Here is a 54,610-nt window from a genome sequence, read left to right on the forward strand (position 1 = left end):
TCTGCTGCCAGGTTGGATTAGCTATGTACGGACTTACACCGTGATTCACTAATCAACGAATCGCACTACACGCGCTTTTGAAGGCGGAAAAGGTTTCGGCGGAATTTCTTCCACGGTAAGGCTTTCCAAGATTCACTAGTTTTTACACTGTGTCTAATCATTTTCTCTTCTGGAGTTTGTGTATTCTGAACACCTCAGACTAATTACGGTCTGTCCTACCCGAATTGTGGGGATTCCTCCGCTCGTCTGGGCTACTTGGGGAACGAAAGCCCCTAGACCCACAACTCGTTTTTATTCGTTCCCTCGGAGAGATTGATTGTTCCGTTAGATGTAGCCAATTCGACTACTGGATTCCCTGGACTCTTGCCGATGATCCTGCCATGATTCGGCGGGAATGTTCTCCAGTGAGGTCAGGGGTTTTGCGTTGCGCCCTGCCTGTAAGTTAAGTCGCTTTTTTAGGCTCTGTTTCATCGTAGGAACTCCCTGTTAGCGCCAGTGTCAACCCGCAACGGTCGTCTGATTGCACCCAGTTAAGAGCTTCACTCTACAAGAACCGAGCTTGTTCGGTGTGGGCAGATAAGGAGTCAATTCTGAGTCTGAATGGTAGGGCTTTCACCTGCATCTGACCGAGAGTTCAGCCTTTTAATGACAGTAATCTGCTGTCGGGCTGGCTTAGTTATTTACGGACTGATTACCGAGATTCACTAAGCAGCGAATCGCACGGCAGGAACTACAGCACCAATGATTCCCACAAGCATTACAGCAAGTAATAGCCAATAAATGATTTGCATAGATAGAATTGTAAATTTCTAAATTTCCTAGTCAACTTAACGCGAAACGGGCGGTTAGAAACCGCGTCTACACAAACAAAACCCACGCAGGTGGGTTTAAAACCCTTAATTTTAACTTAGGAATGCGGATGCGGACGAAAGCCTGTGTAGCCAAGCTAGTGGGGTCTTCTCACATTGCCAGAGGTTAACGCCTTGGGGGTTTCCCCCATGAGCAACTAGCGTGCGAATTCTATAAGAATGGCTCTAAGGGACTTCCAATGACAGATGTGCGCCCTTACTACATATTCTATCTGGATAAGATGGAGATAAATACTTAGACTTTCCACCTGAACCAAATATGATTTTCTAGTTCAATCTGGTAAAATCTCTCTCTACGTTCTTGGCTCATCTTGGTAATTGTCGGTTGTGGGGACTAATTAAGTTGTTGGGCAGATGCCATTTACACTGTTCACTGTTCAAAAAATGCGGTTTGTTGGACTACCCAAACGCATAACCACAGGCATAGTGATAGCACAAGCCGTTCGTAGTGAGTCTGTCCTAAGTTGACAAAAGTAACTGAACTTCTCAAACACTCCAAGATAAAGCTCAAAACCTATGACGAGAAAAATTTTAACTGGACTGAGTTCAGTAGCCTACGAACACCCTTTTGATCGCAAAGCTTTGGCTTCTTTGCAAAATATGCCCGGTGTCTCTCTGCTACTCAAAAAAATTAACGAATACGGCATCGATCGCTTACTCAGACTGCAAAGCCTTGGTAGTGAAATCAGAATTTCATCCCGTAATTTTCCCCAATTGCATGAAGCATTTGTAGAAACCTGCCAAATTCTTGATGTTGCTCCACTTCCTGAACTGTATCTGTTTCGAGGTACAGGTCATATTCAAACCTACATTGTTGGGGTAGAAAAACCCCTTGTTGGTATAAATTTAGATGCAATGGAGTGGCTTGGCGCAGATGAGTTGATTTACATTTTTGGACATGAAATTGCTCGCATCAAAAGTCAGCACATGGTTTATCACCAAATGGCAATTGTTATGCCAAGTTTAAAAAATTTGTTGAACAGTACCACACTAGGTGTCGGTGGCTTGGTAGCTAGTGGTATGGAACTAGGTTTGTATAATTGGCGAATGATGGCTAGGTTCACTGCCGATCGGGCTGCAATGCTTGCTTGTCAAGATATTGACGTAGCAACTACTACACTGATGAAAATCGCAGGTTTGCCAGATGAGTATTTGACTACTGCTGTAATCGAAGATTTTCTTGTCCAAGCCCGTGAGTTTGCATCGAATAATTTTGACAGTATTGATAAGGTTACCAAAATATTAAGTTATACAGAACCCGGACTTTCTTGGGTAGTTATGCGGGCTGGCGAGTTATTAAAATGGGTTGATTCAGGAGAATATGAGAATGTAATTCAACTAAAAAATTTAAAGACACCGGAAGAAGGCCAAGAAAAAGAAGGAAAAACACCCGAAGAAAAAGAAGGGTGGAATTTTTTGACTTCTTGGTGATTGAATTTTAGATTTTGGATTTTGTATTGCTGGTTTGAAATTAAATTCTAAACTAGCGAATCACCTAAGAGTTAAGAGTAACGGCTAATTTATCAGCAATTCCGGCAATCCAGTTTTCATCTTGTTTGGTGTAGCTGCGAGGAGCATTCGCGCCCAAAATTAGAGCGCCTTGGTTACCAATAGGTTGACAAATGACACCTTGAGTATTTTCTGGTAAATAATCAAATTCAAATCTACCTGGATATACTTTTAGTGCAACTAGATAAATCGGCTTTTGTTTTTCGAGTACCTGTTTTAAGATTACTCCTGGTACAACCTCAGATTTAGTAGCTAGAATCCCGCGACGCAACAAAACTTTACCTTGATAAAAAACGACGAGCGATCGCGTTACTGTATTAGTCAACAATAAATGAGATGCCCAGGCTAGTTCTGTTTTCACCGCTTCAGGTAAATCTGCTGCTATTACAAAACCAACTTCACCAATTAGTTCTACAGTATCAGGCGATCGCGGTTGAACTTGCTGCCAAATTAAACCCGTCAAAATTAACACCGCACTCAAAATTACGCCTACCACATCACCACGCGATTGAGACTGGGTTAATTCCGGTGTTAATAAACGGTTAATCAGCAAAAGTACAGCGCCTAGCCCACCCACGACAATAGGTAGACGCCGCAAAACTCGATTAGGATCAGGTTTTATCATTAGTCATTCGGGATTGGGAATTGAGCATTGGGAATTGGGGATTAGACAATAATTAATAGTTCCTCTCCCCCTGCTCCCCCTGCCTCCCCTGCCTCCCCTGCCTCCCCTGTCTCCCCTGCCTCCCCTGTCTCCCCTGCCTCCCCTGCCTCATCTCCTCACTCCTCCCCTGGTTCAATAATTCGCTGGAAAAGATAACCAGTACCTCGTGCTGTAAGAATCAATTCTGGGTTACTAGGATCATCTTCTAACTTTGCCCGCAAACGGGATATATGCACATCCACTACGCGGGTATCAACATGACGTTCTGGTGTATAACCCCAAACCTCCTGCAAAATTTCCGAACGAGAAAAAGGTTCTCCAGAGCGACTAACTACCAACTCTAACAAGCTGAACTCCATACCAGTCAATCGAATCCGCTCATCGCCTTTGTAGACTTGTCGCTTATTCGTATCGATTTTAATATTAGCGACATGGATTACCCCAGAACTAGGAATGCCAGAACCACCGGTTTTGTCTACGCGCCGCAACACCGAGCGAATTCGAGCTTCTAGCTCTTTGGGGGAAAATGGTTTAACTACGTAGTCATCAGCACCCAATTCTAGCCCAGTGATGCGATCGGCCACATCCCCCAAGGCTGTTAGCATAATAATGGGGACATCTGATTCTTTTCGTAATTCTTGACATACACCATAGCCGTCTAGCTTTGGCATCATTACATCCAAAACTACCAGGTCAGGATCAGTTTTGCGAAAAATATCTAATGCTTCTTCCCCGTCGCCAGCCGTCACTACATCGTAGCCAATCATGGAAAGGCGCGTTTCCAAAATCCGGCGAATGCTGGCTTCGTCGTCTACCACCAAGATTTTTTCTTTATGGCTTTCCAAGTTTATCAACGCTCCTTCACTAAAAATTTACATGATTAATTTTTAATACCATAATATTAAGATATCATTCTATGAATTGATTTGGAAAAAGCTCTAAATACTACTATTATTGGATTTTAGTTTTTTTCAAGAATTAAGTAAATATTAAGATTATTTAATAAGATTTAAGAATGGCAAAGGCAAAAACCTTTTTTGTGTGTAATGAATGTGGAGCAGAATCGCCCCAGTGGTTTGGTAAGTGTCCAGGTTGCGGGACTTACAATTCTCTAGAAGAACAGATCACTATTCAATCCTCAGTAGATGTACCCAGTCGGGGGGGAGTGAGTAGTTGGCAATCAACTCAAACTAATGGCAAATCTCACGCTAAACCAGCTAAAGCGCGAGCCTCTTTAACATTTGACCAAATTACTGATCGCCAAATTGCCCGATGGGAGTCTGGTTATGAAGAATTGGATCGGGTGCTTGGAGGTGGGATTGTCCCCGGCTCTATGGTGCTGATTGGTGGCGATCCTGGTATAGGTAAATCTACTCTATTGTTGCAAGTATCAAATCAATTAGCGCAGAAATACCGCATCCTTTACGTAACTGGTGAAGAATCGGGACAACAGGTAAAATTACGCGCTTCTCGTTTGGGAGTATCAAAACCCCTAAGTGTGGTGAATGAGGAGAATGTAACAGTAGTAGTAGAGACTACACTTCCCATAGATCCTGACAGTATAGGTGCAGATTTATATGTACTGCCAGAAACAGATCTAGAAGAAATTTTAAGGGAAATAGACTCTCTCAAGCCAAACGTGGCGGTGATTGATAGTATCCAAACGGTGTTTTTTCCAGCGCTGACTTCTGCACCAGGTTCGGTAGCTCAGGTACGGGAATGTACAGCAGCATTGATGAAGGTGGCGAAACACGAAGATGTCACTATGCTGATTGTGGGACACGTTACCAAAGAAGGAGCGATCGCAGGGCCAAAAGTTTTAGAACATTTAGTAGATACGGTGTTGTATTTTGAAGGCGATCGCTTTGCCTCACATCGGTTATTACGGACAGTGAAAAACCGTTTTGGCGCAACTCACGAAATCGGCATCTTTGAAATGGTAGCAGAAGGATTGCGCGAAGTCTCCAATCCCTCAGAGTTATTTTTAGGCAACCGTGACGATCCCGCTCCCGGTACTGCGATTGTCGTGGCTTGCGAAGGAACTCGCCCCATAGTTGTGGAATTGCAAGCTCTTGTCAGTCCCACCAGCTACCCCTCACCCCGTCGGGCTGGTACTGGCGTAGATTATAACCGCTTGGTGCAAATTCTCGCCGTCTTAGAAAAACGGGTGGGAATTCCCATGTCGAAATTAGATTCCTACGTTGCGTCTGCGGGTGGGTTGAATGTCGAAGAACCTGCGGTAGATTTAGGAATTGCGATCGCAATTGTAGCTAGTTTCCGCGATCGCATCGTCGATCCCGGTACAGTATTAATTGGTGAAGTAGGGTTAGGTGGACAAGTGCGATCGGTTTCTCAAATGGAACTGCGGTTAAAAGAAGCTGCTAAATTGGGATTTAAACGAGCGATCGTGCCAAAAGGAACAAAATTCCCTGACTTAAATATTGAAATATTACCAGTATCTAAAGTAATAGATGCGATTATCGCCGCCATCCCCCATCAGGAATTGACAGCCGACGATTTAGAACCCGACGAAGATGAATAACTATATAGCCCGCTTTTTAAACGGGGTTGAGAGGATCTAAAATAATCACTCTCCATTTCTCCTCTCTCTGTGTTGCGCCAGTTGCTTCAAGTCGGGGAACCCGCCCAACGCACTGGCTTCTCTGCGTCTCTGTGGTTCGTAATTTATTTCTTGTAAATCTACCACCCCAAAGGAAAACCCACGATGACAACCCTCACCCAAGACTACCAAATCACTTGGGAAAAACTACCCGATGATTACAAACTCCCAGATGATCCAGTGGACAACATCAACCAACCAGCTTTAGCTGCTGCACTCACAGAAAGCCTGCAATTAGCGGGAAAAATTTCAGTTAACGCCCTAACTCCAACTAATTACGGCATTTGCGCTACCATAAACAACAAAATGGTCATTAAAGCCCCTGATTGGGCTTTTATTGCCAAAATTAATGTTAGCAGAGAAGAAGTAACACGCAGTTACACCCCTCAACTACAAGGTGAGGTTCCCGTAATTGTGATGGAATTTATATCCGATACACAGGAGACAGAGTATTCTATTAAAGCGACATATCCCCCAGGAAAATGGTTTTTCTACGAGCGCATCTTAAAAGTACCAAACTACATCATCTTTGAACCAAATAGCGGTAGTTTCGAGATGTATCGCTTTCAAAGCACAGAACAGTACATTTTGCAAGATCCTGATGAAAATCAACGCTACTGGATAGCAGAAATGAATCTTTACCTTGGGGTGTGGCAAGGTACTCGTGAAAACCGCACAGGAAAGTGGTTACGGTGGTGGGATGAACAAGGAAACCTTCTGCTTTGGGGTTCCGAGTTAGCCGAACAAGAACGCCAAGGTGCCGAACAGGAACGCCAACGTGCCGAACAAGAACGCCAACGCGCCGAACGACTAGCAGCACAATTGCGGGCGGCGGGGATTGAGCCAGAAGTGTGATGACTTAATTTTAGGAAAAATTGAAAGCCACTGATCCCGACTTCTTTGAGAAGTCGGGGATCTTACTTATCGCAAATGATTAAGTATAGCTGAATACTAGTTGTTAGACAAGATGAGAGTTTAACAACTGCGATGTCTACGACGGGCTACGCCTACGCAATAAGTTTATTAAGATTGAATATACTGCTTATTGATTGCCTAAAATCTCCCTTGGCAAAAAGAGATATTTATGGTGTGCCAAAATAAAGATCAGTAAAACTACGGTTTTTACCAATGGCGTGGAATCCAGGACAGGAATTATTTGGCCGCTACATAATAGACAGAAAATTGGGTGAAGGTGGCATAGGTATTACTTATCTGGCAAAAAATCAACGCGGTGAATTGCGAGTTATCAAAACCCTCAGAGAACAAATCCTCAATCATCCCGCCTGGATAAACAAGCAAGAGAAATTACGCCAAGACTTCCGGGATGAAGCTTTGCGACTGGCTTTGTGTCGCCATCCTCATATTGTGCAGGTAGAAAACGTCTTTGATGAGGTTAATTTGCCTTGCATGGCGATGGAGTACATCGAAGGCGAAGATTTGGGTAAGCAGATAACCGAAAAAGGTGCTTTACCGGAAGCCGAAGCACTGCTATATATCAGGCAAATTAGCGACGCTTTAACTTTAGTTCACGAAAAAGGCTTACTGCATCGGGATTTAAAGCCGAGTAACATCATGATGCGTGCGGGTAAACAAGAAGCAGTGCTAATTGACTTTGGTATTGCCAGACAATTTATTCCCGGTGGAGTTTTACAGCATACAGAGAATCTTACCCCTGGTTATGCTCCACCTGAGCAGTATGTCCCTGATGCCGAACGAGGCGAATATATTGATGTTTACGCCTTAGCTGCCACGCTGTATTCTTTGCTGACTGGACAGTTGCCAATGCCAGCACCAGCTAGATTGCAAAATTTTACCATGCGATCGCCAAAAGATTTGAATGGCAGTGTTAGCGATCGGGTGAATGAGGCAATCATGAAAGGGATGGCGTTAAATTACAAGTTCCGTCCTCAGTCGGTGCAGGAGTGGTTGGATTTATTAAAAGTTAATACAAGGGCAACTTCAGCGACAAAACCCTTTATACAACCAAAATCAATTCCTCAACCATCCATTCAAAATTTACAATCCCCAAATTCATCTTTAGTAACTTCTCAAAAGTGGTATCGGTTAAATACCATTCCTGGTATTGGTGATATATTTGCTCTTGATCCTGATGGAAGAATTTTAGCGATACCTACATACAGTATTGGTAAAGAAAATTCGATTAATTTAGTAGAAGTAACTGATATTGAATTGGGTATATGCAGGCATCTACACACTCTCACTGGTCATTCCAAGGAGATTGGCTCACTTGCCTTTGGCTGTCATGGACACGTTACCACACTATTGGCTAGTGGTAGTGCAGATGGAACTATCAAACTGTGGGATGTCGCCACTGGCAAAGAAGTTTACACACTACATCATTCCGAGTGGGGAGTCTGGTCGGTCGCCTTTAGCCCAGATATGAAAATATTAGTTAGTGGTCATGGTAGAGAGGGGACAGTACAACTTTGGGATGTCCCAACTGGCAGAAAAATTCATAGTTTTCCTGATTCTGGTGGCTTTCATGTTCATTCTCTTGCTTTTAGTCCAATTTATTACGAATATTATAATAAAAAGACAGTACAAATGTTGGCTATTGGAAACCTTTACTATTTAGCACTTTCACTAATAGCAGATGGTAAAGAAGTTTATTTTAATCCAAAGAATGTGCAAATGTTGCCTAATAGCAACACCTACTGGAAACCGCAAAAGGAATCGCAGAGCCAAGCAATATATATACCTTGTGGCGGGGTTAATTCTATCGCCTTTAGTCCAGATGGACAATTATTAGCTATTGCTGGTGAAGGACTTATCAGACTCTGGCGGATTACAGATTCATCGAGAAATAGAACACTTTTTAGACAATCAATATTTAGCAGAATACAAAACTTAATTGGCACATTTTCAAATCACTTTGTTGGGAAAATATTAAGTCACAAGTCTCTACGCTCCTTTTTTAAAGGGGGAATTATGGTTAAAGAAATCTCTCAGTTCACTGGTCATTCTGGCAGTATTTTCTCAGTTGCTTTTAGTCAAGATGGACGAAAATTAGCTAGTTGTGGTAAAGACAAAACTGTCAAACTATGGGATGTTGCGACTGGTAGAGAAATTCGTACCTTCACTGATGATTCCGACAGAACTGATGGGTTTATTCGCGTCGGTTTTTGCTTTAATACTGGGAACCTTTTAGCTAGTGGTTGGTCAAAACTCAAACTGTGGCAAGTTGAAACTGGCAGAGAAATCCATACCTTTGCTGGAAATATGAGTACGTATGTGGGTGATAGCGGTGACCCTATTGCATTCAGTCCAGATGGGCAAATATTAGCTAGTGGTAGTTTCAGATGGATTCAACTGTGGGAGGTTAGAACTAATAGAGCAATTAAAATCCTCCGCGAACATAAATATTCAGTTAAGTCTATTGCATTTAGTCCAGATGGACTACTTTTAGCCAGTGGCGGTGCAGACAATATTATCAAACTGTGGCATATAGGAACTTTTAAAGAAATTAGAATCCTCTATGGTCATTCTCACAGAGTTAACTCCGTCTCTTTTAGCCCAGATGGAAAACTGTTAGTTAGCATGGGTTTTGATGGAACTATCAGGTTATGGCAAGTAGCAACTGGTAGAGAAATTTCTACTTTTCATTATCCTTCTGATTGGGTAAATTCCGTTAATTTTAGTTCTGATAGCCAATTATTAGCCATTGGTAGTAAAGGCACAACTATCAAAGTATGGCAAGTTGAAACGGGCTTAGAACTCGATACTTTTACTGCATCTTCGCAGTTTAATGCTTTTGCTTTTAGTCCTGATAGAGAATTATTAGCCATTGCCAATGAGGATAAAACTGTTACATTGTTGCACGTAGCAACAAAAACAGAAATCTGTACATTTACTGCTTCCTCACAAGTTCATTCCATTTCCTTCAGCGCTAATGGAAAGTTGTTAGCCAGTGGTGAATATGGCGGAAATATCCAAATTTGGCAACGCAGCTAGTCTTGCAATAACAGCGTCAAAATAGTATTAGGAATTGCAATCAATCGGATGTCAGAAAAATGCTAGAAATAACCAAAAATTACGTCATGGATGAAAATCAGCAACCTATTGCTGTACAAATTCCCATAGCAGAATTTGAGAAAATAGAAGAAATCTTAGAAAATTACGGCTTAATCAAGCTAATGGCAGAGTCAGAAGACAATGAACGTCTCGTTAAAGATGAAGCACAGAAATATTATCAATCCTTAAAGCAAAAGAATGTGGAAAGTTGAATATACTAAAAAATTCTTAAAAGAATTAGCAGATTTACCACAAGATATGCAAGCTCGGATTGAGCCAATCGTCTTTCAAGAACTAGAATCAGAAAACCCCTTTGATTTAGGCTATTTGCAAAAAATCAAGGGCTACGATGATAAATATAAAATTTGCGTAGGTGATTACAGAATAGGTATTAGTGTTGACAAAGATATGCAAACATTAATTTGTCCAAGAGCCGCACATCGTAAAGATATTTATAGAACTTTTCCCTGATACAAACTTTGGGATGTGGCTTCTGCGAACGAAATTGGTACTCTTACTGGTCATGGTTCACAGGTTAATTCCATAGTATTTAGCCGTTATGGGCAAATTTTAGTTAGTGGACCTAATCAGTTATTGTCAACTACTTTTAAAGATAAAATTCCAATGAAAATTACTTACGATCCAAGATACAACATAGCTTATATCTATCTCCAAGAAAAAACTGCACAAGTAGAAACAATTCAAGTCAGCGGCAAAATGAATGTAGATATTGCTCCTGATGGCACAATTTATGGAATTGAATTGCTCAATGCTAACCAGCAATTAGGTGCTGATGAACATGGTAAGTTAATTGTGGTTAACGAAGCATTAGGAGAATCTGCGGAAATTAAGCTGTTACTCTGATAGCTCCAAAAAACTATTTACGTTATTTATAAACACGGGTACACTCAACATGAAAGCATACGAATTTCCAGCAAATGTTACTACCGAAGGCAAAATAGAATTGCCGAATGCTATTTTACAACAGTTAACAAATAACCAACAGGTGAAAGTAATTATTCTCGTCAACGAACCCACAGAACAAGAAGAAGAGGAAGCAACTTGGCATCGTCTTGCAGCCGAGCAACTGCTAAAAGGCTACAGCCAAGATGATGCTATATACGACACAATTTAAATAATGCAAAACTATCAATCTGGTTCTGTTATTTTGCTTAAATTGCCTTTTTCTGATACGGTAACATTCAAACTTCGTCCAGTGTTAGTACTTTTAGATACAGGAGATGATGATATTATTGTAGCGCGAATTACTAGTCAAATAACTCAAACGGTTTTTGATTTTGAAATTATAGAATGGCAGCAAGTAGGTTTAATGCGTGCATCGGTAGTTAGGTTGCATAAGATAAACACAATAGAAAAACGTCTATTAGACCGTCAATTAGGAGTTTTACAACCAAATGATTGGGAAAAAGTGCGTCAACGCATCCAGCAAATATGGTCTTTTATTGAATAATCTAAAAATATGACTACCTATTTTAACTATATCCCTCAATCTGACCCCCCGCTTCCTCCTTGGCAAACGCTACCAACGATGTATGATTTACCAAGCGATAACCCAGAGGAACCAGGCTTGCCAGACGATTTTCATTTTTTACAGCCCTTACTTTTATACTTAACTTTTCAGCCCATTAACTGGAATCCCGAACTAGTTTACAGTGCTGCTGACCTGAATCTCTACTATGATTTAGAGCATCCTTTGTGGTATAAGCGCCCAGATTGGTTTGGTGTAGTAGGCGTAGGAAAGTTATACAAAGGGCAAGACTTACGGTTAAGTTATGTAACGTGGCAAGAGCCAGCAAATCCCTTCGTGGTTGTTGAGTTATTATCTCCAGGTACGGAAGACGAAGATTTAGGCACAAGAAGAGAAAGTGCAGCAGATAAACCTCCTAGCAAATGGGAAGTTTATGAACGAATTTTGCGGATTCCCTACTATGTTGTTTTTAGTCGCTATACTAATGAACTTCGGGCTTTTCAGTTAGTAGGCGGTCACTATGAACCGATGAATTTGACCCAAGGGCGCTTACTAATGCCAGAGATAGATTTAAGTTTAGGCTTATGGCAGGGTTCATTTCGAGATATTGAAAGGTTTTGGTTAAGGTGGTTCACTTTGGCGGGAGAATTAATTGCCGCACCCACAGAGGAAGCTGCTGCTGCAACCCAACGAGCTATGATTGCTAAACAAGAAGCTGCTCAAGCTAAACAAGAAGCTGCTCAAGCCAAACAAAAAGCAGAACAATTAGCAGAACGTTTGCGTCAGTTAGGCGTTAATCCTGATGAACTAGATGAATTATTGTAGCTTCAAGAGTCTTTTTTTATACTCAGGATAGCTTTTGAGGAATCACTTGTAATGAAAACTTTGATAGCCGATGCTGAAGCAGCTATCTCTTAACGATATTGGCTCTCAGAAAGATTAATTTTTGAGAGCGATGTCTACGACGAGCTGCGCTAACGCATATTCATCACTTGAAATAATACATATAATAATTTTTTCGGCAAATTTATAGCAACCTCAGTTTTTCTGAGAAACTATGATATCACGCTATATCCATACTAAGTGTTCCAAAGTTCAGTGCCAATAATGTTACTAGGGGTAAGATGTGGTGATAGTGCGAATCTAAAAGGCGATGTCTAGAGCAGTCGCAGAGATTACCGCAGACACTGGTTATGTTCCGGCTGCTAAAATACGTAAGTATGAGTAAGTAAGTGGACGCAAATAATCATCACTGGCTCGTAGTTGCGCTTTAGCGAAGACAGCGCAACTACGAGCCAAATACAGAGATTTTACTTTTCGTTACATAGTTTGATTTTATCTTGCCTACCTACTTAGTATGATCGAACTATTCAGGTAAAAATTGTCTATTTGGTCACAGAAGACCGTAGAAAGATTGTAGAAGAGTGTATTTCCTTGTCTTGACAGTGATGCTAATCTCAATTTTAGGGATGTTATAAGCCAATATCAGCTAGAGTTTCTGACTTTCAGCAAACTGAATAATTTATCAATAATAAAATCGCTAGGAGTGCGATGAGATGTCACAGTCCCATATAACAAGACCAGAAATAGCTGCTTCAACTCTAATCGATAACCGCTATATTATCCAAAAACTTCTCGGACAGGGAGGATTGGGGCGAACTTACTTGGCCTTTGACACTCGTCGGTTTAATGAAGCTTGTGTTCTCAAGGAGTTTGCGCCCATTGGCACAGGGGAGAGTGGACTGGAACAATATCGCAACTTATTTAAAAGAGAGGCAAAAATCCTTCATCAATTGCAACATCCTCAAATTCCCAAGTTTTTAGCTTGCTTTGAAGGAGATGGTCGGTTATTCCTAGTACAAGAGTATGTTGACGGTAAAACATATTCTAGGGTGCTGGGAGAACTTCAACGTCAAGGAAGAAACTTTTCCCAAGAGGAAGTTATAGAGTGGCTAAAAAATCTGCTGCCTGTTTTGGAATATGTTCACCAGCACAACATCATCCATCGAGATATTTCCCCTGATAACATAATGTTACCTGATGGCAAGGATCTGCCAGTGCTGATTGATTTCGGTGTAGGCAAGCAAATTGCTGACATGAATGAAGGCAGAAATTCTAACCACCAGGTAACCTTTGTTGGCAAAATGTCTCTTGTCGGCAAAGTGGGGTATGCTCCCCGCGAACAGATTAGCTTGGGTTTATGTTCCCCCTCTAGCGACCTTTATGCTTTGGGGGTAACTGCTATTGTACTACTTACAGGTAGAGATCCATCCTTACTAATGGATCAATATTCCTTAGAATGGAACTGGCGTTATTATACCTATGTTACTGATGGGTTCGCTCAAGTACTCGATCAGATGTTAGCAGATAGACCTAACAAGCGATACCAAGCAGCTAAAGAAGTTCTTATAGATTTAGAGCGCATTGGAGAACCAGAAGTGGTAATGTCTCCTGCAATCATACTTGATGATTTGCCCCCCACCGTATTTAATCCTGAATTTCAACCTATGTCGGCAATATCGCCGTCATCCAACCAACCTGGAGAAAGAGTTTTTAGTTCACCGACTTCACCAGGTATTTTGCCAATTGGGCGAATCAAAGAACAGCAACCTTCGCTCCAACCAGCATTTATTAAACATTGTCACCAAGAGTTAGCTTACCACATTGGCCCAATGGCAAATCTAGTTATAGAAGAAATATTAGAGCAAAATGCTTACATTTCACCCGACCAATTTATTGAACTCATAGCCAGGGAAATTCCTGACTTTCAAGCAGCTTTTGAATTCAAAAAAAGCTTATTTTCATAAATATTTAGACCACCTTTTATTTAGAGAGAATTTTGAATTATTTAACTAATTATCATGGTTTAATTTGCATAGCGACTAAGCACAGCCAGTTTTGTAGTTGAGTCTAAATCTCCGTTGCACAACTAAATTACGAATTACGAATTACTTTAGTCTCGCATACCCCCCTGAGTACGTTTGATTCTTTTCATTGCCATTTCTAAACTTAACTGCATCCGTTTAAAGGCTTTAGCTAAATTACCGATTTCATCATTAGACATCTGCTCGAATTCAACTTCCATGTGTCCAGTACTTACTTCTTCGGCGATGCGAGTCATGCGTTTGAGAGGCATAACAACTTGTCGATTTAAGAAAAAGTTTACTAACAAAATAGTCGCTATAAAAATAGTTGATACAATTAAAATAATTAGTAAGGAAGACTGATGGGCTTTGTTAATGACGTTATTTGCTGGTACTGTAATAATCTGAGCGCCGACAATTTCATTCAGCTTCCACCCAAATCCATTAGCTGTACCATAAAGATTAATCATACTTGGAGGTGCAGCTTCGGGTACACTATGGCACTTCAGACAGCTTTGTTCAGAAATTGGTAGCGGACGAGCAATGTAAAAGATATCGCCACCAGGAATTGAGCGAAATCCACTCACTTCTTTAAGGTCTGATTTACTTCTGAACCTTTCTACAATTTCCGTTTCAAAACCGTCAGCCTTATCCCGAAGATTTGTGGGATTGAGAGTTGCTTCTTTGTAAAAGAAGTCACGGTAGTCTGGTGTTTTCCGTAAAATCTCAAATACCTCCCGTGCTGAGTATGCAGGTACACTTTGTGGCAAAAACTCAGTTTCCAATTTATCAGCTAACTCTGGATTAACTTGAGTATTAGTGTATTTACGAACAGAACTCATGGTTTGCATGAGCATAAGACCTGTTGAACTAATATCTTGTTTAGCATTCTCTTTGAGCAGAGAAGAAAGAGCAAATCCAGTCAAGCTCAAACCGAATGTTAAAATTACCAGTAGCAGAATTGTAAACTTTTGTTTCAGCTTCAGATTCTTTAGCATAATTTCATATTAATTACAAGTCAAATTATTATGACCAAATATAGCTAAAGTCATTGTTTACTTTAGCATGAGCAATCAAATAAAATTTTGATGTAAAAGTATAGTTTAACTAAAAACTATTACGGTAGACCCAAGTTTATATTAGTAATTATTGAGGTTAATGAAATGTTTTCTAAGTAACTAAGTTTAAAAAAGTTACAACAGCAAAACAAAATTGAATTTCCAAAAATTCGTGTTGGCTGAACTGAATACCGTGCCAAAATAAATACCAGGAATTGTCAAATATTACTAATGGTGTGGAATGCAGGAAAGTCTTTATTCGGTGGACGTTACATTATTGAAAACCAACTAGGCGAAGGCGGAATTGGCATTACTTATCTTGCCAGAAATCAACGGAATCAACTGCGAGTAATTAAAACTCTCAAAGAAGAAATTCTGAATCACCCCGCCTGGATACTCCACCGAAACAAGTTACGGCAAGACTTCCGTGATGAAGCAGTACGGCTGGCTGTGTGTCACCATCCTCATATAGTACAGATAGAAACCATCTTCGATGAGGGAAATTTGCCCTGCATCGTGATGGAGTACATCGAAGGCGAAGACTTAGGACAGCACTTGAGACGGATGGGGATTTTATCAGAAGCAGAAGCGCTACTGTACATCAGGCAAATTGGCGGCGCTTTAGGGCTAATTCACTCTAAAGGGCTACTGCATCGGGATCTCAAACCACGTAATATTATGATCCGCATTGATAAATCAGAAGCAGTGCTGATAGACTTTGGCATCGCTAGAGAATTTATTCCCAATATGATTCAAAGGCATACAGTGTATCGTACTCCTGGTTTTGCCCCACCTGAGCAGTATGAATCAGAAGCGCCACGAGGAGAATATATTGATATCTACGCCTTAGCTGCTACTTTGTATAATTTGCTTACCGCAGTTATACCGACGAGTGCAGATGATAGACGTGACAATGTTAATTTAGAACCACCACAATATTTTAATCCTAAGATCAGTGACAGGGTAAATCAGGCTATTATGTGCGGCATGGATTTGGAGTCAACCTATCGTCCCCAGTCTGTGCAGGAGTGGTTGGATTTATTGGGGCCTGATGCTGGCGAGAACATAGCACCAATATCATCTACCTTGCTGATAACGCCTAAACTTAAACCACCTTCACTTGTATTAGATCAACAGAAGTGGCAATGTGTACAGACCCTTAAAGGTCATTCTAGTATGGTTCATGCGATCGCCATTAGCTCAGACGGACAATTGATTGCTAGCGGCAGTAATGACCACACTATTAGATTTTGGCAACTGGGTACTGGCAAGCTAGTGCGTCAACTGGGTCGTTGGTCTTCTGGTCATTCCAGTATGGTTCATTCCGTCGCCTTTAGCCCAATCTCCTCAAAGCCTTCTTATCAAGGGGAATCTGCCAAATCTGCCAAAGTTGCAGACCTTAACCGGGAAATCTTAGCTAGCGGTAGTTGGGATAACACCATCAAATTGTGGGATGTAAACACAGGCAAAGAAATTCGTACTCTCACTGGTCATACTAATTGGGTGAATTCCGTTGCCTTTAGTCCAGATGGAAAATTTCTGGCTAGTGGCAGTGTTGACTGCACAATTAAACTGTGGCAAGTACACACAGGCATAGAAACCCAAACTCTCATAGGCCATTCTGACTCAGTTTCGTCAGTTGCCTACTCTCCGAGAATGCCTGCAACCAATAGCAACGATAGGCAGCTTGTAGCTAGTGGCAGTACTGATTACACCATTAAATTATGGCAAGTATACACAGGCAGAAACATTTGCACACTATTAGGTCATTCCTTCTTCGTCAACGGTATAGCCTTTAGCAAGGATGGGGAAATTCTTGCTAGTGGCAGTGGTGACAATACTATCAAAGTGTGGCATGTAAATACTGGCAGAGAAATTCGTACTCTCATTGGTCATTCTGATTCAGTTTGGTCAGTTGCCTTTAGCCATGATGGGCAATTTCTCGCTAGTGGCAGTTGGGACAATACTATCAAAGTGTGGCACGTACACAGTGGCAGAGAAATCAGCACACTTATAGGGCATTCCAGTTATGTTCGATGCGTCGCCTTCAGTCTTGATGGGCAAACCCTAGTTAGCGGTGGTGATGACGACACTATCAAGATTTGGCGACGCGGATTATAAATAATTCGCAATTCGTAATTCGTAATTCATATAGCGCTTCCTATGCTGGTCAGGTATACCTAGACTTTATATATTTATATATAAATCGGTTAGAAACCGCTTCTACACAGGCAAAACCCGCCTTTCCTTCGGAACGCCAAAGGTGAACGCTGGTTAAAAAAATTTTATTTTCCATTAGCCCACCTCCGTGGGCTACCCTCCAGGAAACCCCTTTGCATCTAAGTTTGTGTAGCCGCGAATTCTATGACTCTGTTGGCAAATTCATAAAACTTGCATTCTTAGGTTGTGGTAGTCCATAAAAATTAAGGATTACAGCCGATTCTAAGTAATATCAGCGCCGAGATGATGATATTAGTATCAATTACCACTCGTGGACAAACGCAAGCGATGAAATTATTATGGATGCTAACGCTGTCTTAGGGCTAGTTGATCCCCAATTGGGTAACTACCCAGCAGCGAGTATCTTAAAAGTAGTTGAAGATAAACCCATCAGTGAGATTGATGACCAAACTCTAATTATGGCCGACCTCTCACGCAAAGCAATACAGCAGGTAGAGAGGTTTGTACGGTCTCTACTAAAAGACAGTATACCTAAACAAAAAGTTTTACCAGAAAATATTGAATCGATTATCGAAGCCTTAACAACTGGCCGCGTCACCCACGACTATCCCATCACTATAGAGGAAGCAACAGAAATGGGGCTGCCCGTAACTGTCGGACTGCCCCATTCTATTTATGATCTCATGGATTTGTACCCACAGCCACAAGGAGGCCGACCCAGCGTCCAGTACATTCCTATGCCTTACAATGACCGCCGTCCAAGTCTACCTACACCCAATGGCAGACCCCTAGAAGAACCAAATCAGATGACTTAAGAGGTTTTGGGGTAGGAGTTTTTGGTGGCGATTAGGGTGTAGTGGTTGGTGTAGCCATCGGTTTACCCATCGGTGTAGCTGTCGGTGTAGCTGTTGGTGTAGCCATCGGTTTACCCATCGGTGTAGCTGTCGGTGTAGCTGTTGGTGTAGCTGTTGGTGTAGCTGTTGGTGTAGCCATCGGTGTAGCCATCGGTGTAGCCGTCGGTTTACCCATCGGTTTAGCCGTTGGTTTAGCCGTTGGTTTAGGTGTTGGTTTAGGTGTTGGCTGACTGATGACTGTCTTTGCTTCTTCATTCAGCTTTTGGCGGAGTGCTAAATTAGCAATTCCAGTTTCTTGCATCTGATATTTCTTCTGATACTGCTTCACCGCCGCTTCTATCTGGGGACCATAAAAATGATCGCGGGGAAGCGGAGGATTAGGCTTCAGCACAGCATTCAAATTTGTTTGCAAAATTTTGATGATGTTAGCAGCATAAGCTTGGGTTTTTGGTCCTGCTATCCCATCAACTGGTTTTAGCCTATAACCCGTCTGAAATTCACGAATTGCTTTTTTAGTTTCCTGATCCGTCAAAGCACCATTTACTACCTTGACGTTATAGCCTAACCCTCGCAACACAGCACGGAATTGCTGGGGGCTATAGCTACGTTGAGAGGCTGCGAAACCTGTGTCTGCAATTACTACGCTAGCAGTTATCAGGCAAGTAACAGCAAAGTTCGCACTTGATTTTCCAAACCCACACCACATACTTAAAACTCCTTTGAGTTAAATCAGCAGGATTATAAATGTTAACAGCTGCATTTTAAGTTTGTTTAATAACTTTTTTTGCAATTTTTTAATATTTTTTGAATAATTTGTGATTTATTTTTGTAAAATTTAACTTTTAATCCAAAAATTAACTTCTGTCATCCATCAAAAGAAGTATCTTGTATTAGCAGAGATACAGCCTGATTTGAATCGAATCCACCCCTTGAATACTAAATTACAGTAGTGCATACATCTGTTACCTGTGTCAAGCTAGAGCCAGGGCAATCGGAGATGCTGCGCGAACGGAGTGGGTTTTGACCTTCGTTGAAAATCCCCTTCTTGTATTCTGGCGACTGACTCCTGAATTCTGTTTCGATAAATGAAAGAGCTTATATTTCAAATAGTCACAAAATGTATAATATATGACAAGAAATGAAAAATACAAAATCTTCTAAGCAACGGAATCTTTGGTTTGAAAGAATTATGGCAATTACTGCCACCGTAAATTTAGGTTTAGTTTTGTTTAATTTAAGTTACGTACCTTGGCGAGATTTCTACTTGCGAAAACTTCCCCAAATTATTCAGATTTATGACCCAATAAAAGGTATTGAACCCCATCGAGACACAAAAAGTTATCTAGAAACGGTAGACGCATTAGAAGAGCAAGTCAGGCAAACAGGGTTAGAGTCTTCTCAAGTAAATAGCAGGCTAATACAAATAAGTCATCTTAGCAGCGAGATGATTGACAGTAACCCGTTTGCGGGAGTGAATAAAAGTGGGACTCTGGAAAAAATCAAAAGGCGGATGCGATCGCACATCGGTAATGAATCTGCAAAACAGTCCTTTGCAACTTTCTGGAGTCAGCCATACCTATCACAAAATGGCTGGAATCAACAAATTAATTTTTTTAACGAGAGCATCCGCCCTTTAATTGCCTCTAACTACTTCCGCCAAATCGGTGAAAATGGCGAATTTGTTGATAATTTCTGGATTATTGACTTACCCTTTATGATTTTATTTGGTGTAGAATTGCTGGGGCGCACTTTCTTAATTAGACGGCAACATCCTGGTTTTAGCTGGTTTGAAGCAGTTTTGTGGCGTTGGTACGACCTATTTTTACTACTGCCATTTTGGCGGTGGCTGCGAATCATACCTGTAGTAGTCCGCCTCGATCAAGTGGGGTTATTGAATCTGCATCCAGTGCGAAAGCAAATTAATCAAGGGATTGTCGCTAACTTTGCCGAAGAACTTACAGAAATTGTAGTGGTGAGGGTAATTAATCAGGTTCAGGGTTCAATACAGAAGGGTGAGTTAACGCGCTGGCTTTCACAACAAGAAAATTTACGTCCCTACATAGATATTAATAATGTGAATGAAGTCGAAGCGATCGCAGGTCTTTTAATAAAGACAATTGTCTACCAAGTGCTACCCGAAATCCAACCTGCGATCGTAGCCATTTTGCGCCACAACATCGAAACCGTCTTCGAGCAAGTCCCCGTCTATCGCAACCTGCAAAACTTCCCTGGCGTGGGACAAGCCCAAACCCAGTTAAGCGAACAACTGGCGACTCAAATCACAACTAATCTTTACAAAACTTTAGTTAGCGCTGTTGAAGACCCCGTGGGCGCAAAACTCACCAGTCAACTAGTAGAAACCTTTAGCAAAGTCTTAGGATCTCAAATAAAGGAAAAACACGTACTCGCAGAAATTCAGAGTTTACTTTTTGACTTCTTAGAGGAAATCAAACTCAACTACGTCCAGCGTTTGTCCCAAGAAGACATAGACCAAATTATCGAGCAAACCAGACAGCTACGAACACAAGTATCAGTTCCAGCAGTAGTGAAAAGATGAGGCAGGGGGCAGGATGAGGGAGTGAGGGAGTGAGGGACAAGAAATAATAACCAATCCCCAATGCCCAATCCCCAATCCCCAATCCCCAATACACGACTATAAAAGAAATGCGCTAAACTCGAATTAGGCGAATCATAATTGGTTCGTCACAAGACTTCTTGGAAGATATACCTATCGCAGGAAGTGGGTCAGTGCCCACTTTTTTTATTGAATTCTCTCATGGCTCATCCTTTAATTCCACAAATTATTGATTTGGCAACACCAGTAGCAGAAGAACTGGGATTGGAAGTGGTTGGCGTGGTTTTTCACACCAACCAAAGTCCACCAGTTTTGCGGGTAGACATTCGCAATCCTGAGCAAGACACCGGGTTAAATGATTGTGAGAGGATGAGCCGTGCTTTAGAAACCTCCTTAGATGCTGCCCAAATCGTTCCAGATGCTTATGTCTTGGAAGTCTCTAGTCCTGGGATTTCGCGGCAACTGGTAACAGACAGGGAGTTTATTTCCTTTAAAGGATTTCCTGTGATTATCTCCACAACGCCCCCTTACGACGGACAACAAGAGTGGACAGGTCAGTTGATTCGCCGGGATGAGACAGGACTTTACTTAAACCTAAAAGGTCGTGTAGTCGAAATTCCCCGCTCCCTAATTACTAAGGTGCAACTAGACGAGCGCCGATAAACAAAGGGCTAAGGCTGGTTGAGTTAGAGATTAGAACACCTTGGCTTAAGGCTAAAGGTTAGAAACTAGGGCTAGAGATTAGAGGCTAGTGTAAAACTATTCTCTAATCTCTGGCTCTAATGCGTAGTTTTCAGTCCCTACTCCCCACTCCCCATTCCCTAATTTTTAAAGGAGATTGCTTATGTCAATGGTTACTTTACCTGGATTAAAAGAATTAATTGAAAGTATAAGTCGAGAGCGGAATTTACCTCGTCTTGCAGTTCAATCAGCTATTAGAGAAGCACTACTAAAAGGCTACGAACGTTATCGTCGCGCCCAAAATTTAGAACGCAAACAGTTTGACGAAGATTATTTTGAGAATTTTGAAGTAGAACTCGATATTGAAGAAGAAGGATTTCGCGTTCTTTCCACCAAAACCATTGTCGAAGCAGTAAATAATACAGACCACCAGATTTCTCTAGATGAAGTTCAACAAGTAGCTCCCGAAGCGCAGTTAGGGGACTCTGTGGTGCTGGATGTAACCCCCGATCAAGGAGAGTTTGGTCGCATGGCGGCGATGCAAACTAAGCAGGTACTAGCGCAAAAATTACGGGATCAACAGCGCCAAATGGTGCAAGAAGAGTTCCAAGATTTAGAAGGAACTGTCCTGCAAGCAAGAGTCCTGCGGTTTGAGCGGCAATCAGTGGTTCTGGCAGTTAGCAGTGGCTTTGGTCAGCCAGAAGTAGAAGCCGAATTACCGAAGCGGGAACAGCTGCCCAACGATAATTATCGAGCAAATGCCACCTTTAAGGTATATCTCAAAAAAGTCTCCCAAGGTCAGCAACGAGGGCCACAGTTACTTGTGTCTCGCGCTGATGCTGGTTTGGTGGTTTATCTGTTTGCCAACGAAGTTCCAGAAATCGAAGATGAAGTGGTACGGATTGTTGCCGTAGCTAGGGAGGCAAACCCCCCCTCCCGTTATGTCGGACCCCGGACTAAAATAGCAGTAGATACCCTTGATCGCGATGTAGACCCAGTAGGCGCTTGTATCGGAGCCAGGGGCTCGCGCATTCAAGTCGTAGTCAACGAATTACGTGGTGAAAAAATAGATGTAATTCGCTGGTCGCCAGACCCAGCAACATATATCGCTAATGCCTTAAGTCCAGCCCGAGTGGATGAAGTACGTCTGATGGACCCAGAATCCCGGCAAACTCACGTATTAGTGGCTGAAGACCAATTGAGTTTGGCCATAGGCAAAGAAGGACAAAATGTTCGTTTGGCAGCCCGTCTGACTGGTTGGAAAATAGACATCAAAGACAAAGCTAAGTACGACTATGCCGGAGAAGATGCCAAATTTATGGCTGTAAGAACAAAATATCAATCAGAGGAATCAGAGGAAGACGATCTTGAATATGAGGAAGAATTCGACGATGAAAATCACGACGGATTAGAAGAGGAGGATAGATTTGACAAGGACGATGATGAATAATTGATTAAATTTGTAAAGTTTTGATACTGTAGATTATAGTCTCAGTCTCTTGGCTTATTTTCTCAAAAGCTACTTGGTATGAGTAAAAAATAGTAATAATAAACTTATTTTTACATCCAGAATGCTGGACTGAGATCACACAAAAGCGATGAAACCAAATTATCGGCGCTGTATTAGTTGCCGGAAAGTAGGGTCAAAAGATGAGTTTTGGCGGATTGTCCGCGTCTTTCCATCGGGAAAGGTACAATTAGATCAGGGCATGGGGCGTTCTGCCTATATTTGTCCCGAAAGGAGTTGCCTACAAGCAGCTCAAAAAAAAAATCGACTAGGGCGATCGCTACACGCATCAGTGCCAGAAACACTGTACCAAAGCTTGTCGCAACGTCTAGCCCGCACTAATACCCAAAACCAAATTTAATTGGAACAAATTTGTGACGTTATCACCAGAGGAATTGTGCGAAAGGCGAAGTCGTGCTTTCATGACAGCCTCTATATGATCGTTAAGGTTAGTGCCAAAATAGTAAATGGGTGTAAAAGGCATTCGGCTCTCCAATAACTAAGAGGGGCGAGGCAAGATTCCCAGAGTAAAGATGTAATCGATTGTGTTGTGGAAGGCTCAGAATCACCAAAACAAGAAACTACAAAATGGCAACCTGGTAGCGCTCAGGCGCAGTTCGGCGTCAGGGGTTCCTATAAAAATCTTTTATTTAAAAAATTTTTATGGGTGTCCCTTAACCATCATTCCTGGTGGGGATGCCATTATTAAACCGAAACATCTCTCTTTCCTGATTGGAGGCACCGGCAAAAACTGAACGGCAGTCTAAAAACAGTAATCCAAGGATGGAGATGTCGCACTCCCAGGCAACCATCCGCTAAAACTGTAAATTAAAGGGGAAGAGTGGATGAACAACGGCAAAGTTAGAATCTATGAATTATCAAAGGAATTGAATTTGGATAACAAAGAGCTACTAGCAATTTGCGACCAGCTCGATATTGCGGTCAAAAGTCATAGCAGCACGATTTCAGAATCCGAGGCAGAAAGCATCCGCACGGCTGCGGAAAAACTCGCAGCGACGAATGTTTTAGCCAAAAAGGAACTACGTACAACCAGCCAGAAACCAAACTCACCACCAAACGGCGGATCTGCCCGACCTGCTGCACCCCACAAACAGCAAATTTTGGAAATACGCAAACCCAAAATATTGAGAAATACTACCTCCAACGCCCCAGAGGCGTCAGTTGCTACCAATACCCAAGCTGCCTTGTCTGAAGCTAATCCTCCCTCTCCACCACGGCCTTTCGCTACACCAGTCTCACCCATGAAGCCGGCAGCACCAACTCGACCTGTGCCCCGGACTCAATCTGAGACTCAAGAGCAACCTCCTGTCACGGACTTGGAACAAACGCCAAATCCAAATCAGACGTCGGAAAAAATAGCATCCCAAAAACCAGAAAAAATAGTTCCACCCAGACCGAAAGCGGAAAAACCGATCAAACCGCAATTAGCTGCCCCACCGCCAAGACCGGCGGCAGAAGAAGCCCAGGTGGCAGATGAGCAAGGATCTCAGGCAGATAAACCGATCCTCAAACGCGACCAACGGCAACGGCCTATCGAAGGCGATCGCGAACAAATTAAGCCAAGAGTTGCTAAACTGCCAACTGACCCGTCTGTGCAAACTGCACCACAAAGACAGGCTCGACCCACCCCTGCACCTAGCAGACCAGAGCAGAGGAGCAATAGGCCATCTGCACCATCACAACTAGGAGAGGGGCAACGACCCAGGCCAGCCCGTCCTAGTGAAGCAGTAGCAGCCGCAATGCCGATCGCTACTCCACCCAGACAGATGTCAGGAATAGCGGGCAAATCTCAAGGATTGGGTGATGAGCCAGTCGTCACACCCGATCTCCTCGATTTGAAACGCCCAAGTCCACCTCGCCCCACCAAAGGCGGCAAAAAGTGGGTTGAAGAGGAAATAATTGACGAAGTTAAAGAGAAGGCTAAAGCTGGCGTCAAAGGCAAGCGGATCAAGCCGATACTGGATGATGAGTTTGAAGAAGATTTGCTAGATGATGACGATCTAGACTCACCAGCCACCGTCCAAGTCAGCCTTTCCATCGCCCGTCCTCCCAAACCGAAAGCGACTCGACCTGTGCAGATGCCAGGTGCAACCCTTGCTAGCGCCCCGACTGCTAGAGGAAATAGAAAACCTGGTTCTAAGTCTGGTTCTAGCCGTGACAATCACAATAACCGTCGCCAGCAACAAGAAGCTGACACCAAGCGCGATCGTCCAGCAAAAGTGGTGATCACAGGCCCCTTGACTGTACAAGAATTGGCTGACGTTTTAGCCGTTCCCGATACAGAGATTGTGAAAATCCTGTTTCTCAAAGGCATGGCGGTGAGTATCACCCAAAATCTAGATATTCCCACAATTACCCTAGTAGGAAAAGAACTAGAAATAGAAGTAGAAACCGCCGAGCGAGAAGCAGAAGCTCGAAAAGTTACGGAAATGGTCGGCGCAGAAGACTTTGAATATCTCCTCCGCCGTCCGCCAGTCGTGACAATTATGGGTCACGTAGACCACGGTAAAACAACCCTGCTCGACTCAATCCGCAAAACAAAAGTGGCTGCTGGCGAAGCTGGTGGTATTACTCAACACATCGGCGCATACCATGTGGATGTAGTACACGAGGGCAAACCACACCAAATAGTCTTCCTGGATACTCCTGGTCACGAAGCCTTTACAGCAATGCGGGCTAGAGGAGCGCGGGTAACAGACATTGCCGTGTTGGTAGTAGCTGCTGATGATGGTGTCCGTCCTCAAACGATTGAAGCCATTAGCCACGCCCAAGCTGCGGGAGTGCCAATTGTTGTTGCAATCAACAAAATTGACAAAGAAGGCGCACAGCCAGAGCGGGTGAAACAAGAACTCACCCAGTATGGTCTAACCGCAGAAGACTGGGGTGGTGAGACAATTATGGTTCCCGTGAGCGCCATCAGAGGCGAAAACCTGGATACGCTCTTAGAGATGATTCTCTTAGTAGCAGAGGTTGGAGAACTATCTGCTAACCCAGATCGGGCTGCTAAAGGAACTGTAATTGAAGCACATCTGGATAAAGCCAAGGGAGCAGTTGCTACCCTGCTAATTCAGAATGGCACCCTGCATGTGGGAGATATCTTGGTAGCTGGCTCCGCTTTCGGTAAAGTCCGAGCGATGGTGGATGACAGAAGCAAGAGAGTAGATATTGCTTCTCCTTCCTTTGCCGTCGAGGTACTAGGTTTAAGTGATGTGCCAGCAGCAGGCGACGAGTTCGAGGTCTTCCAGAACGAAAAAGAAGCCAGAGCGCTCGCTAGCGATCGCGCAGACAGACAACGCCTATCCCGCCTGTTACAGGGTCGTGTTACCCTTACAACCCTGTCCGCTCAAGCGCAAGAAGGCGAGTTGAAAGAACTCAACTTGATCTTGAAGGGAGACGTACAAGGTTCTGTAGAAGCCATTGTGGGAGCGCTCAAGCAAATCCCGCAAAACGAAGTCCAAATTCGGATGCTCTTGGCTACTGCTGGGGAAATCACCGAGACAGATATCGACTTAGCCGCTGCCAGTAACGCTGTAATTATTGGCTTCAACACCACCTTTGCTAGTGGTGCAAGACAAGCCGCCGATGAAGCGGGTGTAGATGTTCGAGAATACAACGTGATCTACAAACTCCTAGAAGATATCCAAGATGCCTTGGAAGGTCTTTTGGAACCAGAGTTGGTGGAAGAACCCTTGGGCCAAACCGAAGTCCGTGCCGTCTTCCCAGTCGGTCGCGGTGCTGTTGCTGGTTGCTACGTTCAATCTGGCAAGCTAGTTCGCAACTGCAAAGTCAGAGTGCGACGCGGCGGTAAGGTGATCTTTGAAGGCGTCCTTGACTCCCTAAAACGGATGAAAGAAGATACCCGTGAAGTCAACGCCGGTTATGAATGCGGTGTCGGCATGGATAAATTCAATGACTGGGTTGAAGGTGACATCATCGAATCCTATCAGATGGTTACGAAGCGCCGCACTCTCACCTTAACGAGATAGTGTTAAGGGTAAAATGGTTAGAAGTTAGGAGTAATAAATTAGGAGTTAGGAATTAGCAGCCTTTAACTCCTAACTCCTAACTCTTAACTCATAACTTTTTATTATGCATTCATTTCGCTCTGAACCTATTTTGTGGATTCACGTCGCTGGATTGGCGACGTTGCCTGTTTTTTTAGTCCTCTGCTTATTGTTTTTGTCTGTAGGCGAGCCGTTTTTACCAGTTTGGATGGAGCTATTTTTAGTTGCCGCTATTGGTATTCTCCCCCTGCTATGGATGCAGTTGCGTCGCCCTTTTTATATATTTGCTCTTTTAGGAATAGCCTTAAAGCCAGAAAATCTGACCGAGCGGCAGCGAAAAATACTCTGTTTAATTAATACAAAGTTAAATCGTATCCTGGCATTAGTAGCAGCAGTATTGTCGGTTTGGGTACTGTGGCAGCTTTACCAAATTGCCCCATTAGTCGCAAATTCAGCTAAATTTCTCCCACAATGGCGTAGCCTTGCACTATTGTTTGCGGGTTTAGCATTTTTAGGCAGCAATCTATTTTTACAAATACCTGTGAGTGTAATGCGAGTTTTAGTGACTAATGACACAGAATTCGCTGGCATAGAGCCATTATCTTTAGAAAAGATTAAGCAGGATTTCACGATTTTAGGAGTACGGGTTAATCAAATCGTCCCCCGATTGTTGGAATCCTTGTTTAGGATTAATACAGATTCGTAGCAGCCCGTAAAGTATATTATTTGACTTTAAAGGGCTATAAATAACTACTAGAGGAGCAGGGGGAGCAGGGGAGGCTAGCGTTGCAGAGGAGAATATTATTAATAACCAATGCCCCATGCCCAATGCCCCATTCCCAATGCCCATTTACCGTTGAAGTTAAAATAAAGGAATGAGAAACTATGGCTCAAATTCCAGCTTCTAGCGATCGCCAATTTTCTGCTGATACTGAAATTTGGTATAGCCTCAAATGTGCGATCTCCACTAGTTCCGGTTTTCAACGCTGGCAACTAGAACGCGATGCTCAATTACAAGGAATTCGCTTAGAACAACAGGTACAACGGTATTTAAGAGAAACTTTAGAAACTTTAGCTTACTAAACACCAGATATAAATCAGATATAGCTCCCCGACTTCTGTAAGAAGTTGGGGTTTTATGTATTAAATTTATTTATTCGCACTTACTTAAAAGAATTTTTTGAATAACACAATATAACTAATGTATAAGTTCTGTTATCGTTCTAGGGAATTTAGCTGAATCAGTGCTAATCATCCAGTATAGTTTTGCATGGGTTTTACAGCAGCTACAAGGCTGCTACCTTTAACCTTGTTCGACACACTGTAATTCAGCACATCACAGACTCAAAAAATGAAATACCGGGGTTTTCACATTTCTAAGGCGAAAAATTTTCACCTTCTTTCTAGCAGTCATCTCAGCTATACTTTACGCGTGGGAGCCGGACTAACGGCTTTATTAGTTGTTTCTAGTGGGTCCATACTACTATCTGGTCAGGTTAATGCTGGTGCTACTCACCCAGAAGGTATCAGCCCAACTCTCATAGTGCAAGCTCCTGCAACAGCCGCAGCGATTTACGTTAATCCAGCAACGGGTACAGATAGTGCTGGTGCTGGTGCAACCTCAACTGCACCCTACAAGAGCATAAGTTTCGCTCTCAGTCAAGCCCAATCAGGTGCAGTTATTCAATTAGCACCTGGGAACTATAACCAGGAAAGTGGCGAAACCTTCCCGCTCTTGCTTAAACCAGGGGTGACACTGCGCGGTGATGAAACTACTAAAGGTCAGGGGATATTGATTACAGGTGGAGGTTTCTACACGAGTCGCACCTTTGCCAGACAGGACATTACCATCCTTGCCCAGCAAGATACCACGATCGCAGGTGTAACCGTCACCAACCCAAATAGCCGGGGGACGGGTGTGTGGGTGGAGTCAACCAATCCGATTATCACAAACAGTACTTTTACTAACAGTGTCAGAGAGGGTGTTTTTGTCACAGGTACAGGCAATCCCAAAATTGAAAGTAATGTCTTTGTGCAAAACAAAGGCAATGGGATTTCAGTTGCTAGAGCTGCTCAAGGAGAAATTCGGAATAACTTATTTCAGGATACTGGTTTTGGTCTAGCGATCGGTGGCACTTCCACACCCCAAATTGTGGAAAATCAAATCGTCGAAAACCAAGACGGTCTTTTTATCTCAGAGTCAGCAAAACCCGTATTGCGTAAGAATGTTATTCAGAACAATAAGCGGGATGGTGTAGTAGCAACTGTCAACGCTTTACCTGACCTCGGCACTAACGAAAATCCTGGTGGAAATCTGATTCGCAATAACACTCGTTATGATGTGAACAACGCCACTAAAACTGGTCAAATTGTCGCTGTTGGCAATGATATCGATCAGAAAAAGATTTTTGGTTCAGTAAATTTCGTTGCCGCATCTGTTAATGTACCCCCTGGAGGGCCTGTCGCATTTAAAGATGTGCCGGCAAATTACTGGGCAAAAACCTACATCGAAGCTTTAGCTTCCCAAAATATTATTGCTGGCTTTCCTGATGGCAGCTTTAAACCCAATGATCCTGTTACCCGCGCCCAATTCGCCACTATTGTCACTAAAGCCCTAACACCACCAAACAAACGCGCAGTAATTAAATTTAAGGATGTAGCAAGCAATTTCTGGGCTTACTCTGCAATTCAATCTGCTTACCAGAGTCAATTTGTTTCTGGTTATCCCGATGGAACTTTTAAGCCACAGCAAAAAATTCCCAGAGTGCAGGCGTTAGTAGCTTTAGCTAATGGTTTGGGCTTAACTGCGAGTAATCAGAATGTCCTTTCCTTTTACACCGATGCTGCCCAGATTCCTAATTATGCGATCGCTCCTGTTGCTGCGGCAACTGCACGCCAACTAGTGATAAACTATCCCACAGCGAAGCAACTCAATCCTAATCGGGAAGCGACTAGAGCCGAAGTTGCTGCCTTTGTTTACCAGGCACTTGTCAATGCTGGACGCGCCCAAGCAATTCCTTCATCCTATTTGGTAACAGCTCAGTAAATGCCTGGTATCGATGCGCGTAATTCGTAATTCGTAATACTTCGGTTCCTTTCGACTTCCAAGAAGGCAAGTCGCTCAGTAGAAGTTCGTAATTCGCAAGGATTCTAGACATTTGAAAGGGGTGGTTTATTTCCGCCGTGCTGCGCTAGTTACCAAATTGGAAGCGCCAGACTAACAATTATCAGTCTGGCGCTTTCAAAATTGTAAGTTTTTTAATTTTAGGGGTCTTTAAATATAGCTGACCCCGTTTAAAGGATTTCTAGTTTTTCAAAAATTTTTGCTTTTTGACATCTCCTAATAATTTTTTTTTATTTTTTCTCTTTTGATATTTTCATCTTCATCAAAGCATTATTGAAGGAGGTAAAAGCTACAGCCAGTCCCTTATCTTATGGTAAGTCAAGGCGACAGTGGAGGCTTTAAACCTTTGTGTTCTAAATGCGTCACCAAATAGCCCCTCAGTAGACATCATAGTAGTTCTTGCTGAGGTGCGATAAAATTATGCTTAATGGCTATCTGAACGTGAACCATGACTGAGCAATTTGAAAAACGTCTTGAATGGTATCTAGTTGCAAATGTTATTTCAGAGCAACCGTTTGGTGAGAACTATGAAATCCAGTATGGGACAAAGCATTTTAGTCCAAACACAAAGGTTTACTGTTCTGCTCCAATTTGGGGTGATGGTTATGAGAAAATAGTTGTTGCAGGTCGTCATCGTGGCTCATCCAGATTAGTCTAAATGGTTATCCATGAGAAGCGACTAACGAATTGGCGGGCAAGATATGTCTATTTGCCAAAGCTAAAAGGATCGTTTTATATTCGGCCTTAGGACTCAAAAGAACAGGTAGAAAGTTTCGCTAAGAGTATATACCAGTGGCGAGAAGCAAGAAATGCCAGTAAGAAAGGCTTTGAAAAATTCCATCCCAATGAAGTTTTGATTTATGCTCTTATACTTAATAGATTTGCTGATGTGCAACAAGCAATTGAGCGAGGAGGAGATGTTAATTACTTAAGTCATGATGGAATTACGCCTCTAACTACTTTCTCTGAGTCGAGGCTCATATTCACCTTTAACTCAGTTTCTCTTAGAGAAAGGTGCTGATGTTAAAACCATTAGCTATCAGTTCCTTGAAAATGTAACCCAAAAGCCATCGCTGTATCCTGAACCTGTATTTAGGTTAGTTGAGCAGGCAATTGATGAAATATTTCCACACTCTCAAAAATTTGATTAACGTTTTTGAAATTGTCCTAGTCTGGGCGTTGTGGCAATAATATTTATTATCACACGGTTATCGATGCCTAGTTTGAATTTCAACTGGTAAACTGACTTCAGGAATTAGGATTTTTACCAGATTGGGGGCGTTGTTGCCGATGCTGCTCCCAGCGCCAGAGGAAAACCATTAAGGCAACGATCGCTACTTGGAGAGCTAAACTAGGCATTGCGCTCTCAACATCCCGTCCGGCAAGGACTTGGAAGAAAAAAACGAATGCACCAAGTGAGCCAGAAGCACCGAAAGCGATGTAGAAAAATTGTCGGAAGCCGCGATATGGAGCGGCTATTTCTGCTTTCAGGCTGGCATATTGTTCAGGCTTAAGGCGATTTTTGAGATTTTGATCTACCATGATTAAATCATGTTATACTCTTAGATTGTGTACGCCGATGTGGCTCAGTGGTAGAGCAGCTGATTCGTAATCAGCAGGCCGTGGGTTCAAATCCCATCATCGGCTTTGATAAAGTATTGCTCAATACTAAAGTTTGACATAAATCAAGTCTACAGGGCAGGACTGTGCCAAAACGGGAAAATTGTACGCTAATGAATTATACTAACTCTTTAACTCCTTACCAGGCAACGGTTTCACCTTAATTTAAACTTTGTTTTTTTCCTTCTCAAAGGACGCAAATTATCAATGCTACTTGCTGACTTAAGATTCCAAATATAATCACCAGTCAAATTGATATGTTCCCACCCCATTGGTGATAAATGTTGTAAGTATTCCTCCGGGATAATTACACCCTCCGACTTCAATAAATTAACCGCATTCTCCAAATACACCGTATTCCAAAGCACAATCGCCGCCACAGCCAAATTCAAACCGCTCGCACGTATTGATTGATCTTCAAACGAACGGTCACGCACTTCACCCAAACGGTGGAAGAAGACCCCTCTCGACAGCGAGTTTTTCAATTCTCCCTTGTTAAGTTCGTTAGTAGCTTTACGTCGCAACTGAGGACTTTGCAACCAATAGAGAGTAAACAATGTCCTCTCAATTCTTCCTACTTCTCGCAGAGCGATGGCTAATTTGTTTTGGCGAGGATATGACGCTAACTTACGCATGATCAAAGAAGCTGTAACTGTTCCAATTGAAACGGAAGTAGCTAGTCGGAGAATATCATCCCAGCAAGCAGCAATTAATTTGACATTAATTTTCTCACCCAAAAACGGTGACAAAGGTGAATTCTGATTAACACCATCAAAAAAGTGTAACTTTTTAGAAGCTAAATCACGCATCCGGGGACAAAAACGAAACCCCAGTAGATGACATATACCAAAAACATGGTCAGTAAAACCGTTAGTATCAGTAAAATGTTCTTCTATTTTTAAGTCAGTTTCGTGATACATTAAACCATCAAGAACATGAGTTGCATCCCTATCGGTTGCATAAATCACGTTAGTGTGGAATAGTCCATACTGGTCGGAAATATGCGTGTAAAATGTCACGCTTCTATCAGTTCCATATTTAGCATTAATTTCCTCATTAAAGCTTTTATGACCAGCTGCTTTAAATCGTTGACCATCGCTTGAAGAAGTTTTACCATCACCCCAATAGGCAGAAAATGGAATTTTGGTATGAAAATTAATTATCTCTGCTAGAGCCTTTGAGTATGTTTCATCACGAATATACCAGTCAGAAACCCACGCTAATCGCTCAAAGGTTAAATCGTGAGAGGGTAAGGCTTCAGCCATTTTGACCAAACCTAAATTAATCGCATCAGCTAAAATAGTACTGAGTAAGATAGCTTTATCTGAAGCCATTTCTCCCGTTTGTAGATGAGTAAAGTGTTTAGTAAAACCAGTCCAATAATCAACCTCAACTAGTAAATCTGTCAGCTTAATTCGCGGTAATAAATTATAAATTCGGTCGCAAAACTGAGTAGCACCGTCAGGCATATTACTAATAACTGGACTGATAACTAATTTTTCATTTTCAATGACAACACCAGGTAGTTTATTTAAAGTAAGTAAATCAGAAACCTTATCGAATTGTTCAAACAATAATTCTTGGCGTTGTTCGATATAAGTAGTAGAATCAGTTGTAATCGCCACTGGTATTTCATTGTTATCGCACAGAAGCTGCCATTGGTCTTGGGGTAGAAGATAATCCTCAAAATCCTGATACTGTCGAGAACCTACAACCGAAATGTCCCCCGAACGCAAACAGTCTCGTAGTTCGCTTAAGACACACATTTCGTAATAATATCGGTCAATTTTACCATTATTGAACACATATTTTAACCATCGGGCTTTAACAAAATCAACTGGTGCATCATCCGGTATATTACGGCGATTAGTATCATTTAGTTCTTTGATTAAATTTAACGCTTCAACAATAGCTACGGCTGGATTGCTGGCTTTAAACTCAAAGGCTGAAAATAATGTTGGTGTATATCTACGTAATTGGGAATAACGTCTGTCGAGCAAATCAAAATAATCAAAATCCGCAGGACGTGCTAATTTCCCAGCTTCTTCAACACTTTTCAGAAAATATCCCAACTTAACACCGATTCAATGGCAGCATAGGCATCTCCTTCTCCCTCTCTGGCGTTAATTAGAGCATCTCCTATATCAGCATAGAGCCTGACTTTCTCATTAATAGCTTTTCCATCGTGTTGAAAATTTTGGTTACGTTGATTTTCACTGCGGCGGAACAATTTACCTATCATCTTGTCGTGCATTGAGATTGCAGTGTCAACAAATATGGCAGATGTTTCTAACAAAAAAGCAACCAAAGTAGCATATCTTCTTAGCTCATCTAATCTCGCTATGTGTGCAGGCGTTGTTTTCACTCCAATACGGGTTAATTGCACCAAACGATTATGGTGTACTTTAGCTAGACATGAGCTATCTAAATTTAAATCACGAATAAATTCAAACTTATCTAATATTTTTAAAAAATTCTTGGGATTGGCTACTCCAGGTGGTTGGCGCAACCAAACTAATGGAGTCCGGTTCTTTTCAACATTTATCACCAATAAACCATCAAGTTCTTTCTTTTGAATAGTTGTTAAGCGTTTAGTTAGCGATAAATAAAATTGGTTTTGAGCGCGTCGTCGTGTTTCCCAAGCCAGCTTTTCAACTGTAGAAATTGCGGGGATTATTATTTTAGTCCGACGCATTTCTTCAATCAGTGCTTCAACTAATTTTGTAACACATGTCAACTTTACAGCTTAAGAGAATTAATATTTCTCTTGAACTGTTAACTGAGGGATAAAACAAAAAATGATTTTCAGCAATGGCTGAAACCTAAGTCTCGCAATGGTTATAGCGTTTGCATTAATTCTTTAGCGTACAATTTTCCCGTTTTGGCACAGTCCTGCCTAGATCGTCAACTTGACCCTGGTTCTCCAACAGAGTCACCTTATACTACAGAAAATCCAACTTTACCCAAAAGTTTGCCTTTCGTCGATTTCATCTTTGAGCCAAAGCGAACTTTTTTCTCAAAAAATGGGGCAGCAGTTCATAAACTTCATCATCAAGATCAAACAGAGTGAAATTAATCGCTTTTTGCAGTCCGTCGCCGATCTGCCACCAGAAGAGTATTTATTGCAGGTGACTAACTGGGAGCAAAGAGAATATTTTGAATTATTTTGAATTGAGTTTGGTTTCTAGGACTAGAGATATAGACAAATCTTTTGACACCAGATCATGGTCACTAAGCCTTATATTAGATGGAACAACTCAAAATCCTTTCAACTTTTTGTGGAGAAATCTCAATGACCATTTCAATGTACCAAGCTTCAATACCTGTATTTATTCGCACACTGAATAATCTGGTAAATATTCTCCAAAAAGGTGCTACTTATGCGGAAACTAAAAAAATAGATCCTTCTGTGTTTATAAATAGTCGTCTATCCCCAGATATGTTTCCGTTATCAAAACAAGTGCAAATTGCCTCTGACATAGTAAATAGAGGTGCCGCCCGGTTAGCAGGAATAGAACCACCTAAATTCGAGGACAATGAAACTACATTTCCTCAACTTATTGATCGCATTCAAAAAACTATCTCTCATTTAAATACTTTTAAACCTGAGCAAATTGACGGTTCAGAAGAGAGAGAAATTACCCTACACATGCGTGACAATACTCTCTCTTTTCAAGGAATGCCATTTCTCCTATATTTTGTTTTGCCAAACCTTTATTTCCATGTCACAACAGCGTATGACATTCTTAGGCACTGCGGTGTAGAACTTGGCAAAGGAGACTTTCTTGGTCAGCCTTAACCCAAGCAATATCTAACCCAATTTTTTCGAGATTTTCCAATCAAAACTTGCGTTACATATTGCTTGGGTTAGTAAAAAATAGACTTCTTGACTTCTTGGCATTGTGGGGAAAAGTTTTTTCTTCTTCAACATTTCCCTTTTCTCTTTCTCAGTAATTACACTGGCTTTAATCTCGCCGATTAATTAGTAAAATCTAATCAAGCTTTCCAAGCGGCTATCGATACAATAGGGTTAACTGAACGGGAGGAAATCATGGAGATTGTTACTAGTTGGGAACAAAAAGCTGCCCAAAGAACAAGAGAAGAGATTGCGTTGAATTTACTCCAAAGAGGAATGATTGTCCAGGAAATCGCACAAGTCACGGGTTTAACTATAGAACAAGTACAACAGTTACTAGCATTGCTGCCTCAAGAAAATTAATTTCAGTTGTACAGATGGTTAAACAAGATTTTGAGTGCAATTACCCTTACAACGAATCGCACTCAAAATCTTGTTCAAACCACAAAAGTTATTCATCCTCTTCATCCTCCTCATAATCTGCATAGTCTTTCCCGTGTTGTTCGTACCATAGGCGTTCTTCTTGAATAGCAGCTTCCCTCTGTATCCTTTTTCTTTGGGCGATTTCTGCTTCTAAAGCTTCTTGCTCTAACTTTGCCTTCTCAAACCTTTCTCGCTCCAGCCTTTCTCTTTCTTGGGTTTCTTTATCTACTTTCTCCTTCTCAATTCTGATTAATCGCTGCTCGACTCGCCAACAGTAGAAATCTAAAGCCTTGCCCGTTGCGGCTCCGGTACAGGTTCCACCGACTAAAAAGATCAGTCCAGTTTTCCAGCCTTGGATCGGGCCACCACTCCACTCCAAACTTTTTTGATTCAGCCACACCAATACAGAGAAGACAAAAATTCCAACTACTGTGTTGATAAGAGCGAAAATTCTGGGTGTTATCTCAGTTTGTCGCAGCATCAGCCACTGTCCCAGCCAAAGTATTGCACCAAAAATGACAGAGGCGATCGCGCTCATGACAATATGATCTGGATATCTGAACGGATCTAATGTCATGTTGATAATCAATGGCACAAATATCAGCGCACAGAGCAAGAAGCCAATGAATAAGCCAGCAACATTTATCAGGCTCCAGTAGCGACCGAGATAACCAAGGCGGAATTCCAATATCCACTCTTGTACTGGAAGCATTGTGACGTAGAATGCCATTGCCGCACTGACTTAAATCTTGCATTGGCTCAAGTTGTACCCGTGTGTTTAGCATATTTTATACAAGTTTCTGGGCAATCGCTTTGCGATGAAGAGAGTGAAAATTATTGAACTAATACATCCAAATGAATCCGAAACAATTAGAATCCTCTATTTTTGAAGCTGTTTCTGATACGAGTCAAAGAAAATAGCGCCCCAATTGCCCCCACTTCTTCTTTTGCTGAAGCTACTAAATAAACATCGACTACTGGCTGCTTTATATTTTCAGCCAAAGCTAGCAAAATCGCAACAGAAGCTTTGTTATCCAAAGTGTAACCAGCAATATGATCCTTTAATCGAATTGGACGCTTGCGATGTTTGCCGATTACCATTCTAGTTCCAGGTCGAATGCCAGCTGCTTCTAATTCAACCGCAGTGAGCTTCGTTTCAATCCAAGCATTTTCCCACTTAACAGTAATATCTTCCTGCTGCACTTTTTGGGGCGATTCATGGGAAACATGGCGGGAACCAAAGCTGAGAACACCGCTAATGGTTTCGTTGTCTCCCAGTAAATCTACAACACCTTCGCCATAAACCCACGGGAAAGAACCGCCGAGTTTGCTGACTTTAACACGACCTTCATCACCGAGACTCTTGACAATTGCGCCAATTTCGTATTTATGGGCGGTGATGGCGTAGACGCGTTGGCGAAGCCTCTCGTAGAGAAGCGGCTTGTCGTTAGACATCGCTCCGTCTGGACTTTTGCCCGGAATTTTCGCAATAATATTATCGGCGCGATCGCACCAAACTTCCACACCCAGCGCCGCAAATCGTTGCATCAACAACTGGTTAATCTCAGCTTCTGCACCACTAGGGGAATGGTGCATCACCAATTCTTCAATAATTTGAAATAAGCGATCGTAATCCCACATCAATACAGTTAAGTAGGTAGGCAAGATAAAACCAAACTATGTAACGAAAAGTAAAATCTCTGTATTTGGCTCGTAGTTGCGCCCTCTTGCGCTTTAGCGCAACTACGAACCAGTGATGATTATTTGCGCCCACTTACTTAGTTTAATTTTCAACTGTTGTATGAGACAATTGTGCATCAACAACCCGACCTACCGATCCAAGTGCTGACCTTTTTTGTTGACGCTTCAGCACTCCTACAGCACCAAAAGCACCAAGGGCTAAAATCCCTAAATTTATTCCCGGTTCAGGAACAGACTTAGCCTCAATCGCCGCCAGTGCAGCATCTGCTATCACCTGATGGGCAGCAGTTGTTGGGTGAAAACCGTCCCAAATCAAAAACTTATTGTCACCTGGTTTACATATATCTAATTTAGATAGACAAGATTGGGTTACATTCGTAAAACCTAATGCACTTGCTTGATTAAATAAAGAAAAAGTATCAACAGAGATGATGTTGAGATTCGGGTTTTGACTCAAAGTGCTGACAGTTTTTGCTAAACCCAAGTTAAACTCATTAGTGGATTTGCTAAGAGTTGTAGGGTTGCGATCGTTGGTTGTAGATGCTGGTAATTTTCCTAAATCTGGCAAGTTAAACACCAAAATATTTTTCGCCCCCACTCCTACCAGAGTATTTAACGCCAGCGATATATTATTGATTGGCGTGGTCGAGTCTTCAGGGTTGAGAAAAAAGAAATCATTCGCGCCTCCCCACAATGTATAAAGTGCATTTGGATCAGCAGTTTGATGATTGGCTTGCAGATTTCCAGCAAAACCAAGGACTTGTTTGAGTACTCCCGGTAAATTTAGATTAGGAACGACAGCGTTATCCAAACCAGAGCTAGCACCACCGAAAGCAAAATTTATCCCTTGGGTAGGAATTGGTGTGGGAGGAATAGTAGTGAAATTTATATCAGTCAATAAAGTAGGCTTTAACCCTAGCTGATCTCCGAGATAATCCACCCAAATTGGCCCATCGGAAAAACGTCCTTCAAAGTAAGGTGGGCTTTGAGGGTATATTTTAGCCGTAGCATTATATATATTGCCTGTATCGGAAAGACTATCGCCAAATACATAAAGCTGATCAAAACTCCCAGCCGAGGCTTTGGTCGGCAACATGAAAGAAAATAGAACAAATCCTACCGCTATAGCTTGTTTTTTCATCTTCGTTTTACCTGTGGTATTTTTAATCTGTTTAAAAGTAATCAAAGGGTCATAGTCTGACAACTTCTCTTTTGATTGGGAGCATCCCGTCAGGTGCAAAAACCTTGATAGCCCTCATCCCCTAACCCCGAATCCCATATGACGGGATTCGGGGAACTAGAATTATGTTTCCCCTCTCCCAAATGATGGGAGAGGGGCTGGGGGTGAGGGAAAAGATTGTAAGCACTCTTTGGGATGCTCCCCTTTTGATTTACTTCAAAACTCAGTACTAGGGCTATTTCGTTCGAGACATAAACCGCCCATTACTAAAGTTCCTCTCTTATAGCTAAAGTGCCTTTTAACGGACTATAATCTTTTCTCAGTCGTCTTTAGACGACTGAGTGCTATTAGACTCAGAATTCATTCTGAGGAAGGCTAGATGAGAATGAAATAGCCCTGACTCAGTATGCCTATTGAGTTAATTTACGTTGTTTTACTTAACTATGCCTCAAAAATTTATCAAACACAGATAAAAAAGCTGAAAATACTTAGATTTAAATTTTATTGATAAAAAATAGCTATATTACAAAGAAATGGCAAATTTACATGCTCAAAGGTAAGAATCGTCCACTTTTATGGTATTTAGGGACTAACCGCAACAGAATGGTGTAGGTCATCGTAGACCTGACAATTCAGGTTATCTGGAAAAATCCACGAAAACCTAACCCCTTAACCCCCTTCCCGACACTCTAAGGGTGAAAATTTAAAGTCTCTCTCCTTAAAGGAAGAGAGAAATAGAAGTGAGGTTTTTCAGATGACCTGAATTGTCAGATCGTAGACATCGCTTTAACTTCGCTTTAATTTCAAAGTCTCAGTAGCCGATACACCCTCACCCTGACTGCCGAAATACCACAAAGCTGTAGCAGCCTCAGCACGAGTTACTGGTTTTTTGGGTTGAAACAGAGTCGTATAACCAAACACCCGCCGAATATTCGATTGTTCGCTATTCTGATAATCAGCTAACACTGCCCTTAAAGCCTTGGGGTCAATTCGCGCTGCATCTTGGAAACCCCACGTTTGTTTGACTGCATCTAAGTTAGCAGAGGGTAAAGCTTGGCGAGTATCTAGAGGTAATTTCCACAGCAGCAACTGTTCCCGTGTTAAGGGTGCATCAGGACGAAACAAAACTACTGTAGAATCTCCAGACAAAGGACTGGGAATTAACCCAGCCTCGGCTAATCCCTGAATTGCTGGAAAATCGGGGTCTTTTGCCGACACATCACTAAAAACTGGTTGAGTACTTTCTGATGCCAAGCGAATTTGTTTAGCTGGATTGCTGGCATACATAGCATTGTTAGCAGCAATTAGCCAACGAGCGTATTCTCGATGTGTAACAATTTTACTGGGTTCAAACTGGTTAGTCGTGGTAGTAGAATTGCTCTTAGTTGCCTTTGGTTCTAAAGGCAAAACACCTAATGCTGCCAAGTCTTGGATGTGTTGTCGCCATTCTTGCGAAACCTTATTTAGATCGTTGAATTCCTGAGATTCAGGTGTGGCTGTAGGAGTCGTTTGGTTATTAGCCGTACTTGGTGGCTGTGCTGCCAAGTTTGCGGGTGGTATCGGGCCAACGAAGTGGGAATCTCCTGGTTGAGGAACGGCCTCAGTAGTTTCGTTACGATTTGTAGACGGGGTAGAGTGTGCCGTTGCAGTACTATTCGGTACGTAGTCAATCAGTAATTCGGTGGCTGTTTGGGGTTGATTCGGTGTGGCGTTAGTAACTGATTTGGGCTGAATGGAAACCTTTAACAGCAAATCATTACGACGTGCCTCAAAAGCACCTCCCGCATCATCTGTTGGCTGTTGCAAAATCTGCCAGTTATTTGTTTTAAACTGGCTACTATAAAAGCTAGCAATAAAGTTACTGGGGTCAGAACTCAACCAACGAGTTGAGATTCTATTTTCTGAGCCGCTAGCAGGTGTCACTTCCTGTAGTTTGGCATTAGCATATAGTGGAATATCTTTAGGAAAATCAGCAGGTAACTGAACTGTTGATTGGTTTTGCTGTGCTTGCGGTTGATTACCCTGAGATTCTCCAAAGACAACTGGATTGCTTTGCAGTTTCGGATCTGCCGCCAAAGATTCCTCAAGGTTTTTGGCGACTGGACTGTTAGCACAGGCTGTTAACGAAGTCAGTAGAACAGCCCAAATTAGAAATACAGCTGGACGTTTACAGGGAAGCACAGGAAATCACAAATTGAGTTTCAATTCCTACCCTAGCGCAGACTGTTCATTAAATGGGAATAGGGAATGGGGAATGGGGAATGGAATATTGAAACAAACTCATTTCCTCTGCCTCTGTGCCTCTCTACCTCTTAATATCTATCACCAAAAGATACTACCAACTCACTACGTCCTCTTGCTAAATGTCTCTATTGGTGAAGATGATATCTATAAAAATGAGTAAACGGTAGCAAAAGCTACCGTATTGTCTTTGTTTTACAGCCATTAGGTTTTCATAATTCCCATGCTTATTTATAGAGTTCCCTAGAATTTTGACAAACTAACATTTTTGGAAAAAAACATAAATAAACCTAAAATAGCTGCTAGATAATAGTTTTGTGATTTAAATGCTCTAAGTTCACAGGGATTATTACAGGTTAAAGGAGTTCGTAGTAAGCACAAAGCGTGCTTAAAAATCCAGGACTAAAGTTATGACTACGAACTTGTTCACCTCTGGTCACTAATGGGACAGACCACTAGAGTGAGAATCAAATTTTTAGAGAGTTCTGTAAATATTCCGTTGACACCGATAACTGATTCTTAACTTACCAAAGAACAGTGTAGCTAGCAAAAGCTTTAATCTTCTTCCAAATAGACATCTCCAGAAATTAAATATGCGTAATCTGAAACCTTTGTAGAGACGCGAAATTTCGCGTCTCTACATTCATTTTCGGAGATGTCTAATGCACTAGTTGTAATGCGATGCCTACAGCATGCAAAGCCTACGCCAAGCAACTGAAGTGATAGACTAGTAATAAAGCCCCCTTTAGCCTCAAGGAGGGGAAGAGTCTAAAGTTGGTTAAGGCTGGCTGACACTAGATTCTGGAAATTATTCATCTGACGATGGTAAGCTGAATGAGGCAATAGGTGAAAAATGCCACTATTAAGCAATTCCAGGAACTTAGCGTAAGTTTGTGCTTTTTGGAGTCCGGGGTGATAATAGGCAAAGCAGTTTGCCTAGTATCTCGATATTGATTTTCTCGGGAAAGTGGTACTTGTGCTATGGTCAAGAGTTTGTTGGCAGTGTCGAAAGCAGTGAGTGCTTTATCTAAAAGAGCGATCGCCTCTATGTTATCCAAAGTTTTCTCTTTGGCAATCCATCCCCTGTTCTTCTGGTATAGGGTAGGGGTTATTTTAGGAAGGCTGGGCAGAGGGTGCGTTTGGCAACTTATAGAGACAGTACATATTTAGCTGTGACTGTTTTCCTAATCATTACTAGGATTGGGTAAAGCCAAAAAAGACACTTCATCGGATGCACTGGCGGTTGAGAAATTCCTCTACAAACTTGGTCTGAGCAGTTAACAACTTCCTGATAGATTAGATACAATTAGCATCTGCGTTTTTAGTGATTACTTGTTCAAAGCAAGTAATCGAATTGACATAGCGTTAAACGTTTCACCTGCTAGCTCTGGCGAAAATTTTTGCTTGAGGGTAAATTAAGACTTATATTCAAGGAAAAAGGTGTTTCTTAGAGACGAAGTTAACCAAAACCGGGCAAAAGGCTGAAAATGATATGTTTGATGTCAAAAACGCAAAAATGATAGGGGTATTAAGAATTTAAAATAGATATTAAATTCAAGAAAAAACAACGACCATCGACAACCGTCAGTCTATATTTACCTTCTGGAAAGCGTCGCCGGGTTGTTACCAGTGCTGAAACACGATTACATGCAAGTTTCCCAGGATCAGCCTATTTATTCTGAGGCTCCACTCCAGCTGCTACTATTTGTCGATGGACGCCCAAAGTCTCGACAACAGGTGCAGCGAATCCGTGCTTACTTAAAAGAATTGCAGGCTGAGTATAGTTTTGAAGTTGAAACTATCGATGTTGGTCAACAACCTTACTTAGCAGAACACTTTAAATTGATAGCAACGCCAGCTTTAATTAAAATCCATCCAGAACCACGACAGGTTTTGGCTGGGAGTAATATCATAGCGCAATTAAAAAACTGGTGGCCTCGCTGGCAAGCAGCTGTAGACGCTTACTTAAAACTACAAGAAGACTTACAAGAACGTATAGACGACAATGCTAAGGCGACATCACCCAAATCCACTATCCGTTCGGTTGCGGTTTCTGCGGAAGTAATCCGACTCTCAGACGAAATTTTTCGCTTAAAACAGGAAAAAGATAATCTCCAAGAGCAGCTACAGTTTAAAGACCGGGTGATTGCTATGCTGGCGCACGATCTTCGCAATCCGCTAACTGCTGCGGCGATCGCCATCGAAACTCTCCAGTCTAACTACAATTTAGAGACAGGTCAATTCCAGCGCCTCAAGCCATCCTTGACGGCGCATTTATTAAAACAAGCCCGCAATCAAACTAAGATCATTGACCGGATGATTGCTGACCTTTTAGAGGTAGGTCGTGGTAAAGATACAGAGTTTAGGATTGTACCACAAAAGTTACAGCTAGGGAAACTATGTTTAGATGTATTAGAAGAATTGTGCGATCGCTACACCGCCAAATCCCAAGGGGTAGAAATAGATATTCCTAGTGACTTGCCTTATGTATATGCTGACCCAGAACGCATCCGGCAAGTGCTAGTGAATCTGTTGGATAATGCCATCAAATACACTCCAGCAGGTGGTAAGATTAGCGTTGCCGGATTGCACCGCACTACCCAAAAAGTTCAGTTTAGTATTGGCGATACTGGGCCTGGTATTCCTGTAGAGAATCGCGATCGCATCTTTGAAAATCACTTCCGGCTACAACGGGATGAAGGTACAGAAGGTTACGGGATTGGTCTTTGTTTATGCCAACGCATCATCCTGACACATTATGGTCAAATTTGGGTAGACTCTGCCCCCAATAACGGAGCATGGTTCCACTTCACACTACCAGTTTATCCTTTTTAGAGATTGGTCATTCACAAATGACAAATGACAACTAAGAACTTGAGACAAAGCGATCGCGCCCCCCGGTCTTTGCTCGGTAGAGTGCTTTATCTGCCTGCACAATCAAATCTGAAGGTGAGGATTCCCAAGTAGGCACAACAGTAGCCACGCCCATACTTAGGGTGACATACTGACTCACAGCAGACCCATCGTGAACAATTCGCAAATCTTTGATTCCTGCTTGTATGGCTGCGGCAATGTGAACTGCGCCAGATACAGGGGTATATGGCATAATCACAGCAAATTCTTCGCCACCATAACGCGCTACTAAATCCTGATGTTTTTGCGCCTTGAGGCTTAATAAAGCACCTACCTTTTGTAAACATACATCGCCAGCAGGATGACCATATTTATCGTTATAAAATTTAAAATAGTCGATATCACACAAAATCATTGACAGGGGACACTCCTCTTGTGCCAGATTAATCCACTGAGTATTGAGATAATCGTCAAAACGGCGACGATTTGCCAACTCAGTTAAGCCATCTACATTGGCGAGGTGGTGCAAAGCTTGGTTTGCCGCCTCTAACTGTTTGTATACTTGGGCTTGCTGTAGCAGGCGACGCAATCGCTGGCGCAATACAGGCCAGTGAATTGGTTTAGTGACGTAATCAGTCGCCCCTGCTTCAAAAGCACGATCTACGGATTCTTCATCATCCAAGCATGTGATCATCAATATGGGAGTGCGCTCCCATATCTTGGAAATCACCGTATTATTGTGTGCTGAAGAAGTATCAAATGTTGCAAGGGCTGAGATTAAATTATTCCTGGCAATCTCGAGCAAGTGCTTACAGCAGGTAAAACCATCCATTATAGGCATTACAGCATCTAGCAAAACTATATCCGGTTTAATAGTCTCGTAAGCATCTAAACATTGCTTACCATCATTGGCCTCAACCACTCGATAACCTTCTTGTTCCATAGCTTTACGTAACAATACCCGGATGGCCTTGTCATCATCAGCTACTAGAATCAGTGGTGGTTGCTTAGAAACAGAAAATGGAGTTATGCCTGACATGAGTTGCTTTCCACTTGCAGAACTATCCTGAATAAGGCTGTGCAACTCAATCGCATGGGGGCGATCGCTCTTTTAATCAATGCCAAGATTGGCGGCAAAGGTGTATCTGGCTTCACAATCAACTGTTTTTTGACAATAGACTGCTTAATGTTACTGAGCCAAGCAAGCGGTAGATAACTAAGTTGCATAGACAATCTATAATTGGAACACGAAGGCAATTCTTACCTTTTTGTTCGCCTATGGTTACGAGAGGAAATGTTACTTTTATATTTCCCCATTCTTAAAACCAAATTGCGATTTTTTTAAAATTTGCAAATGCACACCCTAATTATTTAGTTCTCTAGTTAGTTTAGAGACCTAACGATACAGCGCAAAGCAATTATCAAAGTCCGTTCAGAATATAGTTAAGACTCAATATTAATATCACTTGACTCAAATTTATTTAGTCTATTCGACAAGGGCTACGGATGTCTAGTCTAATTAGTATATAATCTAAATTTACCTTGGCACAAAGCTTTATCATATAGTAATGGGTTAATAAAATAATTAAAAATTATTATTTAATGGTGAGATATGTAAGGTAAATTAAAGTTTATTTTTATTATAAAAAACCACTGATTTAATAGCAAATATTCTATAATTTAAAATATGGTAAGTTAATAGTTACTGAAAATGAGAACTCTGATAATTCTCTTAAAATTATATATAACTACCATTTTCCTTTCATCCACAAATCAAAACCTATTTACATTCACTTAATCTTTAAAATGCCAGACTCATTAATGTATCAGCAAGAGCACTTTGTTGTTCTAGAAACAAATCAACCAGAACAATTTATGACACAATCAGAGTTATTAGAAAAGCTCAAGACAACTCTCCAAAAACTCATAATTCAAGATTTGCCGCCTGATTTACAAAACTTTGATACTGCGGAAGCTCAAGCACAATATTTACTTGACACCAGCTGCGAATTAGATATTGCCCCTGGGCAATATTTACAGTGGTATGCAGTTCGTTTAGAAAAGTAACTTTTTGATTAATTGATCGCGCCGCCGCATGAATATGGCTCTCTTAATAACGCATCTTTTCACCAAGTTAAAACCAGGTTCTGCGATGGTAGAGCTTAAAACATTAAACTTAAAAGTCGGTTCTGGTATACAAGGAGATATTAATGCCGATCCTATAAGTCCAAGGCAAGTTTTAATTGTTAGGTATGAAGATATTTTAAACTTCTCAATTAAACCAGGAGAATTGCGAGAAAATATTGTGGTTACAGGTATAGAATTTAATAATTTTATCCCTGGTTCTCTGCTAACCTTTGAAAGTGGTGTGGCAATTCGTCTAACTTTTCACTGCGAACCATGTAAGCGAATAGCCCACTTGGTAGAATCATTAAAGAGCATCCAAGGTAAAAGAGGAATTTTAGGCGTAGTTATTAAATCAGGTAAAATCCAGGTTGGTAGTAGTTTTCAGGTTCAAGCTAATAAATTTCCAGCATTATCTGAAAATCCATATCAACGATTCCTAAATTTTATCATCAAAATCCCAAGTGGGAAAGTAGTTACATATAAACAGATAATCAAAGGGATGGGAGTAGATAATAGCTATCTAAGAGCTATTCCTATATACCTAAAAAAAACCTCGGTTGCAGATTATCCACTACATAGAATATTAGACTCTAAAGGTCATTTGATAAATTATGTAACCCAGCAAAAAAATAAGTTGATAAAAGAAGGAGTTATTTTATCAGAAGCAAATTTATTAACCAATTCAAACACAAGTTTTGTAGATATTAAAGATTATCTATGGGAAGATGACACTATATATTTAGAATAGAGATTACTTTAATTTTCATAATATTTGCAATATGTGGTATAAAAATACTTTGTTGAATGAAGATAATTACTGATTTTTGATTTGTTTAGATGTAGCTTCCATAAAATCGATAAAAACTTTTATTATCTTATGAATTCCTTCGCTACCTCCTGCAATTAAACCTCCTGTCAGTAATGCATCTAAACAACGGAAAATAACTACTTGTAGTGGATTATCTAAATCAATAACTATAAGTGGCTCGATTGAGCGAATACCTATTGCACTCATTAAAAGACCGAATAAAAGAGATGTCCACAGAGCAATTATTCGTGTATCAGATTTATATGCTGTTTTTTGCTGCTCTTTTTCATTTATATCATCAATTTGTGGTTTGAATATTTTTAATGGTTCTTGTTGGTTTTGTGTAAAATTTTGGATGATTTGCTGCTCTAAACTCATTCCTTCAGGTGGGAGTCCACTGGTTTGATTGGATTCTAAAGAAGGGAATTGGTTCTGTTGTACTTCCATAAGTCTTATCTTTTCCGACAATAAAGCCTTTTTTTGCTGAATACTAATATCTAATTGTTCCACAAATGGGCCGCGCCAAGTAGTTATAAAAACTTCTAAAGAACGCTCTAGCAACAAAGAAATAAATAATTGTAAGGTGAGTAGCTGAATAATATCATTAAGTCCAAATGGTTTTAAAACGAATGGTTTAGATGACAACCAAGTTGACAAAGTTACTACTAGAAAACTAATAACAATTAATACAATAAATAGAGGAGATTCTGGAGAAAGCTTTAGCAACGTATCTATACTCCTGTTTTGCGTCACAATATCTAACACAGCTTGGAGGTGAAAACTGCACCTGCTGAGTCATTTAACAACGTTAATTTGATAGAACAGTAAATAATTTATTACCCGACCATTTTTTCAACTGTGTGGTATGCGACTGTAGAAGCGATGTCTTCTCTGCGAGACGCTACGCCAACAACGGGCTACGCCTACGCACCTTGGAAAAAATAAAAAATATTGCTATATAAATTCCAGAAGTAAAAGCTAGGCGTTCAAATGGACTGCGCGGGGCGAGGGGCGATCGCATCAAATATGAAAAGGCGCTTTGCAAAAAGGGGGCGACGCTAAAGCAAGCGTAGCACCAACTAAAAACCCCTCCAAGGTTGAAGGGGTTAAAGTAATTTTTGGTAATGGGATGGTGCTGACGGGTAAGACAGCAGCTTTTCCTCCATTGTGAAGCATTTTCTTATCAAAGCAACGAGATGATAGTAAAGCATTTTATAAATCCCTTACGAACCTCTGGAACGCTATATTTAGTAAGATAAGTTACTAGTGTTGCCTAATGATGTCATCTGCGACTCGACGGCATTTAGGTAATCTGTATCATTTAAAGCTTCTGCTGGTAACTTTTTAGCGTTGACAGCAGCCTTAACCACATCTAGTGCAGTCAGGCTTCCTGTTTGGTATTGAGAAACCAAAGCACTACCACTAGGGATACCCTGTGCTTTCAGGTTACCTTGATAAGCTAGGAATGCAGCATCAAAGGGTTTGAGGTAGCTGACGTTCATAAAATGAGCGAGTAAATTGTCAGAGTTGATAGCTATAGGTTCGCCACTATTATTAGTAGCTATTTGAGCGCCACCGATTCCAGGTAATAAAGCAATTGAACCAACAATGAGTATAGAATCAATCAAGGTAGAAAATTTCATAGGGTTATCCTTAGTTAGAGTAAAGTGCAATTAGTGTTATTGAGTAATAGAGTCTTATTTTTTATCAGTTTCAACTTCCTGCACTCAGGTCACCTGAGCAGTTGGGTTATTCCTCACCCGAATGGGTGAGCTAATTGAGCGCAAGAACTGAAAAAATAAATCGACAGCAAAGTTTAGGACAAACTTGAACAGATATATATTTAACTGGGGCAATCTAAAAATTTATGCAGCGCTGTTACTCAGTTTTAGGGGTAGCCCCAATAGGGTTCGGATAAGCAGGGTAGGCAGGGGGTAGCTCAACCCAGGCATCACATTTCTGTACTAAGGTGTTCCACATTTAACTTGCATAATTAGGGCGGGCTTTTCGGTCTACCCTACAAGAGTTATATTAATTTTGAATATGCAAATTAGATGTGGTTTATGATATCCTTCAATAGCAGATTTATTGGTTAACAATGATTGAATCTATTTGTATATTCGGATTTACCGAACATACAAATTAGGGTAAACCGTAAATTTTTTCTGTCTAATTTAGGACGGTAATCATCAATCGGTTGGTGTTAATAACCGAATTTACAGCAGGTTTAACTCTAAATAATATAAGTAAGCACCAATTGAAGTGCAAAGCTGATTAAACAAAAGCTAATTGATCCGAGGAAGAGTTATTATGACACTAGTACAACGCGGCGGAAATAAACCTACCATTCCAAACAGCCAGAAAGCCCAAAATTAAAGCTTTTTGACTTTTGACTTTTGAATGCGTGATTTCCGCCTTGCGGTACTAGTTCGTTGGAACCCTTAAAGAGAAATTGACACTCTACAACGTCAACTCAATAATTTATTTGAAGAAACCAAAGTACCATCTGTATTCTTGGACAAAAGCTTGAGCAAAGTTCCTGCTGCTGAAATACAAGAAACTGAAAATGCTATTCATCTAAAGCTATAACTACCAGGAATAGAAGCTAAAGACCTGGATGTGCAAGTCACAGAAAACGCAGTTTACGTGAGCGGTGAGCGGAAGTTTTAAACTAAAACTTAAGAAAAAGGCGTTACCAAAAGTGAGTTTCATTAGGGGAAATTTCAACGCGTAATTCCTCTATCTGCTCGGATTCAAAATACTAACGTTACGGCAGATTATAAAGACGGCATCTTGAATCTGACACTGCCTAAAACTGAGCAAGAAAAGAACAAAGTTGTCAAAGTTAATTTAGAACAACCTGCTAACTAATAGGTTGCCATCAAACGGCTCTACCTTCCTTGATTGATTTCAAAATCTCTGACGCCACGTGCTTGGCTGTCGGGCTTTGCCGCAAAGGCGCAGTGGCTCCTCCTTAAAGGAAGAGAGAAATAGAAGTGAGGTTTTCCAGATTACCTGAATTGTCAGTTATTTTGCAAATCCATGCGGTTTATACATAAAACAAAACCCTGTACAAAGTTTTACCTTATTGTACAGGGTTGTCTACTATTCTATATGCTTAGGACAAGCCCATCTCCAATATTGGACAGCGAAAAATCCCCTTGCTATCTTCAGTGGGGAGAATGTCAATGTTTTTTCCATAGAAGCTACAGTGTTACCTCCAGCTTTTGTCGTTCCTTACAAGCTGTTACAAATATATCCTCTAGCGATCGCAAGATTAACTAGGCAGGAATCACTTGAACAACTAGTGCGCGTTTATCCAGCGACTGGATTTTACCTACTTGACTAAGATCATTTGCAATTCGATCTAGCAGTTCTCCCGCTTTGTCACGATATTGATGTTCTCGACCTCGTAAACGGATGGCAAACTTGACTGAATCGCCTTTACTCAACCATTCACCTGCTTGTTGGATGCGTAAATTGTAATCAGCCACGCCCACGTTTAGACCAAATCGAACTTCCTTTACCGTGGGTCTAGCACTCTGGCTCTGACGTTTTTTCTTTTGATATTGAAGCTTGCCATAGTTGAGAATCTTGGCGATTGGAGCCTCTTTACCTTGGGAGACTACAACTAAGTCAAGCTCTAAGCTCTCGGCTAGCTGTAGCGCCTCATTGGTGTCGATCAGACCACGATTGTTATTCTCATGGTCAATCAAGAAGACACTAGGTGACTTGATTTGTGAATTAATCAGTTGCTTTTGGATTGCGATAACGAATTTCTCCTAATTGTTCAACATTTTACATTCCAAGTAATGCTAATTTAACACAACGCAGAATTAGAGCAACTTTAACGACATAATGGACTGCAATCTGTTAGAATGTGGAACTGCGGCACTCGCTCTTCAGTCTTTGCGCTACTGCCCATCAGCTTTTCAACGCTTTTTCACTCCGTCCGCCTAAGACTGACGCCGCCATTGGCGACAGGCCGATGTTATTTTTGGAGTTTTATGTCTTTTTCTAATCTCGGCTTGTCCAATGAAATTATCCGTGCGGTTACCGAACGCGGGTATACTGAACCCACGCCAATTCAGAAACAGGCGATTCCAGCCGTCTTGTCAGGTAGCGATTTGCTAGCTGGCGCACAAACTGGTACTGGAAAGACCGCTAGTTTTACCCTACCGCTTCTGCATCGGTTGTCGTCTGATAAGAGCATCAAAGGTACATATAAGGGATACCCGCCGATCCGGGCGCTGATTCTCACCCCGACTCGTGAACTCGCTGCACAGGTAGAAGAAAGCGTGCGCGAGTACGGCAAGTACTTGCAGCTAAACTCAATGGTGATGTTCGGCGGAGTCGGTATTAATCTGCAAAAACAGCGTTTGAAGAACCGAGTCGATATTCTAGTCGCTACTCCAGGGCGACTGTTAGACCATGTACAGCAGGGGACGCTGAACCTATCGCATATTGAGGTTTTGGTGCTAGATGAAGCAGATCGAATGCTGGACATGGGCTTTATTCATGATATCCGCCGCATTCTCTCACTATTGCCCAAACAGCGACAAAATTTGCTATTCTTCGCTACTTTCTCCGACAAAATTAAGGCACTCGCCGCCGGTCTCCTTAATAACCCGACGATGATTGAGGTAGCACGCCGCAACGTTACCGCCGAGACGATCGCCCAGAAAGTTTATCAGGTAGACCGTGACAAGAAACGCCAATTACTTGCTCACCTGATTCGGCGAGATAATTGGTATCAAGTGCTAGTGTTTACGCGTACTAAGTATGGCGCTGACCGTTTGGTTAAGCAGTTGGGCGAAGACCGCATCCAAGCACTGGCAATCCACGGGAATAAGAGCCAACCGGTGCGTACTAATGCTCTGGCAAAGTTCAAAAATGGCAGCTTACAGGTATTGGTGGCGACAGATATTGCTGCTAGGGGTCTTGATATCAGCGAACTGCCCCATGTAGTCAACTTCGATCTACCCAATGTACCAGAGGATTATGTTCATCGCATTGGGCGTACTGGCCGCGCTGGCGCGTCAGGTGAAGCCGTATCGCTGGTATCTGTCGATGAATACCCTCTATTGAAAGATATCGAAAAACTGATTGAGCAGCGCTTGCCAAGGGAAGTGGTGGCTGGTTTTGCGCCTAACCCCGATACCAATTCCGAAGCGATCGCAAATGAACGGCAACACAGGCCCAAACCCGGAGGTGACAAGCGTCCGGCTCGTAGTGCTAAACCGTTACCACAGACATCAGCTAAACGTAAGGCAGCACCACCCGCGACCAATGGCGATAAGCCTAGTGCGCGTTCATCTGCATCGCGCCGTTCTGCTAAACGCGATCGCTAATCTTCGTTAGCTATTCAATAAATTGATTTTTCACGGGTTCTGCAAAACTTCCCCTACAAGGCTACGGTGTACACACAAGTCTTTACTATCGTGCAGCCCCTGAGATACCTCACCCTGGTTAGCTACGCAAAACCTGTCCCTCTCCTTAGTAAAAAGAGAGATGTCCGATAGGACAGGGTGAGGTTTTTCTTTTAAGTAGGAGGGCGTAAATAATTAAAGCTTTGTAGTGAAGCCTGAAGCCCTCACTACAAACTAATTCCAATATTTTTTACATTAGTTAATATAGTTTGGATTATTCTCACCGATTTACTTAATCAAGAGTTAAACTACAACAACTCTGTGATGGAAAATAACCGTTGTCGGTCTATTTTTTGAAGTTTGATTTTTTCAGCGTAGAAAGCCTGATAATAAAATTGATAACGCTCTGGTTCAGCTTCTGGATCGGTTTGTTGCCATAGTTCCAAAAAGTGGCGATAGCGTTTTTCAAGCATGACTAAATCCATGCAAGCGATCGCAGCTTGAACCACTTGCGGAGTCCGAAGTATTTCTTTCTGGTTTTTTTCATCGACATGAAACAAATGGGAAATTAACCCTATCTCGCTGTCAAATTCTAAGAACTGGTCTTGCAGGCGGGAAATTAAATCTGGTGGAGACGCGAAATTTCGCGTCTCTACATCATTGGATGAAATTTCTAAAATTTGTTGCCATAAAAATCGGTGGTGGGAAAGGCTAAATTGCAAATCTCGTTCCTCTAGTTCGTCAATAATCGCTTGACGTTGTTCAGGACAATGCAAGTAAATTCGCAATAATAACGCCTCTGCATGTTCTAAAAGACTGCGTTCTGTAGGGAGTGGGGAGTGGGAAGTGGGAAGTGGGGATTTGCTAGCTCCCCATGCTTTCTTCGCTGACACAGGCTTAGAGTATGTAGCCGGAGGGGGAGCAATTTGAGTTAATAGATTTTCGACTCGTAGGGGTATAAGTCTGGTATCTCCTAAGCTGAGTATTTCTGCACAGTAGGAAACGTAATAGTTGCGTGTATCGCTATTAACTATATTTTTAAGTAATTTGACTAATTGCTGAGTTACTTGCTGAAAATCAGTAGCCTGTTTTAAGTCACGACGTTGAATAATTTGCTGAATCTGCCAGTCTAACCAAAGTGGCGCATTTTTTAGTAGTTCTGCATAATCTTCTGGGGAACGCTTGTGCAAGTATTCATCAGCATCTTTACCATCGGGTAAATTGAGAATTTTTAGCTGAACTTCGCCTTTGTATGCTAGTTCAGCAATTTCACCGATCGCTCTTTCGGCTGCATTGGTTCCGGCTTTATCAGCATCAAAGTTGAGTACTAATTGTTTCGATTCCGTGTAGCGTAATATTAACCGGACTTGTTCTAAGCTTAAAGCTGTACCGAGAGAGGCGACAGCGTTATTAATACCAACGGCGTGGAGAGCGATCGCATCAAAATATCCCTCTACCACCACCGCTTGATCGAGTTGAGAAATCCCACCTTTAGCTTGATCAAGGGCAAATAATGTTTTACCTTTACTAAAAAGTTCGGTTTCTGGTGAATTGAGATATTTAGGTTGTTCATCAGTCAGGGTTCTACCACCAAAGGCAATGACGCGCCCTTGAACATCACGAATGGGAATCATCAAGCGATCGCGGAATACATCATAATAACCGCCCCCGGAAGATCGTGGCTTAATTAATCCCGCTTTTTCTAGTATCTGCGCGGGCAAATGTTTATCTTCCACTAAATAACGGTAGAGAGTTTCCCAACCTGCGGGGGCATAACCTAAACCAAATTGCTGTATTGTTTCTTCTTTGAGTTTACGGTTAGATTGTAAATATTGGAGTGCCTGTTGCCCTTGAGATTGTCTCAGCGCGTGTTGATAAAACTGGGCAGACGTTGCCAGAACTCCATATAACTGCTCACGCAAAGATAGCTGACGCTGTAATTCTTGGCGTTGTTCGGGTAAGAGGGTTTGCACAGGTACTTGGTAACGCCGTGCTAAATCCAGCACCACATCAGCAAAAGAACGCTTCCCCAATTCCATGACAAACTTAATGGCATTTCCCGCAGCTTGACAGCCGAAGCAATAGTACATTTGCTTGGTCTGGCTGACGGTGAAACTGGGAGATTTTTCATCGTGGAAGGGACACAAACCGACGAAATCTTTCCCCCGTTTGCGTAAAACTACGTATTCTGATACGACATCTACAATATCAGCCCGTAGTTTAACTTCCTCAATTGTGTCTGGGTGCAAGCGGGGGATTTGCATATACTTAGTCATTAGTCATTAGTCATTGGTCATTGGTCATTGGTCATTGGTCATTGGTCATTGGTCATTGGTCATTGGTCATTGGTCATTGGTCATTGGTCATTGGTCATTGGTCA

At 41.8% G+C, this 54,610-nt stretch carries 46 protein-coding genes, 1 tRNA gene and 3 pseudogenes; 30 read left to right on the forward strand and 20 right to left on the reverse strand.

The features are described from left to right. Positions 1 to 68: 68 nt before the first annotated feature. Together V7K32_RS28930 and V7K32_RS26265 are read right to left on the reverse strand one after the other, a co-directional pair. A pseudogene (locus V7K32_RS28930) lies at positions 69 to 161 on the reverse strand (reverse transcriptase N-terminal domain-containing protein); the annotation flags it as partial. Positions 162 to 324: 163 nt separating this feature from the next. Then, positions 325 to 471 carry a hypothetical protein gene (locus V7K32_RS26265; RefSeq protein WP_334997482.1) on the reverse strand — a complete coding sequence of 49 codons (147 nt, stop codon included), beginning with the start codon at positions 469 to 471 and terminating at the stop codon, positions 325 to 327. 914 nt (positions 472 to 1,385) lie between these two features. On the opposite strand from V7K32_RS26265, the gene V7K32_RS26275 reads away from it, so the two are divergent. After that, positions 1,386 to 2,300 (forward strand): M48 family metallopeptidase, encoded by a 915-nt coding sequence (locus V7K32_RS26275; protein ID WP_334997484.1) that lies wholly within the window; start codon positions 1,386 to 1,388, stop codon positions 2,298 to 2,300. A gap of 64 nt (positions 2,301 to 2,364) precedes the next feature. On the opposite strand, the gene V7K32_RS26280 is transcribed toward V7K32_RS26275, so the two are convergent. Beyond that, on the reverse strand, positions 2,365 to 3,003 hold the full coding sequence (locus tag V7K32_RS26280; protein WP_334997486.1) for a cofactor assembly of complex C subunit B: 639 nt from the start codon (positions 3,001 to 3,003) through the stop codon (positions 2,365 to 2,367). A 155-nt stretch (positions 3,004 to 3,158) separates the two neighbouring features. Next, positions 3,159 to 3,887, reverse strand: a complete 729-nt coding sequence (rpaB, locus tag V7K32_RS26285; RefSeq protein ID WP_190731301.1) for a response regulator transcription factor RpaB — start codon at positions 3,885 to 3,887, stop codon at positions 3,159 to 3,161. Positions 3,888 to 4,057: 170 nt separating this feature from the next. Between rpaB and radA the strand changes: the two genes are divergently transcribed. From radA to V7K32_RS26335, 10 genes are all read left to right on the forward strand, one after another. Beyond that, complete coding sequence (gene radA, locus V7K32_RS26290; RefSeq protein WP_334997488.1) at positions 4,058 to 5,584, forward strand: DNA repair protein RadA; 1,527 nt, start codon at positions 4,058 to 4,060, stop codon at positions 5,582 to 5,584. Positions 5,585 to 5,767: 183 nt separating this feature from the next. Beyond that, positions 5,768 to 6,517: a Uma2 family endonuclease gene (locus V7K32_RS26295; protein ID WP_334997490.1), complete on the forward strand. Its 750-nt coding sequence runs from the start codon at positions 5,768 to 5,770 to the stop codon at positions 6,515 to 6,517. A 273-nt stretch (positions 6,518 to 6,790) separates the two neighbouring features. Next, positions 6,791 to 9,634, forward strand: a complete 2,844-nt coding sequence (locus V7K32_RS26300; RefSeq protein WP_334997492.1) for a protein kinase domain-containing protein — start codon at positions 6,791 to 6,793, stop codon at positions 9,632 to 9,634. A 59-nt stretch (positions 9,635 to 9,693) separates the two neighbouring features. Further along, the gene (locus V7K32_RS26305; RefSeq protein WP_334997494.1) at positions 9,694 to 9,906 is read left to right on the forward strand and encodes a hypothetical protein; all 213 of its coding nucleotides are present in this window, start codon (positions 9,694 to 9,696) and stop codon (positions 9,904 to 9,906) included. Further along, positions 9,893 to 10,165, forward strand: coding sequence for a type II toxin-antitoxin system RelE family toxin (locus tag V7K32_RS26310; RefSeq protein ID WP_334997496.1), 273 nt, complete (start codon positions 9,893 to 9,895; stop codon positions 10,163 to 10,165). The genes V7K32_RS26305 and V7K32_RS26310 overlap by 14 nt, the downstream gene beginning before the upstream one ends. Before the next feature lie 15 nt (positions 10,166 to 10,180). Continuing rightward, on the forward strand, positions 10,181 to 10,558 hold the full coding sequence (locus V7K32_RS26315; protein ID WP_334997498.1) for a DUF2283 domain-containing protein: 378 nt from the start codon (positions 10,181 to 10,183) through the stop codon (positions 10,556 to 10,558). A 49-nt stretch (positions 10,559 to 10,607) separates the two neighbouring features. Beyond that, positions 10,608 to 10,829, forward strand: coding sequence for a hypothetical protein (locus V7K32_RS26320; RefSeq protein WP_334997500.1), 222 nt, complete (start codon positions 10,608 to 10,610; stop codon positions 10,827 to 10,829). 3 nt (positions 10,830 to 10,832) lie between these two features. Next, the gene (locus tag V7K32_RS26325) at positions 10,833 to 11,165 is read left to right on the forward strand and encodes a type II toxin-antitoxin system PemK/MazF family toxin (RefSeq protein ID WP_334997502.1); all 333 of its coding nucleotides are present in this window, start codon (positions 10,833 to 10,835) and stop codon (positions 11,163 to 11,165) included. A 9-nt stretch (positions 11,166 to 11,174) separates the two neighbouring features. Beyond that, positions 11,175 to 12,008 carry a Uma2 family endonuclease gene (locus V7K32_RS26330; RefSeq protein WP_334997504.1) on the forward strand — a complete coding sequence of 278 codons (834 nt, stop codon included), beginning with the start codon at positions 11,175 to 11,177 and terminating at the stop codon, positions 12,006 to 12,008. A 731-nt stretch (positions 12,009 to 12,739) separates the two neighbouring features. Continuing rightward, the gene (locus V7K32_RS26335; protein ID WP_334997506.1) at positions 12,740 to 13,990 is read left to right on the forward strand and encodes a serine/threonine-protein kinase; all 1,251 of its coding nucleotides are present in this window, start codon (positions 12,740 to 12,742) and stop codon (positions 13,988 to 13,990) included. 146 nt (positions 13,991 to 14,136) lie between these two features. On the opposite strand, the gene V7K32_RS26340 is transcribed toward V7K32_RS26335, so the two are convergent. Next, positions 14,137 to 15,045, reverse strand: a complete 909-nt coding sequence (locus V7K32_RS26340) for a c-type heme family protein (RefSeq protein WP_334997508.1) — start codon at positions 15,043 to 15,045, stop codon at positions 14,137 to 14,139. 291 nt (positions 15,046 to 15,336) lie between these two features. On the opposite strand from V7K32_RS26340, the gene V7K32_RS26345 reads away from it, so the two are divergent. Both V7K32_RS26345 and V7K32_RS26350 read left to right on the forward strand, forming a co-directional pair. Next, the gene (locus V7K32_RS26345; RefSeq protein ID WP_334997510.1) at positions 15,337 to 17,226 is read left to right on the forward strand and encodes a serine/threonine-protein kinase; all 1,890 of its coding nucleotides are present in this window, start codon (positions 15,337 to 15,339) and stop codon (positions 17,224 to 17,226) included. 380 nt (positions 17,227 to 17,606) lie between these two features. After that, positions 17,607 to 18,101, forward strand: a pseudogene (locus V7K32_RS26350) (SDH family Clp fold serine proteinase); the annotation flags it as partial. 31 nt (positions 18,102 to 18,132) lie between these two features. Here the strand turns inward: V7K32_RS26350 and V7K32_RS26355 are convergent. Continuing rightward, the gene (locus V7K32_RS26355; RefSeq protein ID WP_334997512.1) at positions 18,133 to 18,846 is read right to left on the reverse strand and encodes a peptidoglycan-binding domain-containing protein; all 714 of its coding nucleotides are present in this window, start codon (positions 18,844 to 18,846) and stop codon (positions 18,133 to 18,135) included. Positions 18,847 to 19,278: 432 nt separating this feature from the next. Between V7K32_RS26355 and V7K32_RS26360 the strand changes: the two genes are divergently transcribed. From V7K32_RS26360 to V7K32_RS26400, 9 genes are all read left to right on the forward strand, one after another. Continuing rightward, on the forward strand, positions 19,279 to 20,697 hold the full coding sequence (locus tag V7K32_RS26360) for a hypothetical protein (protein WP_334997513.1): 1,419 nt from the start codon (positions 19,279 to 19,281) through the stop codon (positions 20,695 to 20,697). A 219-nt stretch (positions 20,698 to 20,916) separates the two neighbouring features. Continuing rightward, on the forward strand, positions 20,917 to 21,378 hold the full coding sequence (gene rimP / locus V7K32_RS26365; protein ID WP_334997515.1) for a ribosome maturation factor RimP: 462 nt from the start codon (positions 20,917 to 20,919) through the stop codon (positions 21,376 to 21,378). Between the two features lie 181 nt (positions 21,379 to 21,559). Then, positions 21,560 to 22,846 (forward strand): transcription termination factor NusA, encoded by a 1,287-nt coding sequence (gene nusA / locus V7K32_RS26370; protein WP_334997517.1) that lies wholly within the window; start codon positions 21,560 to 21,562, stop codon positions 22,844 to 22,846. Between the two features lie 148 nt (positions 22,847 to 22,994). Further along, a complete protein-coding gene (locus tag V7K32_RS26375; RefSeq protein ID WP_334997519.1) occupies positions 22,995 to 23,264 on the forward strand; it encodes a YlxR family protein in 270 nt (89 codons plus the stop codon). A 484-nt stretch (positions 23,265 to 23,748) separates the two neighbouring features. Then, on the forward strand, positions 23,749 to 26,910 hold the full coding sequence (gene infB, locus V7K32_RS26380) for a translation initiation factor IF-2 (protein ID WP_334997521.1): 3,162 nt from the start codon (positions 23,749 to 23,751) through the stop codon (positions 26,908 to 26,910). 103 nt (positions 26,911 to 27,013) lie between these two features. Further along, on the forward strand, positions 27,014 to 27,634 hold the full coding sequence (locus V7K32_RS26385) for a low-complexity tail membrane protein (RefSeq protein ID WP_334997523.1): 621 nt from the start codon (positions 27,014 to 27,016) through the stop codon (positions 27,632 to 27,634). A 179-nt stretch (positions 27,635 to 27,813) separates the two neighbouring features. Continuing rightward, the gene (locus tag V7K32_RS26390; protein ID WP_069073454.1) at positions 27,814 to 28,011 is read left to right on the forward strand and encodes a hypothetical protein; all 198 of its coding nucleotides are present in this window, start codon (positions 27,814 to 27,816) and stop codon (positions 28,009 to 28,011) included. 268 nt (positions 28,012 to 28,279) lie between these two features. Further along, a complete protein-coding gene (locus tag V7K32_RS26395) occupies positions 28,280 to 29,974 on the forward strand; it encodes a DUF1565 domain-containing protein (RefSeq protein ID WP_334997525.1) in 1,695 nt (564 codons plus the stop codon). A gap of 526 nt (positions 29,975 to 30,500) precedes the next feature. Next, positions 30,501 to 30,710 (forward strand): hypothetical protein, encoded by a 210-nt coding sequence (locus V7K32_RS26400; protein ID WP_334997527.1) that lies wholly within the window; start codon positions 30,501 to 30,503, stop codon positions 30,708 to 30,710. Between the two features lie 590 nt (positions 30,711 to 31,300). Here V7K32_RS26400 and V7K32_RS26405 read toward each other — a convergent pair. Next, on the reverse strand, positions 31,301 to 31,594 hold the full coding sequence (locus V7K32_RS26405) for a DUF3493 domain-containing protein (protein WP_334997530.1): 294 nt from the start codon (positions 31,592 to 31,594) through the stop codon (positions 31,301 to 31,303). Positions 31,595 to 31,627: 33 nt separating this feature from the next. Here V7K32_RS26405 and V7K32_RS26410 point away from each other — a divergent pair. Next, a tRNA-Thr gene (locus V7K32_RS26410) sits at positions 31,628 to 31,699 on the forward strand. Positions 31,700 to 31,827: 128 nt separating this feature from the next. On the opposite strand, the gene V7K32_RS26415 is transcribed toward V7K32_RS26410, so the two are convergent. Then, a complete protein-coding gene (locus V7K32_RS26415; RefSeq protein WP_334997532.1) occupies positions 31,828 to 33,744 on the reverse strand; it encodes a Tn3 family transposase in 1,917 nt (638 codons plus the stop codon). After that, positions 33,729 to 34,409, reverse strand: coding sequence for a hypothetical protein (locus V7K32_RS26420; RefSeq protein WP_334997534.1), 681 nt, complete (start codon positions 34,407 to 34,409; stop codon positions 33,729 to 33,731). Before V7K32_RS26420 ends, V7K32_RS26415 begins: the two co-directional genes overlap by 16 nt. A 555-nt stretch (positions 34,410 to 34,964) precedes the next feature. Between V7K32_RS26420 and V7K32_RS26425 the strand changes: the two genes are divergently transcribed. Beyond that, complete coding sequence (locus V7K32_RS26425; protein WP_334997536.1) at positions 34,965 to 35,471, forward strand: DUF1993 domain-containing protein; 507 nt, start codon at positions 34,965 to 34,967, stop codon at positions 35,469 to 35,471. A 252-nt stretch (positions 35,472 to 35,723) separates the two neighbouring features. Beyond that, the gene (locus V7K32_RS26430; RefSeq protein WP_334997538.1) at positions 35,724 to 35,891 is read left to right on the forward strand and encodes a hypothetical protein; all 168 of its coding nucleotides are present in this window, start codon (positions 35,724 to 35,726) and stop codon (positions 35,889 to 35,891) included. A gap of 88 nt (positions 35,892 to 35,979) precedes the next feature. On the opposite strand, the gene V7K32_RS26435 is transcribed toward V7K32_RS26430, so the two are convergent. From V7K32_RS26435 to V7K32_RS26455, 5 genes are all read right to left on the reverse strand, one after another. Then, entirely contained in the window at positions 35,980 to 36,681 is a 702-nt protein-coding gene (locus tag V7K32_RS26435; RefSeq protein ID WP_334997540.1) for a hypothetical protein, read from the reverse strand. A gap of 140 nt (positions 36,682 to 36,821) precedes the next feature. Beyond that, entirely contained in the window at positions 36,822 to 37,592 is a 771-nt protein-coding gene (locus tag V7K32_RS26440; RefSeq protein ID WP_334997563.1) for a hypothetical protein, read from the reverse strand. A 142-nt stretch (positions 37,593 to 37,734) separates the two neighbouring features. After that, positions 37,735 to 38,793: an SGNH/GDSL hydrolase family protein gene (locus tag V7K32_RS26445; RefSeq protein ID WP_334997542.1), complete on the reverse strand. Its 1,059-nt coding sequence runs from the start codon at positions 38,791 to 38,793 to the stop codon at positions 37,735 to 37,737. A gap of 825 nt (positions 38,794 to 39,618) precedes the next feature. Continuing rightward, positions 39,619 to 41,013 (reverse strand): S-layer homology domain-containing protein, encoded by a 1,395-nt coding sequence (locus V7K32_RS26450; RefSeq protein ID WP_334997544.1) that lies wholly within the window; start codon positions 41,011 to 41,013, stop codon positions 39,619 to 39,621. A gap of 872 nt (positions 41,014 to 41,885) precedes the next feature. Beyond that, the gene (locus V7K32_RS26455; protein ID WP_334997546.1) at positions 41,886 to 42,131 is read right to left on the reverse strand and encodes a hypothetical protein; all 246 of its coding nucleotides are present in this window, start codon (positions 42,129 to 42,131) and stop codon (positions 41,886 to 41,888) included. Positions 42,132 to 42,702: 571 nt separating this feature from the next. Between V7K32_RS26455 and V7K32_RS26460 the strand changes: the two genes are divergently transcribed. Further along, positions 42,703 to 43,908 carry a histidine kinase gene (locus V7K32_RS26460; protein WP_334997548.1) on the forward strand — a complete coding sequence of 402 codons (1,206 nt, stop codon included), beginning with the start codon at positions 42,703 to 42,705 and terminating at the stop codon, positions 43,906 to 43,908. Between the two features lie 31 nt (positions 43,909 to 43,939). Here V7K32_RS26460 and V7K32_RS26465 read toward each other — a convergent pair whose 3' ends face one another. Beyond that, positions 43,940 to 44,965 carry a PleD family two-component system response regulator gene (locus tag V7K32_RS26465; protein ID WP_334997550.1) on the reverse strand — a complete coding sequence of 342 codons (1,026 nt, stop codon included), beginning with the start codon at positions 44,963 to 44,965 and terminating at the stop codon, positions 43,940 to 43,942. Then, positions 44,953 to 45,153 (reverse strand): hypothetical protein, encoded by a 201-nt coding sequence (locus V7K32_RS26470; RefSeq protein WP_334997552.1) that lies wholly within the window; start codon positions 45,151 to 45,153, stop codon positions 44,953 to 44,955. The genes V7K32_RS26465 and V7K32_RS26470 overlap by 13 nt, the downstream gene beginning before the upstream one ends. A gap of 579 nt (positions 45,154 to 45,732) precedes the next feature. On the opposite strand from V7K32_RS26470, the gene V7K32_RS26475 reads away from it, so the two are divergent. Together V7K32_RS26475 and V7K32_RS26480 are read left to right on the forward strand one after the other, a co-directional pair. Beyond that, positions 45,733 to 45,993 (forward strand): chlororespiratory reduction protein 7, encoded by a 261-nt coding sequence (locus V7K32_RS26475; RefSeq protein ID WP_334997554.1) that lies wholly within the window; start codon positions 45,733 to 45,735, stop codon positions 45,991 to 45,993. A gap of 85 nt (positions 45,994 to 46,078) precedes the next feature. Further along, the gene (locus V7K32_RS26480) at positions 46,079 to 46,801 is read left to right on the forward strand and encodes an MGMT family protein (protein WP_334997556.1); all 723 of its coding nucleotides are present in this window, start codon (positions 46,079 to 46,081) and stop codon (positions 46,799 to 46,801) included. Positions 46,802 to 46,867: 66 nt separating this feature from the next. Here the strand turns inward: V7K32_RS26480 and V7K32_RS26485 are convergent, their stop codons facing one another. Both V7K32_RS26485 and V7K32_RS26490 read right to left on the reverse strand, forming a co-directional pair. Then, positions 46,868 to 47,626 carry a hypothetical protein gene (locus V7K32_RS26485; RefSeq protein WP_334997558.1) on the reverse strand — a complete coding sequence of 253 codons (759 nt, stop codon included), beginning with the start codon at positions 47,624 to 47,626 and terminating at the stop codon, positions 46,868 to 46,870. 482 nt (positions 47,627 to 48,108) lie between these two features. Beyond that, positions 48,109 to 48,504, reverse strand: coding sequence for a hypothetical protein (locus V7K32_RS26490; protein ID WP_334997560.1), 396 nt, complete (start codon positions 48,502 to 48,504; stop codon positions 48,109 to 48,111). Positions 48,505 to 49,312: 808 nt separating this feature from the next. Here V7K32_RS26490 and V7K32_RS26495 point away from each other — a divergent pair. Continuing rightward, positions 49,313 to 49,732: pseudogene (locus V7K32_RS26495) on the forward strand (Hsp20/alpha crystallin family protein). Positions 49,733 to 50,142: 410 nt separating this feature from the next. Here the strand turns inward: V7K32_RS26495 and infC are convergent. Next, entirely contained in the window at positions 50,143 to 50,631 is a 489-nt protein-coding gene (gene infC, locus V7K32_RS26500) for a translation initiation factor IF-3 (RefSeq protein ID WP_100899045.1), read from the reverse strand. A gap of 237 nt (positions 50,632 to 50,868) precedes the next feature. Between infC and V7K32_RS26505 the strand changes: the two genes are divergently transcribed. Further along, positions 50,869 to 52,212 (forward strand): DEAD/DEAH box helicase, encoded by a 1,344-nt coding sequence (locus V7K32_RS26505; RefSeq protein WP_334997561.1) that lies wholly within the window; start codon positions 50,869 to 50,871, stop codon positions 52,210 to 52,212. A 326-nt stretch (positions 52,213 to 52,538) separates the two neighbouring features. Here V7K32_RS26505 and dnaG read toward each other — a convergent pair whose 3' ends face one another. Further along, positions 52,539 to 54,494, reverse strand: a complete 1,956-nt coding sequence (dnaG, locus tag V7K32_RS26510; protein WP_334997565.1) for a DNA primase — start codon at positions 54,492 to 54,494, stop codon at positions 52,539 to 52,541. Positions 54,495 to 54,610: the final 116 nt, after the last annotated feature.

Origin of the sequence: Nostoc sp., from assembly GCF_036917635.1 — a bacterium.
GTDB lineage: Bacteria > Cyanobacteriota > Cyanobacteriia > Cyanobacteriales > Nostocaceae > Nostoc.

Bases quoted from the DNA above. Each gene is read 5' to 3' on its own strand.
- V7K32_RS26360 (WP_334997513.1), top strand. From the start codon at position 19,279: ATGAAAAATACAAAATCTTCTAAGCAACGGAATCTTTGGTTTGAAAGA.
- dnaG (WP_334997565.1), bottom strand. From the start codon at position 54,494: ATGCAAATCCCCCGCTTGCACCCAGACACAATTGAGGAAGTTAAACTA.
- V7K32_RS26395 (WP_334997525.1), top strand. From the start codon at position 28,280: ATGAAATACCGGGGTTTTCACATTTCTAAGGCGAAAAATTTTCACCTT.
- rimP (WP_334997515.1), top strand. From the start codon at position 20,917: ATGGCTCATCCTTTAATTCCACAAATTATTGATTTGGCAACACCAGTA.
- V7K32_RS26300 (WP_334997492.1), top strand. From the start codon at position 6,791: ATGGCGTGGAATCCAGGACAGGAATTATTTGGCCGCTACATAATAGAC.
- V7K32_RS26475 (WP_334997554.1), top strand. From the start codon at position 45,733: ATGCCAGACTCATTAATGTATCAGCAAGAGCACTTTGTTGTTCTAGAA.
- radA (WP_334997488.1), top strand. From the start codon at position 4,058: ATGGCAAAGGCAAAAACCTTTTTTGTGTGTAATGAATGTGGAGCAGAA.
- V7K32_RS26425 (WP_334997536.1), top strand. From the start codon at position 34,965: ATGACCATTTCAATGTACCAAGCTTCAATACCTGTATTTATTCGCACA.
- V7K32_RS26275 (WP_334997484.1), top strand. From the start codon at position 1,386: ATGACGAGAAAAATTTTAACTGGACTGAGTTCAGTAGCCTACGAACAC.
- V7K32_RS26280 (WP_334997486.1), bottom strand. From the start codon at position 3,003: ATGATAAAACCTGATCCTAATCGAGTTTTGCGGCGTCTACCTATTGTC.
- V7K32_RS26305 (WP_334997494.1), top strand. From the start codon at position 9,694: ATGCTAGAAATAACCAAAAATTACGTCATGGATGAAAATCAGCAACCT.
- nusA (WP_334997517.1), top strand. From the start codon at position 21,560: ATGTCAATGGTTACTTTACCTGGATTAAAAGAATTAATTGAAAGTATA.
- V7K32_RS26405 (WP_334997530.1), bottom strand. From the start codon at position 31,594: ATGGTAGATCAAAATCTCAAAAATCGCCTTAAGCCTGAACAATATGCC.
- V7K32_RS26345 (WP_334997510.1), top strand. From the start codon at position 15,337: ATGGTGTGGAATGCAGGAAAGTCTTTATTCGGTGGACGTTACATTATT.
- V7K32_RS26325 (WP_334997502.1), top strand. From the start codon at position 10,833: ATGCAAAACTATCAATCTGGTTCTGTTATTTTGCTTAAATTGCCTTTT.
- V7K32_RS26490 (WP_334997560.1), bottom strand. From the start codon at position 48,504: ATGAAATTTTCTACCTTGATTGATTCTATACTCATTGTTGGTTCAATT.
- V7K32_RS26480 (WP_334997556.1), top strand. From the start codon at position 46,079: ATGGTAGAGCTTAAAACATTAAACTTAAAAGTCGGTTCTGGTATACAA.
- V7K32_RS26265 (WP_334997482.1), bottom strand. From the start codon at position 471: ATGAAACAGAGCCTAAAAAAGCGACTTAACTTACAGGCAGGGCGCAAC.
- V7K32_RS26430 (WP_334997538.1), top strand. From the start codon at position 35,724: ATGGAGATTGTTACTAGTTGGGAACAAAAAGCTGCCCAAAGAACAAGA.
- V7K32_RS26295 (WP_334997490.1), top strand. From the start codon at position 5,768: ATGACAACCCTCACCCAAGACTACCAAATCACTTGGGAAAAACTACCC.
- V7K32_RS26445 (WP_334997542.1), bottom strand. From the start codon at position 38,793: ATGAAAAAACAAGCTATAGCGGTAGGATTTGTTCTATTTTCTTTCATG.
- V7K32_RS26310 (WP_334997496.1), top strand. From the start codon at position 9,893: ATGTGGAAAGTTGAATATACTAAAAAATTCTTAAAAGAATTAGCAGAT.
- V7K32_RS26330 (WP_334997504.1), top strand. From the start codon at position 11,175: ATGACTACCTATTTTAACTATATCCCTCAATCTGACCCCCCGCTTCCT.
- V7K32_RS26375 (WP_334997519.1), top strand. From the start codon at position 22,995: ATGAAACCAAATTATCGGCGCTGTATTAGTTGCCGGAAAGTAGGGTCA.
- V7K32_RS26465 (WP_334997550.1), bottom strand. From the start codon at position 44,965: ATGTCAGGCATAACTCCATTTTCTGTTTCTAAGCAACCACCACTGATT.
- V7K32_RS26470 (WP_334997552.1), bottom strand. From the start codon at position 45,153: ATGCAACTTAGTTATCTACCGCTTGCTTGGCTCAGTAACATTAAGCAG.
- V7K32_RS26335 (WP_334997506.1), top strand. From the start codon at position 12,740: ATGTCACAGTCCCATATAACAAGACCAGAAATAGCTGCTTCAACTCTA.
- V7K32_RS26400 (WP_334997527.1), top strand. From the start codon at position 30,501: ATGACTGAGCAATTTGAAAAACGTCTTGAATGGTATCTAGTTGCAAAT.
- V7K32_RS26435 (WP_334997540.1), bottom strand. From the start codon at position 36,681: ATGGCATTCTACGTCACAATGCTTCCAGTACAAGAGTGGATATTGGAA.
- V7K32_RS26385 (WP_334997523.1), top strand. From the start codon at position 27,014: ATGCATTCATTTCGCTCTGAACCTATTTTGTGGATTCACGTCGCTGGA.
- V7K32_RS26355 (WP_334997512.1), bottom strand. From the start codon at position 18,846: ATGTGGTGTGGGTTTGGAAAATCAAGTGCGAACTTTGCTGTTACTTGC.
- V7K32_RS26320 (WP_334997500.1), top strand. From the start codon at position 10,608: ATGAAAGCATACGAATTTCCAGCAAATGTTACTACCGAAGGCAAAATA.
- V7K32_RS26440 (WP_334997563.1), bottom strand. From the start codon at position 37,592: ATGTGGGATTACGATCGCTTATTTCAAATTATTGAAGAATTGGTGATG.
- V7K32_RS26505 (WP_334997561.1), top strand. From the start codon at position 50,869: ATGTCTTTTTCTAATCTCGGCTTGTCCAATGAAATTATCCGTGCGGTT.
- V7K32_RS26340 (WP_334997508.1), bottom strand. From the start codon at position 15,045: ATGCTAAAGAATCTGAAGCTGAAACAAAAGTTTACAATTCTGCTACTG.
- V7K32_RS26390 (WP_069073454.1), top strand. From the start codon at position 27,814: ATGGCTCAAATTCCAGCTTCTAGCGATCGCCAATTTTCTGCTGATACT.
- infB (WP_334997521.1), top strand. From the start codon at position 23,749: ATGAACAACGGCAAAGTTAGAATCTATGAATTATCAAAGGAATTGAAT.